Source organism: Paenibacillus sp. OK060, from assembly GCF_900101205.1.
GTDB lineage: Bacteria > Bacillota > Bacilli > Paenibacillales > Paenibacillaceae > Paenibacillus > Paenibacillus marchantiae.
This window is the reverse complement of record NZ_FNFR01000008.1, coordinates 57,672-115,342: the sequence shown is the minus strand read 5'-3', so window position 1 is coordinate 115,342 and position 57,671 is coordinate 57,672. Positions and strand designations below refer to the sequence as shown.

Here is a 57,671-nt window from a genome sequence, read left to right as displayed (position 1 = left end):
CACGTTTCTATAAACCGGGTGTGGAGATCGAGACCTACTCTTCCCCTCAGGAGTTGCTCGATAAGGTTGAATACTACCTCACTCATGAGAAAGAGCGCCGTGAAATTGCACTTCGAGGGCTGGAACGGACATTGAAGGATCACACGTATGGCAAAAGAATCAACGAAATATTGAGCATTATATTCCCTTAATCTTGTCCGGAAGGAGGTGTGCACAGAACCCTGCATATTCGTATTCAGGGTCCGTGCGGCCATGGCGACTAAACCCAAACTCATGTTGTTTTCCCATGTGTGCAACACCCGCAGCATTACGGGTGCGGAGAAGCTGTTGCTTCATTTTATGAGGGAGATGGGTTCCATCTTTGATTGTGTACTCGTGGTTCCTCAGGAAGGAAAGCTTGCCGGACTTGCACGGAGATTCGATATCCAGGTCAAAGTATGCTTCCTGCCGATGCTTCACGGTGTGTACACACCTTACCGGGGGATTGCAACGGATGCAGAACAGCTTCGCCATAAACCAGCTTATCAGGACGTGGTCTCCCTCATCAGGGAGACTGCACCTGATCTGGTGTTAACGAATACCTGTGTCAATGTGATGCCTGCCGTAGCAGCGAAGTCTCTGCAAATTCCGGTGATCTGGAAGATTACCGAGATTATTGCGTTGAATGAACATACAAACGAAGCTGTACAGATGATTGAGCGTTACTCCGATTGGATCATAGGCATATCCGAAAGTGCAGTAGCACCATTCAAACAAGCCGGCATGAGTGCCAAATTAACCGTGATCTCCCCAACCTGGGACCCGGCCTTACCGGACCCGGAGCGATGGGTTCACTTGAGGGAACGCAAACGCAAAGAGCTTGGTTTTAAGCCATCACAGATCTGTATCGGTTACATCTCTTCCTTCATATATGATGCCAAAGGTCTGAAACCTTTTGTGGATATGGCTTTGCAATTGTGTGAAACCCATCCGCGCTGCCGTTTCTGGATTATTGGTACATCAGCGGACAAAAAGTACTATGACGAATGTGTATCACGGGTGAAAAAATCCGGTTATTATCGCAGATTTACCTTTACGCCGTTTGAAGAGAATGTATCTCTAGCCTATACGGCTATGGACATGGTGGTCATTCCGAGCATGGTCAAAGAAGGATTTGGCATGACCGCGCTGGAGGGGCTTTATTTCGCCAAACCGGTTATCGCTTTTGCCCAGGGCGGACTCAAGGAATTGTTGGAATCGGTAGGCAGCGGTGCATTTTTGGCCCCGGCCGGGGATTCTCAGGCGCTTACTACTCTGGCAACAACTCTGCTGAATGATCCTGAACTGGCCTCCGACACCGGTTGGCGTAATCGGACAGAAGCGGAAAAGCTGTACGGTATTGAAACCTACAGGGCAAAGCTGCATACGATGGTGACACAGTGGTTGATTCGTTTTCCCGGATGGTTTCCGTACATTCAGCCTCCGAATGGTCCAGTGTACGCATGGGGTGAGGGTCGTTTGCGAACCGTGCTGATTCTGGAACCGGCTTCGGTTCGGGCACGATTGTTCCCATTGACTGTGATTCAGGCGTTGCCACTCTCGCCCTTGCCTCCGCTTGCCATAGGTCAGCCTGTTCATGAAGATACAGAACCTCGCTCAAGCCATAGATCAGGACGAAGTCGTTACCCGCATTCAACCCACCGCAGCAGGATCCGTGACCGAATGAAACGAGGAACTGGAACAGGCAGGAGGAAGCTGAAGGCAAGCAAAAAGAGGAAACAACGTGTGCGCGTGGTGCAACCGACTGTTCGCAAACGTGCGCCTGGCAAAGCCAAACGAAGCCGGGTTCGCCGGAGATTATCCACTAGACGATGAAGGCAGGGATTACGATGAAGATCATGACGGTGCTGGGTACGCGACCTGAAATTATACGGCTCAGCCTGATCATTTCCAAGCTGGACCAGTACGCGTCCAAACATATTCTGGTACACACGGGACAGAACTTCACGGAAAGTCTCAGCGGTCTTTTCTTCAAGGAAATGGGCTTGCGTGCGCCGGACTACGTCCTTCAGGATGAAGCGGCCTCGTTGGGTCGACAGTTATCCTCGATGTTTACGCAAATGGAAGATTTATTAAATCAGGAGAAACCGGATAAAGTGCTGCTGCTCGGCGATACGAACAGTGCATTATGTGCTGTTCTGGCTGAACGGATGGGCATACCCGTCATTCATATGGAAGCAGGCAATCGATGCTTTGACCTGGATGTGCCCGAAGAGAAAAATCGCAGGGTTATCGACGCCATTTCCACCATTAATATGCCGTATACCGAACAGAGTAAGAAACATCTGATTAGTGAAGGGGTACCTAGTCGCCGAATTGTGCTGACAGGCAACCCGATCTATGAAGTGATGCGTCACTACGACGCACAGGTAAGTTCCAGCAAAATACTGAAGAAATTGAAGCTGAAGTCCGGGCAATATTTTTTGGTTACGGCCCACCGTGCGGAGAATGTGGATCACCCTCCTCATTTGCTGGAGATTATGAAAGGTTTGAATCAGGTTGCTGAAGAACATGCCATGCGAGTCATATGCAGCATTCACCCTCGAACGGCTATTCGAATCGCCGAGCATCTGCAACTGGAGATGCACCCGCTGGTGGAATTTCACGAACCATTCGGTTTTTTCGACTTCGTGATGCTGGAGCGACATGCACGCTGTGCACTTACGGATAGTGGTACCGTACAAGAGGAGTGCTGCATCATGGGTGTGCCAACGGTAACCATGCGTCGCACGACAGAACGACCGGAGACGGTGGATTGCGGCAGCAATGTGGTCTCAGGTCTGGATGCGGAGCGTATTGCGGGTTGTGTGAAAGTAATGACCGAAATGTCAAACGACTGGGATTGTCCACAAGGCTACAAAGCAACCGATGTATCCAGTAAAGTGGTCAAATTTCTGCTTGGAGGGAAATTGCATGTTTGAAAATAAGCGTATACTCGTGACTGGCGGTACGGGATCATGGGGTTATGAACTTGTGGCTCAACTGCTGCCCCAGCAGCCCAAGGAGATTATCGTTTACTCCCGGAATGAGTCCAGCCAAGTGGCGATGAGTCGTGAATTCGAAGACCCGCGTCTTCATTTTCGCATTGGTGATATTCGAGACAAGGATGCCTTAACCGTTGCATGTCAACATGTGGATTATGTATTTCATCTCGCAGCACTCAAGCATGTACCGGTGTGTGAAGACCAACCTTATGAAGCACTCAAAACCAATGTGATCGGCACACAAAATGTTATCGAAGCTGCGATTGAAAATAATGTGGAAAAAGTCATTTACATCTCGACCGACAAGGCCGCCAATCCATCCAATTTCTACGGCATGACGAAAGCGATTGGTGAGAAGTTGATCGTCTATGCCAATTTGCTGCATAGCAATACACGGTTTGTTACCGTACGTGGTGGGAATGTACTTGGAACGAACGGCAGTGTCGTGCACTTATTCAAAAATCAGATTCGATCCAAAGGCCAAGTATCCATCACGGATATGAAAATGACTCGATTTTTTCTCACGCTGAAAGATGCGATCACTTTGCTGTTCAAAGCTTCGGTGGAAAGTGTCGGTGGTGAGATTTTTGTCATGACGATGCCAACGTGCAAAATCGTAGATCTGGCAGAAGTACTGATTGAGGATTCAGGTGTGGAGAATGTCTCCATTGTGGAGCGTGGTACTCGGCCAGGTGAGAAGATTCATGAGATTCTGATGAGTGAATTCGAGAGCATGACCACAGTGGTATACGATGAGCAATACTTGGTGATCTTGCCTACACTCGGCATACCGGGGTTGAAGGAGCATTATACGAACTGTCCTCCAGTATCCTTCAGCAGCTTCAGTTCCGAGCATCAGCTAATGACCAAACAGGAGATTCGTGACATTCTGCAACGCGGAGGGTTCCTGTCATGAAGTTGTTGATACTTGGGGGAAACGGAATGGCCGGCCATATTATGGTCGACTATTTCCGCCGTCAAGGCGTCCACAGCGTCTTCTATACGACCCGAGATGTATCGGACCCTAATGGTCTTCTGTTGGATGTAAATGACTGCTTTATGGTCGACCGTGTGGTGGAGGTGGTGCACCCGGATGTCATCGTTAACGCGGTGGGTGTTTTGAACAGTTTTGCAGATGAAGACAAAATTACCGCTTATCATATTAATGGATTTCTGCCGCATCGTTTGCGGCGGATCGCTGACACGATCGGTGCACGTCTGATCCACATCAGTACAGATTGTGTGTTTAGTGGGGACCGGGGGGCGTACCGGGAGGATGATGTTACCGATGGAACATCTGCCTATGCAATCACGAAAGCACTGGGTGAAGTTCAGGATGCGGGTCATCTGACGATCCGTACGTCCATTATAGGACCCGAAATTCGGAAAGGCGGCATTGGTCTGATGCATTGGTTCATGTCCTGCACAGGTGAGGTTGGCGGATATACACGCGTCTTCTGGAATGGGGTGACCACCCTTGAACTGGCCAAATGGGTAGATCATTATCTGGCATCTCCGGTCAGTGGTCTAATCCATCTGGCATCTCCGGTGCCTGTCAGCAAGCATGACCTTCTTGTGCTGTTCAAGCAGATATGGGATAAACAGGATGTTGTTATCTTACCCGATGATAGCGTTGTGCAGGACCGCACGTTAGTTTCCACACGTGAGGATGTGAAGACAGACCTTCCGGATTATTCTACGATGCTGAAGGAGCTGGCATTATGGATGGAGCAGAGCTAACTGGCAAAAAGGTACTGATCACGGGTGCTTCTGGCTTTACTGGACGGCATGCGGTTGCTTATTTCAAGTCAGCCGGTACGGCGGTCGCAGCAGTGGTCAGGCGGGCAGGTATACATTCGTTTGGCGATGGTGTGGCTGTACATGTCTGTGATCTTAACGATAAGCAGCAAGTCCGCCTTCTGATTGAAGAAGTGAAGCCGGATTATGTGCTGCATCTTGCAGGTAAAAATTCCGTGCCCGATTCGTGGTCCAATCCGCTGCTGGTGCTTGAGACCAATGTGATGGCTGTTTTGTATTTGCTGGATGCTCTGAGAAGCTGTCCGGCGGCACGGACCGTTATTGTGGGCTCCCGATTAAAGTATACTCCTGAACCCGGTCGGCCACCGCAGCCTCCGCACCCGTATAGTCTCAGCAAAGCATTAGAGGAAATGGTATCTCTATCATGGATGTCTCTTTTTGGACAGCAGATTATGCTGGCCGAGCCGGGGAATCTGATCGGGGCAGGCCCTTCAACGGGCATATGTTCGCTGCTGGCACGTCATATTGTTGCCTGTGAACAGGAAGGTAAGACGGAGGCCTTTCGTCTATCCGGCCGGGATAATACCCGTGATTTTCTAGATGTGCGGGACGCAGTCCGGGCCTATGCAACCTTGCTTGTTCAAGGCACAACGGGCAACGTATATCCGGTTGTATCGGGCACCGAGCGCAGCCTCGGAGAGATTGCGGATACGCTGCTAACCATGACCGAAGCGGAGGTGCCGGTACGCTGGGACGGAGCTTCTTCCGGGCCGGACGGGGCGGGAGATCAGGAGGAGTTCTCGGCACTGCGCAAGTTGGGCTGGCAGCCGCTGATTCCATTTACCCAATCTCTTCAGGACATTCTGAGCGATGTTCGTACTCAGCAGGGGAGGGCGACTACATGAATCCGAGCGTGTCCATTGTCATTCCGTTTTACAATGATCCTTATGTACCTCAAGCGATCCAGAGTGCACTGAACCAGACATATACCGATGTGGAGATCATTATCGTCAACGATGGCTCTACCCGGAATGAAGAACTGCTTCAGCCGTATCTTCCCTACATTTATGTTCTTGGCAAAAGCAACGGCGGTACAGCTTCGGCTCTGAATCACGGCATTCGTCATGCTTCCGGGGACTATATCGCCTGGCTGAGTTCAGATGACCTCTTATATCCAGATAAGATTCGTCATCAGGTTGAATTTATGCAACGGGAGAATGCGCTCATCTCACATACCAACTTTAATTACATTAATGAGCACTCTACAGTGACCAAGCTGAACGGTGGAGCTCAAGCGATGGCCGAACCGGATTGGCTGCGCCTCTTCGTAAACGGCAATCCGGTGAATGGCTGTACCGTGATGATCCGCAGGGATCTGTTTAGTGGGGTGGGTCTGTTCGATGAACTATTGCCTTATACGCATGATTTGGATCTATGGATGCGTATTCTGCTGAACGGCCATCGTTTTCCATATCTGAATGAATCGCTTACGGCATATCGTCGGCACGGGGGAATGGGGACGGTACGTCACGCGGATGCCATCGGCCGAGAGGCCTCTATGGTATGGTCCAGATATCGGGAGCCTTTGTTGCAGCGCATTGCTGCCATGGGAGGATAAAGAACTTTGGTGGGGGTTATGGAGGCCGTGAGCTGGCCGAATAACGCCCTCTTTATTTATATGCATTTCGATCTATATCTTAATGATGGAAAGCCGCTCTTTGGATTGATGCAAAATGCTCCATGTGCGTAATTTATACGTCGCTATGCAACAGATGCCTGATACCTAACGGACCTATCTACATATAATAGGGAGAATGGTATTATTCACGCGGGGAAAGGGGAGGACCAAATGGAGCCGAAAGTATCAATTGTCATTCCTTTTTATAATTGCGCGTACATCGAGCAGGCTGTTCACAGCGCCATTCACCAGACGTATCCGCATATTGAGGTCATTGTGGTGGATGACGGCTCTACGAAGCATGTGGAGCGGCTGCAACCATTCATGGATCGCATTCGCTATATTCGAAAAAAGAACGGTGGAACAGCAACCGCGTTAAACGAGGGAATCAAGCAGGCGACAGGTGATTACTTTGTCTGGCTCAGCTCCGATGACGTAATGTTGCTGGACCGGGTAGAGAAACAACTGAAGTTCATGCTTGACGTTAAGGCTTCGTTCTGTCACGGGGCTTATCATTATGTTGATGCGAACAGCGTATGGATGGACACGGTGAGACCAGAAGTAGGGAGTCGTCTGGAGATGCTTCAGGTACTGACCGAAGGTTGCCCAATCAACGGTTGCACTGTAATGCTTGAGATGGATGCATTTCGAAAGTTCGGCGTATTTGACACCAATTTTCGCTACACGCATGACTATGAGATGTGGTTGAGACTGTTTCCGCTCTATGAGCTGTTCTATTACAATGAGCCACTGATGTGTTATCGGGTTCATGAATCGATGGGAACCAAGAAACACTTTGAGGCATTAAAAGCCGAGATGGAACTTGTTCAAGCGAAGCATCGGCCCGTTTTACTTAATCTGCTGCAGGTTGGCGGTTACTGGAAATAGAGGCTAGAAGTCTTGGAATCACGAATGCTAGACATATGAACCTCACTGCAATAAAAAGAGGGTATTCGGTTGCCGTTAAGTGATTGCGGCACGAACGAATATCCTCTTATTTGTTCCTGTTTGTAAAGTACTTGATTCTAATTTTTCTCGGATGTGAGAATGTGCATGGTTGCCGGATCAGGGAAAACGTACCCTTTGGGCAGCTTCCTCATTAATTCGTTCATTACAGCGTAATCTACTTCAATATGTGTCGTCGACACAGGGGTGGAGAACCAACGATTATACAAATCACTGGGTACGAGCAATGTCATATCCTCTGACCTCCCAACTGAATGGCTTCCTGGTAGACATGCAGCGTGTGCAATCCCATCTCGTCCAGTGATCGATGTTGTTCAGCCCATGCTTTAGCTGCTGCTCCTACCTTTGCACGGGTGGCACCATCCTGCAGAAGGGCATTTAACAGTGCGCTAAGGGCTTCGACATCCTGCGGTGGCACGACCCAACCGGTATGTTCAGGCTGCACCATCTCAGGCATACCTGCCGTACCGCTTACAATGACAGGCAATCCGGCGAGCTGAGCCTCTGTAACAGAGAAAGGCTGCGTATCCTGCAAGCTGGGCTGCACATAAATATCGGCATGGCGTAAGAATGAAGGGATATTATCGAGTTTACCCCAGAAAACGATGTCAGCACCTACTCCAAGATCATTGGCTAGGGAGCGCAAATCCTCCATCAGATTGCCTTCCCCAGCAATCCAGCAGATCCAATCCGAGCGATTCTTCTTCAGGCTGGAGAGAGCTTTAACCAGAATATGAACCCCTTTAATGTGCTCCAGTCTGCCCGTAAATGCGATCACTTTTTTGCCCGCTGGCTTCCTCTGACGGAACTTGACTGCTGCTTGGGCACGGTAGGCTGGAATATCCACAGCATAAGGAATAATTCGAAATTTGGACTCGGGAACATGGAGATCCGTAAGGGTGCTCTTAATCCAATGGCTGGAGACCAGAATAAGCTGGGATTGCTCAGCGCTTCGCTCTTCCAGTGACAGGAAGTAACGTCCTCGTGTGGATTGCAAATATTCGGGAAGCGTGAGCTTCGCGTTAGAGTTTTGAGCATCGTAAAAGGCTTCGCGCGCAAGCGCTCCGTGATAACTCGTTACCATGGGTGTATTGCGGTTTAATATACGTCTCATCGCGACCGCTGCTACCGGGTCCTGCGCATGGATGACATCGTAATGATCAACGCCGAGATAGGCGGCTCCCATTTCAAAGGCATACCTGTTCAATTCATAATAAGCCACGAGAGAATCGGCAGTGAATTGAGGCAAATCTGTCGGATTAAGTTTGGCTTGAAGCATGGGCCATACTTTATCTTTGGAGAAGGAACGATTGAGATTGCGAATGTATACTTCATTTTTGGCTCCGTTGGTGCCCATAATATCCACCTCTACGCCAAGAGCCATCAGCCTGTCAGCTAGCTGTTTCACATATGTCCATATTCCACCCATCTGTGTAAGCTCCCAATAGGTCACGAGCAGAACTCTCATAGGTACCTCCTTGTCACGGCCTGCACAGGCCGATCTTCTATCCTGTTAGTCTATGAAAAAAAGCAGACGAAAGGGTGGGCATTTCCGTGGAATTGATTAAAATGGGTGATTGCAAATAGCAATGGACGAGAGCAGGCATACCATATCTAGAGAAAGGTTCAACTCTGCTCTACAGGAGGGATATACAGTGGCCGCATATGTGCTGGAGATTCACGAAAACTTGCTGCAAACCGTTGTTCCGGTGAGATATATGGACATTGAATTGTCATTTGTGGGGAATGACGATGTGGATATCTTTGTCGGAGGAATCAGTCACACCCATGGGGAGTTGTATCGCTATCTTTGTCGGATTGGGGCGGATACGGGAAATCACATTATTCATAATCTCGCGGTCCCATCCGATCCATCCGAACTACGCATCATTAGCAACAGTTCTATACCAAGTCATCTGGTTATTCGCATGTACTGCAGAAGTGACCAAGGCCAGACCCTGGGTATACTTTCGGAGCATCAGATGATCAAATTGGCAGATTAGCAAAGATCACCATAATGAGCATCGATTAACCAAATGGGTGGAGCAGGAGAAGACCTGGTCCATTTTTTGGCATACATACGTGATCCGTTATCCAATAAAAAATAGCTTGACAGCAAAGGTATTTTCATTAGAATTAACCTATGCTCAAACAAGAGTTTAAAACGACGGTTTAAAACAAAAGTTTGAAACGTCGTGAATATAAGGCCGATGGAGAGGCACATACAAAGATAATGCCTCCAGGCCGGAAAAGAGAGTGGAGAGATTGAAACAACAAACAGCAGTACCCCAGGACCCGGCGGAATTCTCGATTAAAACGATTATTCTGCCGCTACTGGCTATTATCGTCGGGATGATTATGGTCATCTTGGACAGCACGGTGGTTAACGTGGCGATTCCGAATCTGGTTCAATATTTTGAGACCGATCTGAAGACCATTCAATGGACGGTTACAGGTTACACGTTGGCCTTGTCAGCCGTCATTCCGCTGGCGGGATGGTTGACCGACCGATTCGGTGCCAAAAGAGTATTTCTGTTCACGATTGCGATGTTTACTCTGGGTTCGGTCTTATGTTCGATCGCGCAATCTCCTGAACAATTAATTATTTACCGTATCATTCAGGGACTTGGCGGAGGCATGGTTGCTCCGATTGGTATGGCGATGGTATTCCGCCTGGCTCCTCCTGAAAGAAGAGGTTCTATCATGGGTATGCTCGGGATTCCGATGCTGTTGGCTCCTGCACTGGGTCCGGTATTATCGGGCTGGTTCATTGAATCATTCAGCTGGCACTGGATCTTCCTGATCAATCTGCCGATTGGTATTGCCGCTTTTATTCTATGTATCAAATTCCTGCCGGATACGGATCGTGGACGCACGCCTGCGCTTGATCTGCTCGGTATGATTCTGGCGCCAATCGCATTCTCGATGCTCGCAAACGGTGTAAGTGAAGGCGGAACAAGCTGGACGTCTGCAACAACACTGACAGGTGTGATTGTCGGAGGCGTGGCGCTGATCCTGTTCGTTATCGTGGAACTTCGTCACAAAAATCCGCTGTTGGAACTTCGGGTGTTCAAATCATCTGATTTCACACGGGGTATTATTCTGGCATGGGTATCACAAGTCGCTTTGTTTGGGGCGATGATTTTGATCCCACTTTATCTGCAACAAATCAAAGGCTACACTGCATTGGAAACAGGACTCATTCTGCTCCCGCAGGCGCTGGCTTCGGGTGTGGGTATGCCACTTGGTGGACGTTTGTTTGATAAAATTGGTGCAAGACCACTTGCTTTCGTGGGTCTGGGTATCATCTCGGGTGCACTGTTCATTCTGTCTTCGATTACGGCGGAAACGGGCCTTGGTCTGATCATTCTTAGCCTTGTCATGATGGGATTGGGTATGGGCTTCTCCATGATGCCACTCAATACGCATGTACTGAATGCTGCTCCACGTAAGCTGGTAGGTCGGGTTACCCCGCTTACTGCTGCTGCACAACAAGTGGTTGTGTCCTTTGCAGTTGCTGGCCTGACTGGATTCCTGACCTCCCATATTGCAAGCAATACAGCTGGAGCTACTGACGCTACAGGTATGGTGAATGGATTAGTGGCTGGTTTTAACGACACCTTCTTCCTGGCCGCGTGTATTGCCTTGTTTGGATGCCTGCTCAGTCTGATTCTGCGCAAACCAAAACGGATGGAGGAAGATACCCTTCAAACAGGGGATCAACCTGATCCTGCAATGATGATGGGACACTAATTTTTATAAGCCGATCTTAAGAAAATAAATTAAGGCAGTTCAGAGCATCCTTCTGAACTGCCTTTTTTGTTTTGTTTAAAAGAAAATGCTCAAGGCTGTCATCATTTCTCGAAATGAAGTGGCGTAACGATCAGGGGAGAAGGAGATGGCCATATGCTGTCTGCCCTGAATGCGTATATACTCCCGCAGCTTTTTGTTGCGCATAAGGTCTGCAGCTTCGGATACAGCCGTATTCACGTTGCCAATCGGATAGAATTTACCCGTTCGGTTATGTGTAATAAAGGACCTTACGCCATCCGAATCGGTACTGAGTACCGGACAGCCGCAGCTGATGGCTTCAGCAACGGCGTATCCAAAGCCTTCAAGCAGCGATGTGGATAGCATGATACCCCCGGAAGCTGCAACCATGGAGTAGAATGTAGGCATCTGGGAATGGGGCACGTTGATAAAGATGCCAATCCGATCTTCAAGCCCGTACTCCGCAAGCATGTGTCGGAACATGACCTCGTCCTCGGGATTAGCCAAGGTCGGATCGTGGAACAACCATAGTCTGGCTTTTGGAATTTTTTTAATGATTTCACTGGATATCATCAAATATTCCCGCCAGTTTTTGTTGTGTTCGAGCCTTCCTACCCATGCAATTACTGGATAGGGAGGGCTATCCACCGAAATTGGGGCAAAGGTATTGGTATCCAGCATATTGGGAATGACAAACCGGTGAAGCCATGGGCACATATGGATGAACAGCTCCAGTAAATGATCGGTTGGAGGAATGAGCGCAGCATTACAGTGGGCTTGCAGATAAGGTACTCCCATCTGAATGGTTTCCATAGCTTGCTCACGTGTCCCAAGTCCCTGTGCTTCATAGATAATGCGTCCTTTATACCCGAGGGCTCTTAATCTGCCCGGCATGGCAATATCGGAGGTAACAATAATGGCATCATATCGATGATGATGAATCAAACTGTGAATTTCCTCATCACTGGAAGCGGTGAAGACCGGCGTGCTGGTATTGTTCTGCATTCCCGAGCCAGGGTACAGATACAATACATGCGCTTCGATGCCATGGCGTTGCAGAACGGCTGTGCGCAATCGATTTAAAGTATCCACACCGCCGCTTGGAACAAAAAATGTGAATAGTACTTTCACACGGTTCACCCTCTGACTTTTGTGCAGGTGCTAATGCTCCTGTACTTTAAGGTACGTTGCCCCAGAGTGCAGGGTGTGGGTGAATGAAGTGTTGTTCACATTTTAGACACATATTTTTAAGCTCTCTTTTAAGTGACTTTAAGCTGCATTTAGGATACAACACGTAAGATACAAGGAACTTCCCGTGTTGACCATCAGAAGAAAGCGATGATGGCACACGGGTATTTTAACGGGAAAGGATGAATGATGTGCTCGAAGTGAAACAGGTAAGCAAAGTATTTGATGGACGGCGCGGCGTGCATCAACTGGATTTCACAATGGAGCGCGGTGAGATTGTTGGATTTTTGGGACCGAATGGTGCCGGGAAAACTACAACGATGCGAATGATCACGGGCTATTTACATCCAACGGCAGGCTCCATTGCAGTGGATGGCATATCAGTGCACGATCAGGGCAGGAGCGTCCGTTCCAAGATCGGTTATCTGCCGGAGACACCTCCGCTTTATCCAGATATGACGGTACAGTCGTATCTGAAGTTCGTCGCTAATCTGAGGGATGTCCCGACACGTGAAGTGAAATTGCGAATCAGTGAGATGGTGAGTAGGTTGGGTCTTCAAGGTCGCGAAAAGCAATTGGTTCGCGGACTGTCCAAAGGGTACAAGCAGCGTCTGGGTCTGGCTGGAGCCATTATTCACAAACCGGATCTGCTCGTGCTGGATGAGCCGACTTCAGGACTCGATCCAAATCAGATTATGGAGATACGAGATCTGATCCGTGAACTGGGTGAGAATCATACAGTGCTGCTCAGTACACATATTTTGCCGGAAGTGAGCGCGCTGTGTAATCGCATGTTGATTATTAATCAGGGACAGCTCGTATTGGACGGTTCACCGCAGCATTTTGGCTCAGCGATGGGGGATCAGTTCAAGGTGTCCATTGAAGTGAAGGCAACAGAGCAGCAATTACATAATGTGCTGACACCATGGGAGAAGGTACGAAGTGAAGTCATTCAAGCAGCAGATGGACAGACCTCCACTGGTTCTACTGATACGGTCAAAATGCTGCTTACCGGTGAATCTTCCGAGGATTATCGAGAAGAACTGTTCTATCTTTTGTCTGGTGCAGGCTTGCCGATCCTGGAGATGAAGAAAGAAAATCTCAGTCTGGAACAGATTTTCCTGAAGCTGACCACAACGGAAACGGAATCCGAAGTGAAACTGGCAACGCAGGAAAATGAAGCTGATAAAGTGCAGCTCGCCAATCAGGAAACAGAAGAAGAGGCCAATTTGGACACCACTTCAGATCTGAAGCAATCGACTAAGTCCGAGAGCGCTTCATCTGATTCTCACACAGGGGAGGGTTCCAAATGAGACGAATGATGGCGGTTTGCAATAAAGAACTGCAGGCATACTTCCTGTCACCGACGTCGTATTTCGCTTTTGCCGTATATGTACTGATGACAAGTTTGCTGTTCTATTCCAGCTTTGTGTATTACCAGCCAAGCATTGTGGATTATCGCCTGGTGCTCGGAGACACGTTATCCATGCTGCTGTTTGTGGTGCCGTTGCTGACGATGCGACTGGTGGCAGAGGAATTCCGGCAGGGAACGGACGAACTGTTATTGACTTCACCTGCACGGGTGACCGAGATTATTTTCGGTAAATATTTGGCGTCACTCGCCATTCTTGTTGTACTTATCCTGTGCAGTCTCGTTTATCCGTTTATTATGTCCTTCTTTGGTGAATTAGATCTGACATCCGTATGGTTGTCTGCACTGGGTCTCTTTTTCCTGGGCGGAAGCATGATGGCGATTGGACTGTTTGCTTCCACGTTATCTCAGCACCAGATGGTGTCTGCGGTAGCCGGTTTTATTATTTTGCTCGTATTGTGGATGCTTGATTCATTTGCAGGCAATTCCGGATCTACGTTACAGCAATGGCTGGATCCATTTGCGCTGACGAACCGGTTTGACAGCTTCACGAAGGGTGTACTTAGTGGCCCAGATATATTGTATTACGTGACGCTCTCAGGTGTGTTTCTGCTATTAAGCATTCAAATTGTGGAACGGAAGCGGTGGAGGTGAGAAGATGAAAAAATGGTTGAGTCATACCAACAGTACCGTGCTGTCTGTAGCGGTGATTGGCATCTTTATTTTGCTGACCCTGTTTCTGAATTCGCTTGGCGGCTTCCAACTGGATCTGACCTCGAATAAACAATATACCTTGTCAGACCAGTCTCTTACCGCGATCAAAAATGTAAAAGAAGACGTCAACATTCTGGTGTTAACCGTCGAAAATGCGAATAATACGGTCTTGAACCGCGAAGTATCGGATATGGTTCAGGAATATACAAAACGCAACAGTAAACTGACGATGAAGCAATACAATCTGACGCAGGAGCCTACACTGGCCTCCAAATATGGCATCACAGGCAGCTCCATTGTATTAGAGCAGGGCGATCAGCATAAAGTCATTGATATCGCCAGTCTATTCACGGCTGTCGGGGATGGAAGCGATGGATCGTACCAGTTCACAGGTGAGGAAAAGCTGACACAAGCCCTTATGAATCTGTCTTCCACGGAGATGCACAAGATGGTTTTCCTGACAGGACATGAAGAGCTCGGCCTGGATCAACTGACTACACTGCGCTCATCTCTGGAACAGAATAATATCACGACTGAAGAACTTCAGCTGAATCAGGCAGGTCAGGTTCCGGAAGATGCGGATGTACTCGCGATTATTGGACCACAGCGGGATATTAGTGATACAGAATTGAAGGCTATTCGGACTTATCTAAGTAACGGAGGAAAATTGCTGTTATCCCTCGGTTTTCATGAAGACATGAAGTTGACTTGGAAAAATATCGATGCACTCATGACGGATTATGGCGTGGTTGATGAGCATGCAGTCATGGTGGATAATCAGCAAGCCAGCACAATGGGCCCACTGTGGGTTGTGCCGGAGTATGGCACACATGCCATCACGGATAAACTATCAGAAAGCAAACTTTACCCGATGTTATCTTTGTCCATTGCTTTGACGAGCAAAGAGCAGGATAAATACACCTTGTCGCCGCTCATTCATTCATCGGATGACAGTTATGGCGAGACGAACATTGCAGGTTTATTGCAAAACGAAACAACCAACGATCCGGATCAGGATGTACAAGGTCCTGTTGAGCTTGGATATGCGGCGGATACAACAGATGGCAAACCGAAGGCTGTAATTCTGGGTTCATCTATTTTCATGCAGGACTCGGAAGTAGTGAACGGTGGGAACCGAGATTTTATTCTGAATACCGTCAATTATTTAAGTGAAAAAGAAGATGGATTAACGATCCGGCCTCGGGTGCAATCCGGTTATCAAACGGCGTACCTGGATGGTAAACAAGCCAGAACCATTTTCTTCGTGGCGATTGTCGCATTCCCGCTCATCTTTGTTATGATAGGTGTACTCTTATGGTGGAGGCGCAGACGCGTATGAAAAAATGGGTCCCAACGATTCTAGTCTTATTACTCTTGATTATCGGGTGGGTCTATGCGGCCAGTCAGAATTATTTTCGTGAAGAGGAAGCGGAGAAGGTCAAGTTACTTGGTATTAAGTCTGCCGATATACAGTCCATCACGATTCATGATAACAATACAGACACATCAGGTGCTTCAAAACCCTCATCTTCACAATTGGAACTAAATAATGGCGTGTGGAGTATGGTGGAACCTAAGGCATATCCTTTGAATGGGTATACGGTTAGCAGCTGGCTTGATGCCTTAAGTGGTGCAGATCAGGAACTGGTTGTGGAGGAAGAGCCGAAGGATCTCGCCAAGTATGGATTGGGTTCAGATGCAACGTTGCTGGATATCCAACTGAAGGATAACCGTGAGATCAAACTGAGCATCGGTGGTCAGCTGCCAGCAGATGACGCTCGTTATGTGCGAGTAGACTCTGGACCTGTCGTAGCAGTACAAACGGAATCCATAAGTAATATAGAAAAATCACGGCAGGATCTGCTGGATACAACTCCGTTTAATCTGGATGAAACCAATGTCACTACGCTGGAATGGGAAGGCGAAGCAGCTACCTGGATGCTCAAATCTTCCTCCGAGGAAGGTGCGGCAGAGCAGACGTGGACGCTTAATGGTGAAACGGTTGAAGCTACCGATGCTGTATCGCTGATTGGCAAAATTAAAAACCTGTCCACAGCTGACGATGTGCGCAAAGCCTCTGAACTGAAAGGCACCGTGCCACGCTTTACTTTATCTGTTGAGCAGACGGTTAATGGAGAAGCTGTTACGGATGTGTACCGGGGACTTACTATTCCATCAGAACCGGATCAGATCTGGGTAGTCACACCGGACGGTCAATGGGCCTATCTGATGGATGCGGCTAGTCTGAAGGAAGCAGAGCAATTTCCGAATTCGATCAAAAAATCAGAATCAGATGCAACATCTTCTTCGAGTGGAGAAGATGCTGATGCGAATTCCTCATCCACATCCAAGTAAGGGAATGGCTCCTTCAACATAATAATGAAGGTTCTCACTTGAACAGGAAATACGCGGTTATAAAGAGCGGTGCTGCACTTTGTGCAAGCATCGCTTTTTTATGTGGAACAGAACCCATTGAGCCCAGATAAAGGAGGCTAATGTTCCATATCCTTTCAGCATATCGCTCCGTACAGAAGAGCATCCTATCCTTGTGACCAAAACCAACATAATTGGAGGATGAGACATGCCAGCAGCCAAAAAGGCGACAGCAATCAGCTTATCTTTGTCTACTGCAATCTTCGTAATGGCCGGATTGACGGGTTGTGGAACAAGTACAAAAGATAACAATCTGCACACCCAAAGTGTTCGTCATGAAGTGAAAGGCATTAACCGTTATGGTGTTGAATCCAATGGGATGGATGGCATTCGTGCGAAAAGTTATCGGACGCATAACGTCACCGACCTGAAATCAAGTGACGAGCTGGCTAAACGCATTACGGAAATGAAAGAAGTGAAGTCAGCACATGTCATGCTGACCGATCGTAACGCGTATGTTGCAGTCCGTTTGACAGATGGTCACACTGGCAAATTGGAAAGCAAATCTTTGCGTAACCGGGCAAATGGCACTATGCGTACAGAAAGCATGGGTCAGGATATGGGCGGTTTGCGTGTAAATGGTGGTAATGGAACCATGTCTCCATACAGCACCAGTGGCATTGCTCCGGGACTGAACACCAATGCAGCTACGGATCGCAGCCACATGGGCAATGATCGCAGTATCTATGGCACCATGGGTACTGGATCTTATGGCATGATGCGTGGTCTAACTAACAGTGGCAATGGCAATGCACGTACAATGACCGAAGGTCACTACGGGATGAAGAGTGAAACATCGCGTATTGACAGCACGGATGACAACACATCCGAAGAGATTAAATCCAAAATCTCGGCGAAAATCAAACAATTTGCACCTAACGTCGAGAACGTATATGTATCGGCTAACCCGGAATTTGTTCAACATGTGGAGAGCTATGCCACAGATATCCGTAACGGCAAACCGGTTAGCGGCATGATTAACACGTTCCAATCGATGGTTGAACGTATTTTCCCAACGAATGCGATGAACACAAATCACCGTGACGGCGTGCTTGATGATGGCATCATGAATCGTAACAACAACGATGGCATGATGAACCGCATGAATCGGTAATTTAAGTTGAACAAGTATGCCTTTGCGCTGATGGTCAACATTAGTTGCAGGGGCATGTTTGTTTTTAAAGGGATATTGAAAATAACGATTAAGAAGGATGATACATAGTATGCTCATATAATACTTAGTCCAAATTGACGATTTTTTGGATTACTACGTTTGTACCTACATAGCGATTATTCGTTCAAATTACAATTCACTGCCCATTTTTTTGATAAAACTGAACCAACGCCCTTGACCTTACATAAGATGAGTTGACTGTATCCCCTTAACCTTGTTACACCAACACAACCCAGGCAAGGAGGGGTGAACATTGAAGGGTATCGATCATAAAAGCAAATTTCTGTTGACCCACCGTGAACGCGAAGTATTCGAATTACTGGTTCAGGACAAAACGACGCGTGACATCGCAGGGCAGTTATTCATCAGCGAGAAAACGGTGCGCAACCATATTTCGAATGTGATGCAAAAACTCAATGTTAAGGGTCGTTCGCAAGCAGTTGTAGAGCTGATTAAGCTCGGAGAACTGAAGATCTGACGCGATACTGCACAGTTGATTGAAGCAGCATGAAAGTCTTTTTCTATTCTTCATGATGAAGAATGGGGAAAGACTTTTTTGTTTTAGGTTGGAAAGCAAAAACAAGCGAATTCCTAAAATGAAGGAATCGCTTGTTTTAAATATTCATTCTCAGAAGTCTGGATTCAGAAGCTGCTGATTGCAGTCCGCTATTCTGGTTAGCTCAGATTTTGGATAGCCTAGCCGCTTTGTCTTTTCGCAGCACCACCAGCAGGAACAATGAATTTTTCCTTTGGCAAAAGTCCCTTCGAACTTGTAGGACCAATCGTACCGCATAGCGAGCTGTTTTTTACGTTGAATAACACGCTTTCTGTGGTGCCTGTAGTAGGCTTGATTTCTTTGCTGAGATTTCATGGATCATCACGCTCCCTTGGGAAAAGGCTCAGCCCGCAGAAATTCCAAGGGTATAGATTGCTACGGGCAGAGCGTGATGGAAATCGTATTCGTATATGGCATAAGGGTTCACCTACATATGGTTATTGGAATGTTCCTCAATAAAGGATCTCCATTGTTTCTTTGAAAAAGGCTGATAGAAGAGCTGCTCCAATTCCCTGTATTGTGTTTCATCTAGGTGCAGATAGAGTGCTTTTTTCGCAATTTTGGCAGCAGGTTGGGGGGAAGATTTTGTACCGCCAGTTTTACGTTTGATTGGAATATGAAACTGCAGCAAGTCTGCGAGGCTATTCCAACCTTCCCAGCTCAGTCGCGCTCCGCGCTTCCAGTCGATGGCATAGAGGGCAAAGTATTTACGAGCTTCGGTCTGTTTTATGGCAATAATCCAGGTGGAAGGAATCATTTTTTGACGTTGTCGTTGATTCATCGAGTGTACCCCTTCCTTAGAAATGAAAATGTTCACATTCACTTCAAGGTTTATCTCCAATATAAGCGGAATCCCATTCCTTAATCAAGAAGATACCTTTTCAAAAATTTCATCATACATACCGCGAATACATGGTTAAAATCCTCTTGATTTGCAACAACGTATTGATTAAAATGAAAATATAAAAATAATTTTCTTTATTTATAATGAATTAATAAAAATAATTTTCATAAAAGGAGAACTCATGGCAGCCATACTACATGCGTTGCAGCAAGAGCTGAATGAACTTCCGTCTCAGGAACGACGAATCGCAGAGGTGATTTTACAGTCCCCATCTGATATTCCTGGCTGGACCATTAACCATCTTGCACAGCAAAGCGGAACAAGTGCGGCTACGGTAACCCGCTTTTGCAAATCATTCCATTTCAAAGGTTTTCCTGATTTCAAAATGAAGCTGGCCGCAGAATTGTCGCATTCCACCAATGAAACAGCATATCAGGATATCGTGGCAGGTAATCCTTTATCCAAAATTGTGGAAGCCATTGAAGCCAATCATCTTGCATCCATTGCGGACACTACCCGTTTGCTGGATCTAGGAAGGCTGGAGCATGCAGTTCAGTTACTATGTCATGCCCGTCGTATTGATCTCTACGGTGTCGCAACCTCTTCCATTGTTACGCAGGATTTCTACCAGAAACTTGTGCGGATCGGCAAAAGCTGTACTGCCTTCTCGGATTCACATATGCAAATTACGTCGGCTTCTTCACTGGGTGAGGGAGATGTGGCGATGGCGGTATCTTATTCGGGTGAAACACCGGAGACGATCGATGCCTTGCATTGTGCCAAACAGGCGGGAGCCTCTACCATTTCACTGACATCCTATGGAAATAACAAACTTGCGGGGGTGTCTGATATTCCGCTCTTTACGTCTTCGTTGGAAGAAGGCATGAGACGGGGGGATATGGCTTCACGTATTGCACTGCTGCATGTCGTCGATATTCTATTCACGGGCATGGTTAGTGCCGACTTTGACCGTTTTATCCCCAAATTGGAACAATCGTATCACAATGTACAGTCTTATCGAGTTCAACATAACGGAGGTGCCTAAGAAGATGAATATTCGTATTTTTGAAAATGAAGAAGATTTGAATGCAACGGGTGCAGGGGTGATTGCCAGTTTGCTACAGACAAAACCCCGGGCTGTACTGGGACTCGCGACTGGAAGTTCTCCTGTGGGTATCTATAAACAGCTTATTGCTTTGTACCAGAAAGGTCTGGTCAGCTTTGCGCAGGCCTCTTCCTTCAATCTGGATGAATATGTCGGTCTTCCTGTAGAACATCGCGAAAGCTACCGCAGCTTTATGAATGAGCAACTGTTTTCGCATATTGATATCGATCTCGCCAGAACCCAGGTGCCGAATGGACAGGCTTCGGATTTAAATGAGGAGTGTGTTTCCTATGAACAACGGATTGATGATCGTGGACCAGTAGATCTGCAATTGTTGGGTATCGGACATAATGGTCACATTGGCTTCAATGAACCCGGAACCGAGCTTACAGGACGGACACATGTGGTGGATCTCAAAGAAGAGACAAGAAAAGCAAACGCCCGCTTTTTTAATCATATTGATGAAGTTCCAACTCAGGCCATTACGATGGGGGTAGGTACAATTCTGAAAGCCAAACAAATTCTGCTGATCGCCCGTGGTGAGGAGAAAGCCGAAATTATTCGTGAAGCCTTTATGGGGCCGATTACGACACAATGTCCCGCTTCGCTGCTGCAATGTCATCCTAATGTGGTCGTGTTACTGGACCGTGCGGCTGGGAGGCTGGTGAAATGAACGTAGAAGCTATGGAAAACCAGGAGCAAGAGAGTGAAAAAACCATTTCACTTCTTCGAGGTAAAATCGTACTGCCCGATGGTGTAATGGAGGATGGTGTACTGGTCTGGACGGATGGGAAGATCCTTTATGCTGGCGCACCCGAGGGATTATCTGAACAGATTCGCCGTGAAGCCGTATCTGTGCCTGTTTCCAAGCATGGCGTCATTGTGCCTGGATTTATAGATATCCACGTACATGGTGGCAATGGCGAAGACTTTATGGACGCGAGTAAGGATGTGATGGATAAAATCACTTCATTCCACAGCACACAGGGGACCACTGCCATGCTGGCAACGTCTATGACAGCGCCCAAAGATAGTCTGGACCGGGTATTGGCTGAAGTGGACAGCTACCGTTCCGGTGACATGCCTTATGCACAGCTGGAAGGTGTACATCTGGAGGGTCCTTTTTTCAGTCCGAAGTGGCCCGGCGCACAAAACCCGGATCATATTGTATTGCCTAATGTGTCCTGGCTGGACGCGTGGGAAAAACAATATCCCGGCCTGATTCGTCAAGTCACCCTGGCGCCGGAACGTGAGGGAGCGCTCGAAGTCATTTCATGGCTGCGCGAGCAGCGAATTACGGCAGCATTAGGACATACGGATGCGACCTATGAAGAAGTACAGCTTGCGGTCGAGGCCGGGCTGCACCATGCCGTGCATACATTCAATGCGATGACACCGCTCCATCACCGGAATCCCGGAGCTGCCGGCGCAGTGCTTAGTGATTCCCGCATCAGTGCAGAAGTCATTGCAGACGGTATCCATGTGCATCCGGCGGCGATGTCTATTTTGGCTCAACTGAAAGAACAAGCAGATCAGCTTGTGTTAATCACAGACGCGATGTCTGCTACCGGGCTGGATGATGGTGAATACAAAATTGGCGATCTGCCTGTGATTGTTACGAAAGGTGTGGCACGTTTGAAAGACGGAGGCGCACTGGCAGGAAGCACGCTCACGATGATTCGTGGTTTCCGCTATCTGGTACAGGAAGTAGGCTTGAGTCTGAATGCAGCTTCACGCGCAGCCAGCCTGACGCCGGCACGTCTGCTCGGCATTGATCACCGCACGGGTTCCTTTGCTAAAGGCAAACAGGCGGACGTCGTTTTGCTGAATGGTGATTTGAAAATTGAGGAAGTGTGGGTGAAGGGAAGACGAATCGGCGGTTAATTCTACATTTGTAGTGTTGTCGTGTGCCTCAACAGGCAATAGCTTGCGTAATGTGTTAAAATAGATCTCAAAAAAGCCGGGATCTGCGGATCACGCATTACGGAGGCGTGAAACATGGAACGTAACGCTATGCTCGAATTCGACCCGTTCATCACAGAGCTGGCGGAAAAGCTGCACGTACACGGATATTATGCCTTTTATGGCGAGCACTACAATGAGACCGATATGGAGCAGTACCGTAGACACCTATTCACCTCATTCAGCAATATCGTATGGGTGGAGCTGGATGCACGCAAAAAGTATATGATTGTGGATCATCGTGGACGCAACACGGTCATGAAGTTAATCGACGGTATGCTGAACACCCGTAGAACGCTGCGGGCCAATCTGGCGATGGCAGGTACAGACACCTCCGAAGTCCAGCAGGAAATCACGCACATGATGCAGCTTGTGCATATGTTAAATTTCACAACCTTCCGCTCATAAGTGGAGGATACAGGATTAAAATCTAGAGGATGTCTCCGGAAGTTTGTATACTTCTTCTAGTCACAACGCTAACGAATCTGTCGCACCAATTATAAAAGGGGCGTGCCGTCATGAATATAGACGGCACACCCCTTTTATCTATCTATATATCTACCTACTATCCTTCATTTGTAAAGTAGGTTCAATCTTAAAATAAGTCATGGAAAAGCTGCAAAGTAGTGAAGGAGACGAAATCGATTCTGAAGAAGCGAAGCGTTCGCCTTTATCCCCGGATTTCACCTTTGTCAAAAGGAATCAAAGAAATCCGGGGATAACAGCGATCGAAAGAACGATTCGGCACCGGAACGTCAACCCAGCACGCTTTCCAATACTTATTTTTCACATGAACTATACTTTACAAACTCTTCAAAAACTGAACAATCGTCAACAACCCTTTATCAAAGTTCTCCAGGTTGAAATGCTCATTCGGTGCATGCAGGTTCTCATCTGGCAAACCGAAGCCCATCATAACAGCCGGAATACCAAGCACGCGTGAAAGTTTCTCCACGATCGGAATGGAGCCGCCATCTTTCGTAAACAGGGCACGAACGCCGTACACTTGCTCATAGGCATCAGCTGCTTTTTGCAGTACCGGATCGGAAGGATCAGTATTGAACGCAAAGGCTTTCTCGATCTGTTTCACATGCAGCGTTGCGCCAGGTTGAACGTGCGCGCGCAGATGTGCTTCGATACGGTCCAGCACCTGCTGTGGATCTTGATCCGCAACAAGGCGGCATGTAATTTTGGCATGAGCTTCCTTCGGAATAACGGTTTTGGTGCCTTCACCTTGGAATCCGCCCCATACGCCATTCAGTTCCAGCGTTGGACGTGCGCCAATACGCTCTACGAACGAGTAGCCTTCTTCCCCGTACAATTGCTCCAATCCGAGGTCTTGACGAAGCTGTTCTTCATTGAAGCCTTGCTTCACGAACTCTTCTCTCATCTCAGGAGAGAGCGGCAGAACGCCATCATAGAAACCATCTACGCTCACGCGACCTTGCTCATCATGCAGCGAAGCGAGCAGGGATACGAGTGCGTGCAGTGCGTTCGGTACACCGCCTCCAAATGAACCGGAGTGCAGGTCCGTGTTGGCTGTATTCAGATCCACTTCGAGCGAGCAAAGACCACGCAGACCCGTAGAGATCGCCGGTTTTCCTTTTTCGAGCAGGGACGTATCCGAGATTAGTACCATATCTGCACGCAGCTTGTCTGTATTGTCGTTCAGGTAGATCGGCAGGTTCGGGCTGGAGATTTCCTCTTCACCTTCGATGCAGAATTTCACATTAACAGGAAGTTCCTTGTTTTCGGCAAGCAGAGCTTCAACCGCCTTGATATGTATGAAGATTTGTCCTTTATCATCCGTAGCACCACGTGCAAACAGTTTGCCATCACGAAGGGTAGGTTCGAATGGAGGTGTTTCCCACAGGTTAAGCGGATCGACAGGCTGAACATCATAGTGTCCATAGATCAGTGCGGTTGGTTTGCCGGGTGCATGCAGGTGATCTGCATATACAATCGGATGTCCCGCTGTTGGAATAACCTCTACATTTTCCATACCTGCACGAGTGAGTGCATCTGCAGCCCATTGTGCCGCACGGTTAATATCCTCTTTATGTGCCGAAATGGCTGAAATACTTGGAATGGACAACCATTCGTTCAATTCCGCCAGGTGTTTCTCTCTATTTTCTTGAAAATAAGTTTGTTCCTTCATTAAAAGGCCTCCTTCATGTTTTGCTTTATCCTATTGTAATCCATTTTGATGCGTTAATAAAACATTGGTTAAAAAATGATCTGCTACAACCCGTTTCATTCCCCCGGAAATTATGCGTATAATACAAGAAACGGATTTCATCCATATATTCTCATGTAAACCATTCAGCAGGGGAGTTGAGGGAGTTCCCATGACAGTCAGAGCATACGCAAGCAAGCAGGTGAGCACTGATGGAACCAGTTAGGAAGGTAAGATCCTCCGGCAGACTCACGCGTTGGCCAGGGTTAACCACAGGACGACATAAAGGGCGTTTTTATCGAAACAGCCTGATGCTTATTTTGCTCATTGCCAGCATTCCCGGACTGATTACAGGAATCGTGATGTATCAGTTGGTCGTTGGCCGGATGGAAAATGAATTTAATCAGATGCACCAAAGCCAGATTGAGAACCGGGCGCGCAACGTGGACGACCAACTCGCTTATCTGGAGATGACCTTGTCCCATTGGGCTTTTGAACCCAGGTTTGGCAATGCGCTGCGAACGCTGGATTTTGTGTATTATTTCAACGAAACACAGGAGATCGTCACCACACTATACGTGTTGCAAGGCTCTCATCCGCTCATCAAATCCGCGCAGCTATATTTGCAGGAACCGAAACCGATTTTGTTTAACCGGGATTATAACGAATTGAAGGATGATGCAAAAATACAGGCCTACGACCGCTATCTGACGATGGGCAACCATGTGTATTGGACAGACTGGATTGCGAGCCAGAGCAGTGATAAAGCATCTCAAACGAATGATAGTATACTGCATACCGATCCGGGTAATGCACTGGTTCTTGTACATAAGATTCCGGGTGAAAGCATTAATCCATTTGGTGCGCTGATCATTACGCTGGATAATGAGAAAGTCGCCAGCTTGTTGAAAACGCTTACTCCTTATGATGAAGGATTAACATTCCTCATGGATAAACAGGGCAATACACTGGTTACCGGTAATCCGGTAGCAGGGAAGACCGACCTTGCTTTTGAGCAGCAACTCAAAGAAGAGGTAGCCCTGCATGCAGAGAACCATTCATTCCTGTTCCAATATGAGGACGAAACCTATTCCGTGTCCTATGGATCACTGAGTCGGATTGATTCGGACTGGACGTATGTCTCCGCAGCTCCGCTGACATCGGTGACCTCACCGGTGAAGCTCGTATCCAAAATTATCGTCATTGCGAGTGCTGGCAGTCTTATCCTGGGGTTGGTATTATCCTGGTTTGCTTCACGCAGAATATACTCTCCCGTAGCAAGGATGCTCCATTTATTGACGCCGGGCAGGAGTGAAACGACAACAGATACCAGGCTAGATGAATTCCAGCTATTGGAACAACAGTGGAACGAATTGACTTCGCAGAGTCTGACCGCCCATCGACAATTACAGGAGCAGCTTCCCCATTTGCGGGACAGTTTTGTATTACAACTGGTGCAGGGGCATCTGTATGCCTATAAAGAGCAGGATCTTCAGCAGCGGATGAGGAATCTTGGATTTGAGGTGGAAGACCAGCAGTTTTTGCTTCTTCAGATGTATTTTACGGGCTATGCCCAGTTACAGGGTCGATTTGGGAGCCAGGATACAGGGCTGGTTACCTTTGCAGCAGTTAATATCATTGAAGAAGTTGCCAAAAATGTTTTCAGTCAAATTAGTGTAATGAACTTTCACGACCTGTCTTCAGCCATGCTTGTGATTGCTCCCAACGACGAGCCTGTGAAATCACAAGCGTTATTATGGGGACAAGAGTTGGTGGAGGTCATAGGTCAGACTTTGAAAATGAACGTGACGGTGATCGTAAGTCGTCCTGCTGCTTCCCCGCAGGAATTGCCGGGATTATTCATGGAGATGGAGCAGGCGGTTGCTTATCGCAGCGTGGAGGACGGGAGCCAGATTCTCGATTTGGAGGATGAGCAATGTTTCCGCAGAACGGAAGAAGCCTCGTATCCACTGGGGCTGGAACGTGAGATCCTTCAGGCGATCAGGCTTGGGAAGAAGGATGAGTCTGAGCGTGTACTGGAGCAATTTGTGACCGAGATCACCCAAGCGGGCAGTTCCGAATTCCAGGTGCAGCAGATGATGCTTCAATTGCTGGGAAGTATTCAGCATATGATGCTGCAGACCGGGGTAACGCCTTACAAGCTGTTTGGTGGCTGCAACATGTATGAGCGCTTGTCCACGATTCGCGAACCTGCACAAATGATGAAATGGATGATCGGAGAAGTATTGCTGCCATATGTTCAGGAGATCGAGATGCGTTCCCAGGAGCCGCTGAAGCAGGTAGTGGAACGTACGATGTTGTTTATTGATGAGAATTATAGAAACGAACTTTCCCTGGAAGGCTGTGCAGATGCGGAGCAGATGACCCCTTATGCATTAAGCAAGGCATTCAAGCAAGTATCGGGCATGAATTTCATTGATTATTTAACACGGGTACGAATGGATGCGGCGAAGCAATTGCTGCGTGAGACCACGATGAAAATCAATGATATCGCAGGAGCTGTTGGATACCAGCACAGTTACTTTAATCGGATTTTCAAGAAACAGGAAGGTTTAACCCCGAGCCAGTATCGGGATAAATGGCTAGGTAAATAAACCTGTTCATAAGACTTCATCATTGACCGGAATCCCGCTTCATGGGACTCCGGTTTTTCATGTTTCACCTCGGAAACAAAGAAGGATAATGCTGCAAAAATGTGCAATAACCTTTGCCAAAGTATATCCAAATTGAAGAAGGAATGGCGTTATAGCGGGCTTTCGGACCACTTTGCGCAACCATGCAAAAAATGAAGGTTGCCGGAAACAAGGCAGCTGTATAGTCTGAATAACAGGTCGATTGATAACGCTTACATAAATGGGGAGGGGAGACATTATGAACGGGAAGACGGACTGGAATGGAAATGGCGCTACAGCAGCTCAAGTGGATATGGCCGCATTGCCGATGAAGCGGGAGTCCAACTGGAAGAGGCAGATCAAACGAAATAAATGGCTGTACGTGCTTGTGCTTCCCGGATTTTTGTACTTTGTCATTTTTAAATACTTGCCTATGTGGGGGATCGTTATTGCCTTCCAGGACTATCAACCTTTTCTGGGCATTCGCGACAGTCAATGGGTGGGTATGGAGAACTTTACGAATTTCTTCTCCAATCCGGACTTCTTCCGATTGCTGAGGAATACGCTCGTCCTTGCCCTATATGATCTTATATTCTTTTTCCCGGCACCGATTATCATCGCTTTGTTACTTAATGAAATCCGGGTCGCTTTCTTCAAAAGAACGATTCAGACGCTGGTCTATGTACCTCACTTTGTTTCCATGGTCATTATCGCGAGTATCACTTATGTATTCCTGACTCCGCAAGGCGGGGTACTCTATGACCTGATCTCCTGGATCACAGGCAAACCGATCGATGTATTGGCAAGTCCGGGGTCATTTCGTCCGCTCATTATTGTTCAGATGATGTGGAAAGAGATGGGCTGGGGAACGATTATCTTCCTCGCAGCACTTGCAGGTGTGGATACAGAGCAGTATGAGGCTTCAATTGTGGATGGTGCAGGTCGATTACGGCGCATGTGGCACATCACGCTTCCAGCGATCCGCACGACCATTGTTATCTTGCTCATTCTCAGGCTGGGGAACTTCCTGGATACCGGTTTTGAACAAATCTATCTGATGACCAACTCGCTGAATCGTGATGTGGCAGATGTATTTGATACGTATGTATACACCGTCGGGATTACGCAAGGTGCATTCAGTTACAGTACCGCGGTCGGGTTATTCAAGTCGGTTGTCGGAATTATTCTGGTGCTGGGCAGCAACAAACTGGCCAAGAAATTCGGACATCCCGGAATCTATTAAGAGCATGTTCGTCATCCATCGATAAGGAGGAAATTGCCCATGAACAGCCGTCTATACAACAGCCCTGCCGGCAGAGTATTTGATATTTTCAATTACGTCATGCTGGGGATTCTGGGCATATTAACCGTCCTTCCTTTCCTGTATATTATAGGAAATTCATTCGCGACCGAAGCCGAGATTACCGAACGCAGTTTTTTCCTTATTCCGAAGGTGTTTTCGTTCAGTGCGTATGAGTATATTTTTTCCTCGTCCACCATCTTCCGCAGTATAGGGGTTTCGATATTTGTTACGGTTGCAGGTACATTGGTCAATCTCTTCTTCACACTGACGATGGCTTACCCACTGTCCCGAAGTGACTTCTGGGGCCGAAATGTCATGATGAACATGGTGATTTTCTCCATGTTGTTCGGCGGCGGGATGATCCCGACCTATCTCGTCATTCGTGGACTTGGACTTCTGGATTCCTACTGGGCCCTCATGCTTCCTGGCGCGATCAGCGCTTTTAACTTAATTGTTGTCAAAAACTTTTTTCAACAAATGCCGCCAGGGCTGGAGGAAGCGGCCCGCATCGACGGCTGTTCGGATCTTGGGGTACTGTGGCGAATTGTTCTGCCATTGTCCAAACCGGTGATTGCCACCTTTGCGTTATTCTACGCCGTAGGCCACTGGAACAACTTTTTCTCGGCACTCCTGTACATTTCTGACAGTGACAAATGGCCATTGCAAGTCATGCTGAGACAGATCGTTCTGCTCTCACAGGCCAGTGTCGGAGATATGGCGAACATGGACCCCAATTTTGTACAGCCACCGGAGCAGTCCATTAAAATGGCGGTCATTGTGGTTGGTACCATCCCGATTTTGCTGGTGTATCCGTTTTTGCAGAAGCATTTTGCCAAGGGTGTCATGTTAGGTTCAATTAAAGGCTAAAGCCAAGGGGGAGAACGTATGGGACAAAAGACGGGATTCAAAAAAGGCGCATTGCTACTCTCTGCATCATTGGTATTGAGTACGATTCTGGGAGCTTGCTCCACGGACAAAGCAGGTTCAGGAACAGCTGCGGGTGGCACGGATCAGATCACGATTATGCTTCCGAACTTTGAAGCGGAGAATCCGCCGGATAACAGTCCTGTGATTCAGAAGCTTGAGGAATTGACCAAGATGGATGTGAATCTGCAATGGGTACCGAGTAGCTCCTATGAGGATAAATTCAATATCACACTGGCTTCGGGCAAGCTGCCCGATGTTATGGTTGTGCTGGGTAAGTCCCCAAGTTTCATTAATGCGGCTCGTACTGGAGCTTTCTGGGAGCTTGGACCTTATTTGAAAGACTATCCGAACCTCAGCAAGATGAATGAAATTATCACTAACAATGCTTCTATCGATGGCAAAACCTATGGCATCTACCGCGCACGTGCTCTCGGACGTAACGGTGTCACGATCCGCAAGGATTGGCTGGAGAAGCTTGGTCTGGAAGAGCCAAAGACCATTGACGAGTTCTACAATGTATTGAAAGCGTTCACGAAGGATGATCCAGACGGCAACGGTAAAGACGATACCTACGGTCTGGTGGCGAGCAAATTCACAGGTCCTTGGGATAATATGCAGATTTGGTTTGGTGCACCCAACAAGTGGGGCGAGGATGGTAACGGAGGTTTGATGCCGGCACACGAGACTCCAGAATATATGGAAGCTTTGAAATTTTTCCGTCAAATCTATAGCGAAGGTCTGGTCAACAAGGACTTTGCCGTGATGGATGCAACCAAGTTGTCCGATCCGTTTGTGAACGGGCAAGCAGGCGTAATGGTGGATGTAGCAGATAACGCACAGCGCATGGATCAGAAGATTCTGGAGAAAGATCCGTCAGCAACTGGGCATGTGGATGTGCTTCAGGCAATGGAGGGGCCGAACGGTTTGCGTGACATGCCAACATCCGGCTATTCCGGCATGATTGCCATTTCCAAAAGCAGTGTCAAAACGGAAGAAGACTTGAAAAAGGTACTGAGTTTCCTGGATCAGCTGAATGAACCTGAATTGCAGGCGCTGCTGGGGAACGGTCTGGAAGGCAAGCAGTATGAGAAAAAAGAGGGTTACATCATTCCGACAACTGACAAACTGGCGCTGCGAGATGTACAGGGTCTGAATCAGATCCTTATGTTTATTCCAGAGGACAAAACACTTCGTGTGCAACAGACACCTGTTCGCGAAAAGGTTGCACAAGTGCAGAAAGCCAATGAGGAAATCGTCATTGCTAATCCTGGCGAACCGCTGATTTCCGATGTGTATGCCCAGAAAGGACCACAGCTGGATAACATCATTAATGATGCCCGTATCAAATTCATCGTGGGGCAAATTGATGAAAAAGGTTTCCAGGATGCTGTAGCACTGTGGAAAAGCAGTGGTGGCGACGATTATGTCAAAGAAGTGAATGAGCTGTACGCTGCACTGAAGTAGATTGATGTTCCAGAGCCCGGCAGCCTTTCTTGTAGTGCAAAGGTGGCAGCCGGGCATTTCCGTGTATCCCTAGTTAGTTCAGGCTATTTAAAAAACGATCTTCATCTCTTTTTTTGTGAATTATAGCTTCCAGTATTTAGATTTTGATGTATAATCAATGCAAAACAAACCTATTTGAACTTAAATGAACGTTATCGGTAGATGGACGACCACTCTTGCACATACAGGGAGGAAGCGACATGTGGAACGGGGATGCATTTGAAAATCCCGAGGCGCAGTACCGGGTTCATCCCTTTTGGTTTTGGAATGGGGATATGGAAGAAGGGCAAATCAAACGACAAATAGCCGAAATGTCTGCACAGGGCGTAGGTGGTTTTTTCATCTGTCCACGTCAGGGGCTGGAGATTCCCTATCTGTCCGAAGCATGGTTTGACAAGGTACGGATTGCAGTGGAAGCGGCGGCTGCCTGCGGTATGCAGGTATGGTTATATGACGAGTATCCCTATCCAAGTGGGATGGCTGGCGGTGAGGTGACACTTGATTTTCCCGAGGCGAAGCAGCGCCAGCTTGTGCATAAGCAGATTCGTGTTCATGGCGGAGATACAGTGGATCATGAGTTGCCGTGGGGTCGAATTCTAGTGGCGAAGGCAATACCCAAGGATGCGCAGGGCAAACGATTGTGGCATGAATCCATTGATTTGCGCAATAACATCGGCAATATCCAGACGGATCAGGTCTATCAGGAGACAGGGCTCACGTCGTATAATCGCAAGCGGTTTTTTACATACCGAACGGCTTTCCGCCTGTCATGGAAAGCTCCCGCTGGGGAATGGGACGTGATTATATTTCAGGAAGAAGAGATGGATGATTTCAAATATTACGGCAACTTTGTAGACCCGTGTCACAAGGAAGCGATGAGCCGTTTTATTGAACTGACCCACGAACGGTATAAGGAAGCAATTGGAGAACAGTTTGAAAGCGTAATCAAAGGCATGTTCTCCGATGAAATTGCGCCGCTTGGGCGTATCCCCTGGTCTCCACAGCTTCCCGGCTATTTCAGTGAACGCTGCGGTTACAGTCTGATTGAGTCCCTACCTGCTCTGCTGCATGGCGATGTCCCAGACGCAGAACGTATCAGGTATGATTATTATCAGTCGCTACATCTGCTGCTCAGGGAGTCGTATCACAAACAGGTACATGACTGGTGTGAAGAGGCAGGGATTCAGTATGCGGCAGAAGTGCCCGGGGTACGGATGACCACGCAGTTGTTCAGTCATATGCCAGGTGGAGATTCAGCACATGAGAAAATCGGACGCCCCTTATCCTGGATTCTGGAACGGTATGGCAAGAAGATGCGCGACAATCCGAAGATGGTCAGCTCGCTTGCCAGACAGCTTGGCCGAAGCCGCAATCTGATTGAGTGTTTTCACAGTGTGGGCTGGTCGATGACTTTACAGGATGCCAAATGGATGATTGACCGAATGGCAGCCATGGGCACCAACTTTTTTAATTTCCACGCCTTTTTCTATACCATCGGCGGACTCGCCAAGCATGATGCACCGCCGTCCCAGTTTTTACAGAACCCGTATTGGCGTCACTTCCGGCAGTTGGGAGATTACACAGGACGTTTAAGCTATCTGATGAGCACCGGGACTGCGGATATTCGTATTGCCGTGCTTGATCCAACGACCACGTTCTGGAGCCTGATGGGCAATCCGTTACACGGGTTCGAATATGGCGGAGAAGACGAAGAAGAACGGGCGAAGCTGGATCGTCTCACGAACGATTGGATGCGGATCACCTCGCATCTGCTCGAAAACAGACGTGACTATGATCATCTGGACCCCGAGCTGTTAGCGGAAGCTGTGCTGGCCGAGGGCACAATTCAGATTGGTGTTGCACGTTATGAAGTGCTGATTCTTCCACCGATGCTGAACCTGGAGGCAGCAGCCTGGCAGCAGGTTATGCAGTTCGTAGAACAGGGGGGAACGGTCATATCGGTAGGCATGCCTCCGCATGTAGCCATCCAGCCAGGAAGCCCTGCAGGAAATGAGGCCGCTCAGTTCTTTGGAGCAGGCAACCAGCCGCACGAGGCATATTGGGGCAATACAGACGAAACAGGTCATTACAGCAGCGAATTGATGTGGCTGCAGGGACAGGGAAATGCCTATTTTCTACCTGCTGGAACAGGTCGCGGGGATGACTTCTCCTTGGAACTGATCTCCCTGCTGCTGGATCAGGTACTGCCCGAACCGATCTGTTGGATCATGGAAGAAGAAAGTGCGTCGCTGCTTATGCAGACCCGTCAATTATCGGACGGAGAGTTTATGATCTTTTTGTCCAACCAGGAAGGACAACAACTTGAAGGGCAATTGAAAATGGTAGCCAAGCGGTTATGGACGGATGTGGATTTTTCGACGGGTACACGTCTGCTGGCGGAACGGCTCGATTTGGAGACAGGACAGCGTGAATCATTGCCGTTTACCAGCAGTGGTGGTGAATGGTGCATTTCGTTAAAGCTTGCTCCCTATGAAGCACATGTGGTGAGGCTTACTTTACAACATGCTCAAGAGGCATCAGAGGAGAATTCTTTTGCTCTGAACCAAACAGGGACGAAGTCTGGAGCGGATCGTTTAGTTACTGAGATTGAGAACGCACCCTATACGATTCAGCTTCCTGCGGAGGGGCCATGGCGACTGGAAACGGTGCAGTCCAACACACTTCGGATGGGGCAGTTCAACGTAACAGCTTCCAATGACAACGGTGTAATTTTTGAACGTAATCATGTTACAGTCAAGCCCTTTATTGATCAGGCGGCTGAATTGTCGGAGAACCATCATCTGCCGCTCCAGTTTAATCAGGTATTTGGTACACCGAAGAAAGCATCCGTTGCCTATCCAATCCAGTGCAAGTATACAACTACATTTGAGCTGAGAACGGCATTGGAAGAATGTCTGTTATTCATGGACAGGGCAGCGATATCAGGTGACTGGACCATGGAAATCAACGGTCAACCGATCGGACCTGATCTATTTGAGCCAATTGAAATTACCGATCACCATAATATTGGCTGCAATATAACTGAGTTGTTGCGCAGTGGCCTGAATGAAATGATCGTTACCTTAGAGGTCACGAGGGATGAAGAAGGTATCGTTGATCCGCTGTATCTGCAAGGGCGGTTTGGCGTGGAATTCCATCATGAAGGCATGGTCTCTCTCGTTCGTGAGCCGGATACGTCGATCCGAATTGGGCCTGAGCCACAGCCGTTGTATCCCCATTTTGCAGGAGAGATGAGTTACAAACGAAGCTTCTGGGTGGATCAGCCTGCTGAAGAGGTCGCGTCTTTTGAACTGGAATTCAGTAACTGGCAGGTGCAGGATGTGGTAGAAGTACGGGTGAATGGTTACAGTCTGGGCGTTCGATGCTGGTCTCCATATCGCTGGACGGGAGAAGCCTCGTGGCTGCGAGCAGGGGAGAACGATATTGAAGTACGCGTTACCAATACATTAATCGGACTGCTGGAAGGTACGTATTTTGAATCGGGCAGCCACAGTTTGCAGGAAGCCGGTCATGTATCAGCTGAAGAATAAACCTCCCAAGATAAACGGATTTATTCCTTAAGGAGGTAGAAGGATCGTTGATCTGCTGTTTTACAGCAAGGAAAATGAAAAGCCGGAAAAAGCAATTGAAGTGGGAGGAGGAACAAGATGGGACATCGTATCCAGTTTGACCGCTACCCAGGTGGCGTGATGAAGGCCTTGACGTTCAGTTATGACGATGGTGTGGTGCATGATCGCAGACTGGTGGGGATTTTCAATCAACATGGGCTGCGGGGTACATTCAATCTGAATTCCGGTACCCTGAGCAAGCCTGGCCGAATTGAGACGACAGAAGTTGCGAAGTTATATGCCGGGCATGAAGTGGCTGTACATACGGTCACCCATCCCACATTGCCCTATGTCCCGGATGAGCTGCTGACCGAAGAGATCATGGAAGATCGGAGATCGCTGGAACAGCTTGTCGGTTATCCGGTAAGAGGTATGGCCTATCCGAATGGAGGTTATGACCGTTCACTCAGCACCAAGCTCGAATGGCTTGGCATCGATTATGCACGCACGGTTGAATCCCATGGCAGGTACACACTGCCTGAGCGGCCGCTTGAATGGCATCCAACCTGCCACCATAACCATAATTTGGCGGCCCATGCCGAACGATTTATCCAGCATACGAAGACAGGTACGCCACTCTTGTTATATGTATGGGGTCACAGCTATGAATTCAATGATAACGACAATTGGCAGATTATAGAGCAGTTTGCTGAGCAGATTGGTGGCCGGGATGATATCTGGTACGCAACGAACATCGAAGTGATTGCTTACTGGAAAGCGGTCAAACGCCTGGAGTGTTCAGCAGATAGGTCCATCATCCACAATCCGTCCGCGATCACCGTCTGGTTTACGGCGGATCAGCAGGTGGTTGAAGTGAAGGCTGGCGAGACATTGCGACTAACCGAACGAATCAAGGTATAGGAAGGGAGCTGATGATCATTCGTTATTTTCATGAGAACGAGGCGATTGCAGGCAAGGTGTATGATTCAATTCCGGATATTTTGACTACCATGGCACAGCGTTATATTGGGGACCATCCGAAACACTCCTTTCTGTTCCGAGCGTACCATCGTGGAGGCTTCCGCAGACTTGGGGATTATCGTTATGATCTGAATCTGGATGCCAAGTGGAAAGAGGCTCGTGCAGGACAGTACGTATACGTATGGGGCAAGTTGTGGAGCCAGCAGGAGGCTACGTTAAATACGGGACTGAATTGTTATAGTCCGGTGACGGTCTATGTGAACGGAGAAGAGATTTTCAAATCTGAGCTATTGCAGGAATTATTTCCCGAGCGCAGAACCCAGATTCCGATTTCCGTGAAATATGGCTGGAACGATGTGTTGCTTTGTTTTGTAAAAACAGAGGTGGGATTCGGCGGGATCTACGGAACGGCCTCATTTAAAAACTTTCCGCTTCACTTCCTCACACCTGGTGTGAATCGCCAAGGACAGGAGGGCTGGCTGTACTCGGAACCCGTCGATGAACCTTTATCATCACTCCCTCGTGATGGCATGACTGAAGAAGAAACGGGCCTGTCCTGGTATCCGCGCAGGGACTGGACAGAAGGGGAACAGAACGCTGGAGCTTTCGCCAGAATCTTTGGGACAGAGCAGCCTGCTGTTGCGTACGCATGGTCCAAACTGGATGTCATCCAACCGGGATCGTCACCTGTTCTTTTGCAAGGAAAACATGAAGGTGCTCTCACCCTGTACGTTGATGGCAAGGAGATATATTCCGCTGGGCAAAGCGGCAATTACCGCATTGAACTGCCTTGCCGCTACGGTCCATCTGATCTGGTAGCAAAGGGTGAAACCAAGGCTGGGAGCGAGTTGTGGGGATTCACACTGGAAGATGCGAAGGATTCCACTGCAACCGGATGGAGATTAAGACCACCTCATACGGTTGCAGGATGTCCCGATGCGTGGCTGTATACGGGTGTATTTTCCGCAGGCTCTGAACCCTCTCACCGAGACATCGTGGTCACAGATACTGTATTTGATGATGGAGCCCAAGGTGTATACTGGCATGTTGATCTACCTGAAACGAGTGTCCGGCCCTATTTGGAAAATACCCATTATGGCAAATGGAATTATCCACTCGGTGTCACCCTCCTTGGACTTCTTCAGATTGGACAGGAGTTGGGACGTGACGACTATGTTCAGTATGTGCGGGACCATATCGGCCTGAGTACGTCGTTTGACCGTTATGGTCTGTGGGATCGGGAAGGGTACGGCGCCGCGGGAATTAATAATCAGTTGTCTGCAATCGACAGTCTGGATGATTGCGGTTCATTTGGATCTACGCTGCTCGCAGCGATGGAACTCGGCGACATTCGTGGAGGTAAAGATACCGCAGATCGTATTGCGGGCTATATTACGGATGAACAGGAACGTCTAGACGACGGAGCCTTTTACCGTGTTCGTGGCAGCGGCGAGATGCGGCAGGAAACGATGTGGTGTGATGATCTGTATATGAGCACACCTTTCCTGATGCGTTACGGTCAGTTGACGGGAGATACTTCTTATTGGGATGATGCGATCAACCAGTTCCTGATGTTCCGCAAATATCTCTATAATCCCGAACAGCAGATCATGTCCCATGTGTATGATTTTGTGCGTGGACGGGCGACAGGCATACCATGGGGGCGCGGGAACGGATGGGTTCTGTTTTCGCTAACCGAACTACTGTCGATTCTGCCAAGTGATTACGTCAAACGGCCGGAACTGCTGGGTTTCTACCGGGATTTATGTCAGGGGTATCTGGCGCTGCAAGGTGAAAATGGACTCTGGCATCAGGTACTGAACCGCCCGGATTCGTATGAGGAAACCTCCTGCACGTCAATGTTCATCTACGCTTATGCCCGCGGTATTCGTGAAGGCTGGCTGGAGCAGCCAGAGGCCTACCTGGATGCGGTGCGCAAAGGATGGGAGGGCATGACCCATCTGTCCATTGATTACAAAGGCAATGTGTACGGTGTGTGCCGGGGTTCCGGTTACTCCTTTACCGCACTCTATTACCGGGACGATCTGGGATGGATTCTGAACGATACGCACGGTATCGGCATTGTGCTTCTGGCCGGGATTGAGGCGTATAAAATGAACCAGCAGCTGAGCCAGATTTCGCTCGACCCTTCGGTTACAGCTGGACAACGCTAGTACAGCAATTATGAGAGTTCCTCTGCATACAGCCTAACGACAAATAAAGCGGCACAGCCTGAAGGGCTTGCCGCTTTTTTCGTTATGAATGGAAACAACGTTCAATTTTCGAATTAAATGTGTGGTTAAAACAGTTCCAATTGCTCCGGCCCCTCTTCCTCCTCCCGCTCCGTACGGTCAGGGAAGGGCTTCACGGGCTGCTCCAGCAGCTCCATCATCATCTGTGCATTGGCAGCCGCATCGCCGCCCGAGTTGTTGTTGAAAATCACATACACATCATTGCTCTGTTCCTGCAAATGCTCCAAATAACCTTTCCACTCCAGCAGCTCTTCCTGATTGTAGCGATAGAGATAACGGGTCTCGCGCCAATTGGGCGCACCATTCTGATGCCAGCCTGATACATTGCGCCCATGCATACGCACCAGCGTCATCTCGGCATCGGTAGCTTCGGGTACAATAGGGATAGATCCTGGCCCCGCCTGAGGTTCATCACAGACGCTGTGAATCCAGCCTTGTTCCTTCAGAAATGCAAGCGTTCGTTCGCGCATGCCCTCCTCATACCAGCTGCGATGACGAAATTCGAGGGCACACGGGATGCCTTCCATTCTCAGTTTTACTTCACGCAGTTCATTGACATTGTCCCGATTGCATTCAAACCACGGCGGGTACTGGAACAAGGCCGCTTGCATTTTTCCAGCTTCCATGACAGGCTCCAGGGATTCGCGAAAAGCCTTATACATCTCCGAGGTGCTTGTGAAATAGGGTTTTCCCCGCAGATGTCCTGTCATCCCTTGATAGGCTTTGACGATAAAAGCAAAGGACTCCGGCGTCTCCGCTGCCCAGCGTGCCATCCGGTCCCGAGGCTGAACGGCGTAGAAGGAACTGTCTACTTCCACGGTCGTAAAATATTGTCCATACAGACGGAGCTTGTCTTTCGCTTTGGTACGGTTCGGGTACAAATCCTCCTGATCTCCCCAGCCCGTAAGTCCAATCCGAATCATAAATAACACCTCCTGCTGCTTCTTCTTATGTCTGCGTTATATTTCAACTTCTCATGGCGTTCATAAAATGAAAATACAATAGTGATTCTATATCAATCTTCTATGTATAGTTAACCGATTCGCGTGGGCCTGACTATGTTTAACATTATATCGTGTGGTTTCCGGCCGTTCAATGTGGGCGACGCTTGGGAATTTTTGAGTTTGAAGGATAAAGACGGTACAATGGCTAAAAGCTATAGAGATATGATCCGGCTGATATAACAGCGTATTACGGATAGTTGGGCCAGTGACCATGTGGAGGGCGATACGTAATGACGGAATGGTATGAAAAGAGTTTTGGAGAAGACTACCTTCTTGTGTACAAACATCGGGATGTGCAGGGTGCATATCAGGAAGTACATAAAATGATTAATTGGTTAAAGCTTCAGCCAAAGTCCAAGGTACTTGACCTGTGCTGTGGTATGGGCCGACATTCTCTGGCCCTTGCAGATGCTGGTTTCCAGGTAACCGGAATCGACCTGTCTGATGTGCTTCTGCGTGAAGCACGCAATATGGACACAGAACATCGTGTTGAGTGGTATCACGCCGATATGCGTGAGCTTCCACTGAAAGGCGGATTTGACGCCGTTGTCAATCTGTTTACCTCATTTGGTTATTTCCAAGAGGATGGGGAGCAACTAAGAGTGTTACGCGCCATTCATCGGATGCTGAAGCCGGGGGGCAGTTATATTATTGATTTCATGAACACGGCTTATGTGACTCGTCATTTGGTGCAGCATTCAACACGTGAAAGCGAAGGACAGAATATTGAGGAGTTTCGCAAGATCCAGGATGGATTTGTAAAAAAAGAAATTCACATTACCGATACCGAATCGGGCCAAAAACCACGAATCTATCAGGAACGCGTCAAACTGTACACTCGCGAACAACTACGTGATCTGCTTCACGAGGCAGGACTCGTGGTGGATCAGGTACATGGCGGTTATGATGAAGAGAAGTACGATGAGCAGACATCGCCGCGGATGATTTTTGTCGGTCATCGGCCGGAGCAGTAGAGTTGGAGGAGAATATTAATGAAGCGAACGGAATCCATTCCCATGCCAGCAGGCATGCATCGGGTTAAGATTACAATGGCTTTTCCACTGCGTTGGGTGAACAGCTATGTGCTTCATGAACCGGATGGAACAATAACGATTGTTGACCCGGGACCACGCAGTACTGAGACGGAACAGGAGTGGCACGAAGCACTCGCAGATTTAGATTTAACTTTTCAGGATATTAGTCAGATTGTACTGACCCACCATCACCCCGATCATCTGGGGTTGTCCGGCTGGATACAGCAGCAAACGGGTGTGCCTGTTCGAATGTCCACACGATCCCGCCAGGAAGCGGATTACATGTGGGGAACGGAGGCAACTATAAATACAGTTTTGCCTGAATATTATAGTCACCATGGAATGCCGGAAGAAAAGACGCAGCAGATCCGTGAACATATGGAGGGATTCATCTCACAGATTACGCCACTTCCCGTAGTGACACCGATTGAAGATGGCGAATGGTTGGTTATGGGCGGGAAAAAGTGGCGTGCTGTAGAAACCGGTGGTCACGCGCCAGGACATCTATCCTTCTATGCGCCAGAATCCAGGGAGATCTTGTGTGGAGATGCCGTATTGCCGCAGATCTCACCGAATATTAGCCTGCAGCCGGGAAGTGACGATCAGCCTTTATTGTCTTATATGGAAGGGCTGCATCGACTGGGGGCTTTGGATGTAGAAGTGGCATATCCAGGGCATCGGAATCCGTTTGGCCATTTTGGCGATCGAACGGTTCATCTGCTTACTCATCATGAAGAGCGCCTTCAGAAGATGATGGAGCGAATCCGGGAAGCACCGACGAATGCGTATGATATCTGTGTGTTTATGTTTGGTGACCGATTGGGAACACATCAGCTTCGTTTTGCGATGAGCGAGACTTTGGCGCACCTGCAGGAATTGATCCGGCGGGAGCGTATAGTACAGGAGCAGCAGCCCGACGGAGTGTTCTTTTTTATCGAAAATACTTAGAATTACAAGACTTTGACCAGGAGAACTGCCTGTTCAGAGTCTTTTTTGCGTGTAACGACTCCAATAAATGAAAGCTTTAGTCTCTCTTAACCGTCCATTCATCTTCTTTTAAGCCAGCACTTCTATGATAAATGTATGAACTTCGCCAGAGAAAGCAGGGAAGAGCGATGACTAGGAAAAAACGAAACCAATGGAGAAAATGGCAAGCCTCAGCGGCAGCAACGTTGACCGTGGCTGCACTCTTTCAATATGTAAGAACTTCTGATGCCTTTGATGTCGCTTATGCGGCGGCTAATGGTACCGATATAAGCAGTACAGCTTCTACTCAGATAGATGCTCAGGATGATGTCATGGACGAATGGACGAACAACGCAGATGGCAATTCCGATGCATCGTCCAATGAGGGCTATAGCCTGGATGAGGGAACGGCCGATGGAAGCAATGCCATCGGTTCGAATCAAGGCAGGTCTTCGGGCGGTTGGATAACAGATCAGAACAGCAATCAGGATACAGACTCCGGATACAGCCGTGGCAATTATCAGTCACGCACGGGTGCATCATGAGCCGCACGGAGCAAGTCTCCCGTCTTCTTAAGTTCCGCTTCCGGGCGATGAACACGGACGTGGAAGTTCAGTTAGCCGCAGGACGGGAAGAAGCTGAGCATGCAGCAGCCTTGGTGAAGAATTGGTTCGAAGCGCAGGAACAGCGTTTCAGCCGATTTGTGGCAGACAGTGAATTGAATCGTCTGAATCGTTGCACAGGATGGATGCCCATCTCCGCAGCAATGGATGAAGTGTTAAGTTTGGCATACGGTTATATTGGACAGACGGAAGGGATTTTTCAGCCAGGTATTTCTCAGGCTCTACGGGCTTCTGGTTACGATGTCAGCTTCGAGCAGCTGCAACAAAGAGAGCTTCAGCAATCTGGAACCGAACGCAGATTGGACATCCGACAATTGGATATAACAGATATGCTGAGAGACGAATATGACTATAGCCGCCCACGTTGGATTCAAAGGGAAGGCAGCCGAATGGTTCATAAAGACCCTGGGACTGAGCTGGACCTTGGGGGCATTGTTAAGGGTTGGACCGTTGAGCGTATCGCCGATTGGCTGCAACGTACACTTCATATTTCAGCCGGATTAATCAATGCAGGTGGAGATATTCAGGCATGGGGGACAACACTTCATCCGATGTGGTCCGTGCAAGTCACCGATCCTTATCAGGAGGAGCGTAATCTGATAGGGAATATTCAATTGAGGAAAGGTGCAATTGCTACTTCAGGAGTGGTACGAAGACAGTGGCAGAATACGGACGGAAGCCTTTCACATCACTTAATTGATCCCCGGACGATGGAGCCAGCAGATACGGATGTGCTACAGTGTACCGTTCTGGGCCAGCATACTTCGCAATGTGAGATTATTGCCAAGACCGTCTGTATTTTGGGAAGTGCCGATGCAGTAGGTTGGTTAAACCGTCATTACGACCGGCATGATGTCCTGTGGATGACCCGGGATGGGAGCACTTATTTTAGAGGAAATACCGACACGCTCGCTGAACGCTGGCCTGGTTTCGATCCGGATCACCGCTTCAGTCTTATATAAACGACAAGTCTATCAGATATGGGGGAGCCGGTTATGGCGCAATGGATTGTAGATTACCTGCCGACGTGGAATATCATTCGAATTAGTGGGATCGCCGCTTATTTGCTGCTCTTTGCGGGGGTATTTCTGGGAATTGCTCAAGGCATGCCCATGGCTAAAGGCAAACCTAAAGCGGCCATGTTTAAATGGCATACCCGAACGACCTGGCTCGCCTTTGGACTTGGGCTCGTGCATGCGTTAACCCTATATATTGATCACTATAGTCCATTCACCTGGAGTGAACTGCTCATTCCGTTTATGGCTTCAGTACATCCGATCGGCAGCGGACTGGGCACGTTATCCTTCTATGGTTTGGTGATCGTTCTGCTATCCAGTGATCTGCGTAACAAGCTTGGCCGCAAATGGTGGTTTATGTTCCATATGTTGTCTTATCCCGTATTCATCGGTTTATTGTTCCATGGCATGGTTACCGGCTCTGATTCAGGCAATGTGATTTTGCGTCTGATGTATGTGTTTACTGGCTTGAGCATTCTTGGTATTACGGTACTTCGTGGCATGCTGAGAGAACGCAAAGGCCCGGAAATTACAATTGGACCCAGTCGTGTACAGCCTAAGCCAGCAGCGGAACAGAAATGGGCTGAGGTGTATCGTTTGGCGGGAGCGGGAAGACAGGAGCATCTGAAATAGCGTATTACAAAAATAAGTGAATCAACACAAAAGAAGCGGCCTTCGTGGCCGCCTTTTTGTCATGATCAGAAGAAGTCTGATTGTTGAATTTACTTGGTTCGTTCATTTCCAACTCCTATTACACATGCAAATTATACGATATCATCGCTGACAGGTTTTTCTCCCAAAGCTTCTTCAAGCTCCGATTGTTTGCGATGCGCAATCCGGCTGCTGGCCGCTGAGGCAATGGCCCCCACGATATCATCCAGGAACGTATGCACAGGCCCGAGGCTCTTGTCGTTTAAACGTTCAAGCACACCGGGTTTTAGCTTGTCTACATAGCCGTAATTCGTAAATCCGATACTTCCGTATACGTTGACGATGGAGAATGCGAGAATCTCATCCACGCCATATAACCCTTCATCATTCTCAATCATCTCCTGCAAAGGAGAAATGAGTAAGCCTTGCTCTGCCAGCAAGTCCAGTTGAATACCTGTCAGGACTGCGTTCTGCACCTCACGTTTGCGTAATACTTTCTCCACATTGTCGATACATTCTTCCATCGTAAGACCTGGGTAATACTTATTTTGCAGCATCATGACCAGTTCTGCGATCTCAGGGATCGTAACGCCCCGCTTGTGCAGCCATTCCCTCGTTGCCTCTGCCACTTTACGGCTATTCAGGCTGTAAGGGATTTTTTCTTGCTCCGGATGTTCCATGGGCGATTCCTCCTCTGAAGTTAGCAATGTCCCTACACTTGTATCCTAATACGTTATTAACCGTTTTGGGTTTCTTTGCTATCCCTCGATGGGGATGGAAAGCCTGTTTTCAGTTTTATGCATGATGAGCTTGTTTAAAAAGTAGTTATTTTTTGGGCAAAGGCTCGTATACATGGTAGTACAAACTGTAAAAATGATGAGGGGGAACGTGATCATGAGTAAGATCCGTTATTTGCGTACAGCTTCTGCAGCTGCGCTGTTGAGTATTCCTGTGGTGTTATCCGGATGTGGTATGTTTGGGGCACAGTCCTCCGAGGCTATCGATCCACCGCCGCCGATTCAGGAAGCGGCCATGATTCAGGCGGCCGAAGGCAACGGATCACTTGCCAAGCTGCCACTTACAACCGTGTATCTGCAGGACCAGCAAGGTTTATTGGCTCCAGTATCCATGACACTTCCGTCGGGCACGGACGTCAGCAGTCCCAAGACCGCTCTGGATACACTTGTGACGGGTGGTCCATATGCTGGGATGTTGCCTGAAGGATTTCAGGGCGTTCTCCCGCAGGGTACCGTTGTTCAGAACGTAACGATTCATTCGGATGATAAACTGGCAGTCGTGGAGTTCTCCGGCAATTTTGCCAAGTATGATGCCAAGAACGAGCGCAAAATGCTGGAGGCTGTCACCTGGACTCTCACGGGCACACCAGATGTGCAGAACGTACAGATTTGGGTAGACGGCAAAAAGTTAACGCAAATGCCAGTAAACAGCACACCGCTGCCGGAACCGCTGAATCGGGCGGTAGGCATTAATCTTGATTTGGGTGATACATTCACGACCAACAGCAGTCCGGTAACGGTTTATTTCTCAGCCGCTTCGCCAGCAGGCATTCAATATTACGTCCCGGTTACACGTCTAGTGACACCAGGTGGAGACCGGGTGCAGGCGGCGTTGAATGAACTGATTAAGGGGCCAGCCAAAGGCGGCGAGCTAGAAGAGGTTATGACGGGCGGAACGCAGCTGCAATCGGTCAAAACGTCTGAGGATGGAACCGTAACGGTTGCACTCAAAGATGATATGTTTACTGAGGGAGATGTCGTGCCAAGTGAACTGCTGCAATCCGTTGTATTGACTACGGCCGAGAATACAGCTGGCAAGGAAGCTAAAGTCCAGATCGAATGGAATGGGCAAAAGACAGTCATGAGTGATGATAATCGGGATTACAGTGCCCCAGTATCGAAGCCTGAATATATCAATGAAATTCCAATTTAAGTCACAAAGGTGTTTTAGCCTACTGTTGGTAGAACTCTTTGGGGGACAGGATGCTTTTAAGTGAACTCTTTGGTAATATAGAAGGGATTAGTAAAAGTGTGAACAAGCTCGACATTACAGGATGCTTAAGTCGTAGGAGGCAGAAATGATGAGATCTAACGGACGAACCAGCGACCAGCTGCGCCCGATGAATTTAACAATTAACACGAATAAATACGCCGAAGGTTCTGTACTGATTGAAGTGGGAGATACCAAGGTTATTTGTACAGCTACGGTGGAGGAACGTGTTCCTCCCTTTATGAAAGGGCAGGGTAAAGGCTGGGTAACGGCTGAATACTCCATGCTGCCACGTGCAACACATACTCGTAATCAGCGTGAAGCGAACCGCGGCAAATTGACTGGACGCACCATGGAAATTCAGCGTCTGATTGGCCGGGCACTGCGCTCGGTCGTTAACTTGCAGGCGCTTGGTGAGCGTACGATTACACTGGACTGTGATGTAATTCAAGCCGACGGCGGTACACGCACAACGTCCATTACTGGTTCGTTTGTAGCTCTGGCGCTCGCGGTGAACAAAATTGCCCAACAGCATAAATTGCAAGTATTCCCGATTACGGATTTCATTGCAGCGGTAAGTGTGGGTGTAGTTGGAGAACAGCCTGTGCTGGATCTGAACTATGATGAAGATTCCAAAGCCAAGGTAGATATGAACCTCGTGATGACAGGCGGCGGGAAATATGTGGAGCTTCAGGGAACAGGTGAAGAAGCACCATTTGACCGTCGTGAGCTGAACGCGATGCTGGAGCTGGGTGAGCAGGGCATTCTGGAGATGATTGAGCGTCAAAAAGAAGTTCTCGGTCCCATTGCACTCAAGATCGGTGCTCGTGGATTAGGAGAAGCCTAACATGAGTCTGGATAGCCCAATTATCATTGTCGCAACCCGAAATGCAGGGAAAGTACGTGAATTCGCTCATGCATTCGCTCCACTGGGCAAAGAGGTCAAAAGCATGTTCGACTATCCGGAGTTGCCGGATGTCGTTGAGGATGGCGTAACCTTTGCAGATAATGCCTGGAAGAAAGCCAAAACGGTGGGCGATGCTCTTGGTTTGCCTGTCCTGGCTGACGATTCGGGATTGTGCGTGGATCTGCTGGATGGTGACCCGGGAGTGTATTCTGCGAGATATGCAGGCGAGGGTGCAACCGATGCGAAGAACAATGCCAAACTGCTTGAGGCGCTGGAATCGCTCAAATCCGGTGAGGATACGGAGCAACCGCTTTTGAGTCCAGCAAGTTTCGTCTGTGCATTGGTGCTGTATGATCCGGCAACCGGAGACAAGTATGAATCAGAAGGCATGGTGGAAGGCTGGATCACAGCTGAGGCAGCCGGTAGTGGCGGTTTTGGATATGACCCACTTTTCTATGTGCCTGAATACCAGATGACGATGGCCGAGCTTACGCTGGAGCAAAAGCAGGCGATCAGTCACCGGGGCCATGCCCTGAGATCGCTCGTATCCAGTCTGAAAGGCTGAGATTCAAACGATTTGGCTCATGCGAATATGAATGTTATAAGGTGAATTATGGCCTTGCTTAAATATCAAAGCGTTAGTGGAAGGTAAGAGTCATTCCTGTGGAATGCTTCACCGACCATTAACGTTTTTTTATTTTTCTGGAGTGGAGCCGATGTTAATAAAGCCAGTACGTGGGACCCAAAATAAATCCCGCTTTTTTTAGTGAAGCACCAGAACGTACGTTCTTATTCCTATATAAAAAATGAGGAGATTTCACGTTTGAGCAGCGCATTAGGACCGGGGTTGGAAGAAGTTGCAAGTCTTGTACAGTATGGGTTAACATTCAAGTTAACGAATCATCAATGAACTCAAACGGAGGGGATTTGCTTATGCAAGAAGTGAAGCTTACGGTGTCTTATGATGATTATGAGAACGGTATTCGTATGGAAACGTTGATTAGGGAACTGGCTGCCAAACCGGAGGCTGGTTCGCTGGAGAGTCTGATTATTGGAGACTGGGGGCAGGCTTATGAAAATTCGCCGGATGAATTTATGGGAACGCTCATCGAGCTGGCTCCAAGCTTTCCTTCTTTGAAGAAACTGTTCATCGGAGATATGGCCTTTGAAGAATGCGAAGTATCATGGATTATTCAGACGGATCTCACACCACTATTGGCTGCTTTTCCTGAATTGAAGTCATTCTCAGTGAAGGGCAGCAGCGGACTAAGTCTGGAACCCATCGAACATGCCAAACTTGAAGAATTAATCATTATTTGCGGTGGTCTTCCCAAAAGCGTGTTAGCTTCAATTGCCCGGGCTAAGTTGCCTGAATTGCGTAAGCTTGAGCTGTATCTGGGCGTGGATGATTATGGATTCGACGGTTCACTTCAAGATGTACTTCCACTTTTGGAACAGGGCTTATTTCCAAAGCTCGTATACCTGGGTCTGAAAGACAGTGAAATTCAGGATGAGATTGCGAAAGCTGCAGCTGAGGCACCCATTCTGGATCAACTTGAAATCCTGGATCTGTCAGAGGGCACGTTGTCTGATGAAGGGGCAGAGGCGCTGCTCGCTAGTGATAAGATCAAAAAACTGAAACATCTCAATCTTAGTTACCACTACATGACAGACGACATGCTCATTCGCTGGAAACGTTCAGGTATACCTGTAGATGTTAGCGAGCAACAACAGAGTGATGAAGATGACTGGCGTTACCCGTCGTTAACGGAATAAATGATGTCAGGCATGACAGAAATGGAAGAAAATTTGCAAAGCCCAGTTAAGGATTCGGATATGACGCTGGAGCAGCCGTTATTGTTAATTGGAAACCCGAATAATCGCCGTACCCTTGGATTACAGGAGGCAAGACAGCGTTTTGGCTTACAACCTGCACTTGTGCTGCCTTATGCCCGGTTGCTAAAGACTTGGAGACGGGGCGGAACCATGGCGGATGCCGTACAGCAATGTCTGGAAGGGCGAGGGACTACACACGTTAAGGGAGAGCCGTGGATATCTTCACCAGCATCGATATTATATGCGAATCATGATTTAGTTCATGGAGTGAATAGTGTACCTCTTATTCGACTGGATGCCCCTGGTGAGGAATGGGAAGTAGAGCGTGAGCTGCTCTTTCTTGGAGCTGTGAATGATGTATCTCCGTTAATCGATGGCCTTTCTGCGGGAATGATTCCGGCAGAACAGACACTCACTCTTGAACAGGAGTGGGGACGGATCTACGCGCCCAACCAATGGTTTCGTGGCTGGAAGGCCTGTTTGGAACGAATTCGCCATGAAGCTCTGGAATATTGGCCTAATGCCCGGTTCATGAATGATCCTCATGACATTGCGATTATGTTTGATAAAAGGAAATGCCAGCAGCATCTATCTGTCCATGGCGTTCACGTTCCCCCAACGCTCCAATCTTCGGAACCGATCCGCAATTATGCGGACCTGCGTACAGCGATGACAACAGCCGGTATGAATCGCGTTTTCGTGAAACTTGCATGTGGCTCCGGGGCTTCAGGCGTTGTTGCCTATCAAATTAATCCGCGAACGGGTGCCGAAATCGCCATAACCACTGTGGGAATGGAACGGGTTCAGGGAAAGGTCATTTTTTATAATGAAGGCCGGTTGCGCAAGTACACACATACTTCAGAGATTTCTGCGCTGATGGATTGGCTGTGTGCTGAGGGTGCCCAGATTGAACGTTGGATGGCAAAAGCATCCCTGGGTTCAAGCGTATTTGATATTCGCCAGCTTGTGGCAGGTGGACAAGCAGGTCATGCCATCGTACGGCTTAGTCAGACACCGATTACCAATCTGCATTTGCGCAATGAGCGGTTGCTTCCAGCAGAAGCAGGGCTGGATGAACAGCAGATGAATGGAGTTCAGACGGCAGCGAAAGCAGCAATGGCTGCCTTCCCCAACTCATGGTCTGCCGGTATGGATGTGATGCTCAGTGGAGGTACTGAGCCGCGTGCCTATATTCTGGATGTGAATCCGTTCGGAGATTTGTTGTACAGAGTGCAGCATAACGGACTTGGAACCTATGAATGGCAAATGGAACTTTTACGAAAGGAGCCTTACAACCATGACTGATATGAACACCATCGTAGGCTCCCATGATCTATTAATGGTTACGCTGGACACGTTAAGGTATGACGTGGCCAAGCTGGAGGAACAGAATTGCCCCAACCTGTGCGGTACGGGTCCTTGGGAGAAGCGCCATACTCCGGGAAGTTTTACCTATGCGGCACATCATGCTTTTTTTGGTGGCTTCATGCCTACACCTGCCAATACGGACAAAGCCTCCCACGTCCGACTTTTTCATTCCCGGAATACCGGATTAAAGACTCATCCGCATACGTGGCTGTTCGACACACCGGATATCGTATCCGGGTTAGCGGCTGAAGGATACCGTACGATTTGTATTGGCGGGGTCATTTTCTTCACCAAGAAAAATCCACTTGCCAAAGTGCTGCCGGGTTATTTTCAGCAAAGCTACTGGCGGATGAATTTTGGGGTAACCAACCCTAAATCAACTGAGCATCAGGTTCAGCATGCCTTGAAGCTGCTGGAGCAAAGCGCACCGGATGAGAGGTTGTTTTTGTTCCTGAATGTGTCTGCTATCCATGGTCCCAATCGCTATTTTGTGGAGGGTGCAAGAGAGGACTCGGTAGAAACACAGCGTGCAGCGCTTCGGTATGTGGACGAGGCCCTTGGGCCATTGTTTGATGCAATGAGGCAGCGTTCACGGCCTACGTTTTGTTTAGCTTTTTCCGATCATGGAACGGCGTATGGGGAGGACGGCTATCAGGGGCACAGGCTTGCGCATGATGTTGTCTGGAATGTGCCTTACCGTGAATTTATTTTATAGAACTAATGATTCATATCATCAACAACTACAAACCGGATACAGGGAGGAAACCGATGGACGATCAATCTCAACATACGACAGCAGGTCATTCCGCACAGTCCGGATCCAATACAGCTACAGGTCTCAGAGAAGTGCTTGCTTCCCCCTATCGCTCTTATTTATATTCGTATCCCCACAAGACCGCATATCGGGAGTTGAACCCACCTTTACCGCTCGGTCCATTGTGGGAACGTGAGAATACCGATACGTATTTTTTATATATGCACATTCCGTTTTGTGCCGCTCGTTGCGGATTCTGCAACCTGTTCACGTTGCCGGATCGTCGTGATGACACCCATGTGCGTTATGTGGATGCGCTGGAACGGCAAGCCAAACAGTGGGCACCACTCACATCACGGAGACCCTATTCGAGGTTTGCCATCGGTGGTGGGACGCCCACATTATTAAATGAAATTCAATTGAACCGCTTGTTCGATATTGCGGAACAGGTGATGGGGCTCGATCCAACGCAAGCTTCGATCTCGGTAGAAACATCACCGGATACCGTGACGGAAGCCAAATTGGCGATCATGAAGGAGCGAAGTGTGGACCGGGTAAGTATGGGCATCCAAAGTTTTATCGAAGCCGAAGCCTCGGCCATTTACCGTCCGCAAAAACCACAGGAAGTGGAACGCGCGCTTGAGAAGCTTACACGGTATGAATTCCCTCTGTTGAATCTGGACCTAATCTATGGTCTGCCAGGACAAACGGTGGAATCATGGCTGTATTCGCTGGAACGTGTCCTTTCATATGAACCGGGTGAGATTTTCATTTACCCACTGTACACCCGCGAGAATACCATTGTGAAACCGGATGATATACAACGTCAGGGACCGGATATTCGGATGGAGCTGTATAAGGCTGCGCGTGAGACTTTAAAAAGCAGAGGCTATGTCCAGTATTCCATGCGCAGATTTGCCAAAGAACAATCATCTTCTGGAAGCAAAGAGCTTCTACCCTACAGCTGTCAGGAGGAAGGCATGGTTGGTCTCGGTTGCGGTGCACGCTCTTATACCAGTGAAGTACACTATGCTTCCAAGTATGGTGTTAGTTATAAGACCACACAGAGCATCATCGCCGATTATGTGGCAACCGAGCGTTATGATGTGGCCGATTACGGCATTGTACTCAGCCGGGAGGAGCAGAAGCGCCGCTTTATTCTGAAAGCCCTGCTGCATCGGGAAGGTTTGGCGCTGTCGGATTATGATCAGCGATTCGGGACGGAAGTCCTGTCAGACTACGGATGGTTGAGTGAACTGTTGTCTGAGGGCATGGCTGAGCTTGAGCAGGACGATAAGGGTAACCGGGTACTGCGTCTGACAGAAGAGGGACTAGGCTACTCGGATGCCATTGGAGATTGGCTCATATCCGCTGAGGTTCGTGAACAAATGGAAGGGTTTGTGTTCTCATGAGAGCAACCTTGTATTATCGGGGGAAGCTGTCGTCCTGTAATTACGACTGTCCATACTGCCCGTTTAGCAAAACGGTAGATTCCAAGGAGACGTTGGAAGTGGATGAACAACAACTGCGTCAATTTGTGAATTGGGTTAAGGATCAGGAGAGTGCTGGACATCAATTTTCGATTTTCTTTAACCCTTATGGAGAAGCTCTGGTAAGACGTTGGTATCGGGAAGCGATGATTGAACTATCGCATATGCCACATGTGGATAAAATTGCAGTCCAAACCAATCTGTCTGTCAAACTGGACTGGGCGCGCGAAATGAACCGGGATAAAGCGGCATTCTGGGCAACCTATCACCCGCGTGAAACGAAGGAGTCTTCCTTCGTCAAACAATGTTTGACTTTACGTGAGATGGGACTTGCTTTCAGTGTAGGGACGGTTGGATTGCGCAGCGCATTTCCTGCTATTGAATCGATGAGGCAGGCGTTACCCGATGACGTGTATATGTGGATCAATGCATTTAAAGATCGACCCAATTATTACAGCGTGGAAGAGGTCGACTTTTTACGATCCGTTGATCCGCTGTTTGATGGGAACCTGCGGGATTATGATAGTCTGGGCAAGCGCTGTTCCGCTGGTTCGGAGGTATTTTATGTGCAAGGGTCAGGGCATGTAAAAAGGTGTTACAAGGATCGTCGAATTATTGGGCATCTCTACCGCGATGGTTTGCAGGCTTTGGCCGCAGATCGGCCGTGTGGCATGAAGAAGTGTGGCTGTTACATCGGTTATATTCATATGGAGGATTCTCCGTTCAGAGATATCTTTGGAAGTGGATTGCTTGAACGTAATCCGGTACTGATCAATCCATAGATATCGGTAAAGGGGTGCTTGATGAACAGCTATTATGCTGCTCATCGGCACCCCTTTTAAGAATGAAAAGATAGCTTTTTTTATCGAATGGCCACTTTGTACGTACGCAACCACGAGTTGATCTGTGTCAGATATGCAAATAGCTGTGGACCCGACATTAACTGTCCAAACCAGGGCAGGTTCGATGAAGCATCCGGTGAAGAGGCCAATTTACGAATTTGAGCTTTGTCGATTAAAGGCAAGATCGGTGAGCTTGCGTCATCCAGAATATCAAGCACCTGCTGTTTAACGGCAGCAAGATACTGCGGATTATGTGTTTTCGGATAAGGACTCTTTTTCCGGTACAACACATCGTCAGGCAGTACACCTTCCAGCGCTTTACGCAGAATGCCTTTTTCCCGTCCGCCTGTCATTTTCATGTCCCAAGGCACGTTAAATACATATTGAATCAAACGGTGATCACAGTAAGGTACCCGAACCTCAAGGCCCGCTCCCATACTCATCCGATCTTTCCGATCCAGTAGTGTAGGCATGAAGCGGGTGATGTTTAGATAGGACATTACTCGCATTTGGGCTGCTTTACCGGTCTCCCCATCGAGTAAAGGTACTTCAGCCACAGCATCCGAGTAGCGGTCCGCGAGATAGTCGAGTGGCCTGATCCATTCCCGAATGTCCGGGGATAACAATCCTGCTCGCATATCAGGCGCAACAGACCATGGGAATGTACCGGAGTTGAGCATCTCTTCCCGGTGGAACCAAGGATAACCGCCAAATACTTCATCCGCTGCTTCGCCCGAAATGGCAACGGTGGCTCCTTTTTTGATTTCTTTACAGAACAGATAGAGAGAGGAATCTACATCCGCCATACCTGGCAAATCACGCACAAGCATCGCCTGGGTCAGTGCGTGAACCAACTCGCCATTTTCAATCTCAATCCAGTGATGATCTGTCTTCAGTTCATCCACCATACGCTTAATCCAGGGTCCATCTGCACCAGGCTGGAAGGAATGGGCCTGAAAATGCTTTGCATTATCCACATAGTCAACAGAATACGTGCTGACCTGGCCTTGACCTGTACGGTTATAATAATCTACCGCTAACGCAGATAGAGCGCTTGAATCCAGTCCCCCCGACAAAAGAGAGCAGACCGGAACGTCAGAAGCTAATTGGCGTTCTAATGTATCCTGCAACAGTCTGCGTACTTCGGCAGCTGTCTCTTCCAAATTATGTTCGTGATTCTGACTTTCCAGCTTCCAGTAAGCATAGGTTTTAATACCGTTTCGGTTGTAGATAAGCGCATGCGCAGGTTTGAGCTCGTTAAGGGAGGAGTATACGCCGTGTCCAGGTGTCCGGGCAGGACCGACAATAAATACTTCTGCCAAACCTTCAGGGCCTACTGCAGCTTCTACATCCGGGTGGATGAGCAGTGATTTCGGTTCTGAGCCAAATACGAGTGCATCCTTTGCATGACTGTAGAACAGGGGTTTGACACCCAACCGATCACGGGCGATAAAAACCTGTTCACGTCCGCCATCCCATATGGCAAAAGCAAAAATTCCGTTAAACCGGTCAACGCAGGCCGGACCCCACTCAATATAAGAGGCGAGCAGCACTTCCGTATCACATTGTGTGCGGAAATGGTGTCCGCGCTGGAGCAATTCCTTTTTCAACTCGGGTGCATTGTATAGTTCTCCGTTATACACGACGGTATAGGAGGTGTCTCCTTGTAACGCATGCATGGGCTGTGCCCCGTTCTCCGGGTCCATAACGCTGAGACGCCGATGTCCGAACGCACAAGGATTGGAGATCCATGTACCTGAAGCGTCGGGCCCCCGGTTCGACAAGCTGTCCGTCATCCGGACCAGCAGCTCTGATTCCTGGGTCAAATCCCGATTCCACTGTATGAAGCCGGTTATACCGCACATGGTTTGTTCATCCTTTCTTAGTCGAGTCATTCATCCGTATGGCTGCTTAGTTGCTAACAGCCAGCAAATGTTGTCTTTTTCGTCAGAAGTCGTAACAAATATATGCCGAAAGCAGGCATAAAATGTCTGTCCTCTTCGGAAACTATATCTAGGGACAACGGCCTCAACATGCCTGTGAAGGAGAGAACTTGCAAATGGACAGTATGACCTATTATGTATCTGTCATGGGGCGCTCCGTTATTCCGGACCCGCACGTAACGTCGTATGAATGGGTGATCCAGGCGACGCCTCAGGAGGCGGAACAATTACTGGGACTGCTTAATCTGATGCAGGAAAAAGAGGAAGAGGCCTTTCCAGGAATGGTATTCCCTTGGCCGGATACGCCGGAGGAGTCTGTAAACCGCGCATATGAAGCAGTGTTACAGCAGGTGTATCGGGAGATTTACCGTTTGGGAACACCAGAGACCCGATACCAGATCGAACAAAGTACATGAAATGGACAAAGGAGCGCGATAACAAATGTATGCCATTCAGGATGCCAAAATACGCAGATTAACCGAAGTGGATGGATTGTCTTGTGCAGAAGTTGAGGTACAGCCTGGAAATACGGGTGATCCGTCTTTGCTTGTATACGTTGCGGCTACCCAGCCAGGGAATTCGCTTGAAGTCGTTCGAATTGTACGCAATCATTCGGATGCAGTCCTGGATTGGTACAATAACAATATGCACAACGCGTTTGAAGATGCCACGGAAACGGCGTTTGAGAACAGTGAAGGCATTACAGCAGGAGAAGATAAAGCCCGGTTTCAGAGTGAGTTACTTGCTTTTGGATTACTGGGACCGACGCTTCAGCGTTATTTGGTGGGGCAAGGTTAAGGTGGGCGTTCCAACAAATGCCGATAGCTGCAAAGGATAAGCGGAATTACCCGGAGCCATACTATATGCAAGTTCCGGGGAGGTGATAGCAGTGGCTTCCAAGTTCAAGAAAAACAAAGGGAACCTTTATGCGCATCATACCGAGTTTGCCGAGGAAGTGCTCGCCATTAACAGCAAGCGTCCTGCCCAGAGAAATCCGTGGCGTCAGGGAAACAAGTAACCGGAATGCAGAAACCCGCCCTTCTTTCGAAAGGCGGGTTTTTGAATGTTTATTTTAACTTCGTTGTGGAGCTTGTGGTTAGGTTAGGCATATTCACGCAGTACTTGAATACCTTTGACGATATTGTACACAAAACTTAATGCATAAATGACAAAGAACAGAATTACGAATCCGACAGCGGAACCTAGACTGTGGGCGGTAACGAAGAAATAAAGTAGCGGGATTGCCGCAAGAAACGGGAATATATGTGAGAGTAAGGCTCGTTTAGCATGTCCCTCAATATAGTTGTCTTTAGCTACAATCCAAATAATGATGGGAAACAGGAACGGGGCGAAGAAGATACTAAAATAGGATAATGCTGATAAAAGTTGTCTCATAGCGGTTTCTCTCCTTTATTTGGTTCAGTTGAATGTATGTATGCAAATGATTACCCAGCAAGTCTCATCCTGAATATGTCTGCCCATTTTAAATGCAACTGAGCTTAATATCCTCAATATTGCCTGCTTAAAGCATTCATATTCTGTACCTGTGTTGAGTATGAAAATAATACGTTCAAGTCATGTGGAAGGATGCAATTATTAATTTTTTTATAAAACTATTGAAAAATATAGAAATGAGAGTATAATAGGAATCGCGCGGTATTTTTATTATACATATTTGTCTCAGTAGCTCAGCAGGATAGAGCAACGGCCTTCTAAGCCGTCGGTCGGGGGTTCGAATCCCTCCTGGGACGTTAGAAAAAAGCTTCCTTCGGGAAGCTTTTTTGCGTACAGGGGATGAGAACCCCAAAGGTTCGTCGGAGCATGGGCTTCGGTAGGAATTACTTCGCAGTCTCGACTGGAAGGAGAGTATCCCTCCTGGGACGTTAGAAAAAAGCTTCCTTCGGGAAGCTTTTTTGCGTACAAGGGATGAGAACCCCGAAGTTAGGAGGTTGGTAATTGTTTATAGGTGTAAACTATCAAGTGTATAGAATTTATATATTTAATTAATAAACCATCTTGTGACACAATGAAGATATCAATCATGAAAGCGATGGTGGTATCCATGCAATCGATTAATCAATGGCAAGCGGATGAGTATGACAACAAACTGGCTTTTGTATCGGGTTATGGTAAAAGTTTAATCTCATGGCTTCAACCTCAAAAAGGGGAGTATATCCTTGATTTGGGATGCGGGACGGGGGATTTGACGTACGAAATTACTGCAGCGCAGGCTGAGGTAGTCGGCATGGATGCATCACCCGACATGATTCGTCGTGCAAGAGGGAAGTTTCCCAATATCGAGTTCATGGAGGGGGACGGACATCAGTTTGCGACGAACAAGCTCTATGATGCCGTCTTTTCCAATGCAGCTCTACATTGGATGCGAAGTCCGCGACTTGTAGTGGATAGTATATGGAAGTCTTTGAAGCCTGGGGGACGTTTTGTAGCGGAGTTCGGTGGCAAAGGCAATGTACAGATCATTGTAGATGCATTAGAGGAAGTGTTTGAACGACACACTGGCATTCCTGGATCAGAGCGCAACCCTTGGTATTTCCCGACGATCGGGCAATATAGCAACATTTTGGAACAATGCGGTTTTTTGGTGCGACAGGCCTACCACTATGACCGTCCTACTAGACTGGCGGATGGTGAACAGGGTATAGAGGGCTGGTTGGCTCATTTTGGAGGGGACTATTTTGATGGTTTGAGTCAGGAACAAATTCAGGAAATCTGTCGTGAAACGAACCAAATCGTTGTGCCGAAGCTCTGGAAAGAAGATGCAATCTATGCCGATTATAAGCGTCTTCGAATTGAAGCAGTGAAGCCGGGAAGTTAAATAAACAAAATATGTATCTTTGTTAAATGAATTAATAGAATGTTTTTCATGAAATCCATCGATCACAATTAGGCTAGGAATCTCTTTCAGAATGAAGAGGCTCTTGGCCTTTTTTCCTATGCTGTATTTAAAATTTGAAATATTCAATCGACAAATAAATACAATTTCACGCTTTTCTCTTACTCAAGAACCATATAAGTAATTTTGATATCATATTTGTAATTATTTAGAAGGAAAATGTGTTATTTTAGTAGAATAATTTACCAAGGGTCAATCTTCTTGCAGATAGGGCGGTGAGTTGTTCACAGGTATTGCAGTACTTGTCATAGCAGGACCCAAGCGATTGGTGAGGTACTTTCATATTGAGAAGGAGGGGCATAGCCTTGAATAAACGATTGATATCCATATTGTTAAGTATCCTAATGACTTTTTCTATCATCATGCCAGCGGCCGGAGCCGCTCCTGTAGGTGTTCAGCTTGAGAACTCGCTAAGCAAGGGCGAAGCC

54 protein-coding genes and 1 tRNA gene (2 of these 55 cut by a window edge) are annotated in these 57,671 nt (G+C 48.2%); 46 read left to right on the top strand and 9 right to left on the bottom strand.

From position 1 onward, the window contains the following. The 8 genes from BLS14_RS25865 to BLS14_RS25830 form a co-directional block, all read left to right on the top strand. Nucleotides 1-191 carry the 3' end of a CgeB family protein gene (locus BLS14_RS25865; RefSeq protein WP_240321512.1) on the top strand. The gene continues 949 nt to the left of window position 1, outside the view, so only the last 191 of its 1,140 coding nucleotides appear in the window; the start codon falls outside the window, past its left edge; the stop codon is at nt 189-191. A 97-nt stretch (nt 192-288) separates the two neighbouring features. Further along, nucleotides 289-1,854 carry a glycosyltransferase family 4 protein gene (locus tag BLS14_RS25860; protein WP_256336673.1) on the top strand — a complete coding sequence of 522 codons (1,566 nt, stop codon included), beginning with the start codon at nt 289-291 and terminating at the stop codon, nt 1,852-1,854. 14 nt (nt 1,855-1,868) lie between these two features. Further along, nucleotides 1,869-2,960: a non-hydrolyzing UDP-N-acetylglucosamine 2-epimerase gene (gene wecB, locus BLS14_RS25855; RefSeq protein ID WP_063566733.1), complete on the top strand. Its 1,092-nt coding sequence runs from the start codon at nt 1,869-1,871 to the stop codon at nt 2,958-2,960. Continuing rightward, entirely contained in the window at nt 2,953-3,939 is a 987-nt protein-coding gene (locus tag BLS14_RS25850) for a polysaccharide biosynthesis protein (RefSeq protein ID WP_072735442.1), read from the top strand. Before wecB ends, BLS14_RS25850 begins: the two co-directional genes overlap by 8 nt. Then, nucleotides 3,936-4,763 carry a dTDP-4-dehydrorhamnose reductase family protein gene (locus BLS14_RS25845; protein ID WP_090954631.1) on the top strand — a complete coding sequence of 276 codons (828 nt, stop codon included), beginning with the start codon at nt 3,936-3,938 and terminating at the stop codon, nt 4,761-4,763. Before BLS14_RS25850 ends, BLS14_RS25845 begins: the two co-directional genes overlap by 4 nt. Then, the gene (locus tag BLS14_RS25840; RefSeq protein WP_090954629.1) at nt 4,745-5,686 is read left to right on the top strand and encodes an NAD-dependent epimerase/dehydratase family protein; all 942 of its coding nucleotides are present in this window, start codon (nt 4,745-4,747) and stop codon (nt 5,684-5,686) included. Before BLS14_RS25845 ends, BLS14_RS25840 begins: the two co-directional genes overlap by 19 nt. Further along, nucleotides 5,683-6,399, top strand: a complete 717-nt coding sequence (locus tag BLS14_RS25835; RefSeq protein ID WP_063566672.1) for a glycosyltransferase — start codon at nt 5,683-5,685, stop codon at nt 6,397-6,399. Before BLS14_RS25840 ends, BLS14_RS25835 begins: the two co-directional genes overlap by 4 nt. A 231-nt stretch (nt 6,400-6,630) precedes the next feature. Continuing rightward, nucleotides 6,631-7,347, top strand: coding sequence for a glycosyltransferase (locus BLS14_RS25830; protein ID WP_090954627.1), 717 nt, complete (start codon nt 6,631-6,633; stop codon nt 7,345-7,347). 137 nt (nt 7,348-7,484) lie between these two features. On the opposite strand, the gene BLS14_RS32750 is transcribed toward BLS14_RS25830, so the two are convergent. Both BLS14_RS32750 and BLS14_RS25825 read right to left on the bottom strand, forming a co-directional pair. Further along, nucleotides 7,485-7,658 carry a hypothetical protein gene (locus BLS14_RS32750; RefSeq protein ID WP_170867946.1) on the bottom strand — a complete coding sequence of 58 codons (174 nt, stop codon included), beginning with the start codon at nt 7,656-7,658 and terminating at the stop codon, nt 7,485-7,487. Beyond that, complete coding sequence (locus BLS14_RS25825) at nt 7,655-8,893, bottom strand: glycosyltransferase family 4 protein (RefSeq protein ID WP_090954626.1); 1,239 nt, start codon at nt 8,891-8,893, stop codon at nt 7,655-7,657. Before BLS14_RS25825 ends, BLS14_RS32750 begins: the two co-directional genes overlap by 4 nt. Nucleotides 8,894-9,080: 187 nt before the next feature. Here BLS14_RS25825 and BLS14_RS25820 point away from each other — a divergent pair, with 187 nt between their 5' ends. Beyond that, nucleotides 9,081-9,428, top strand: a complete 348-nt coding sequence (locus BLS14_RS25820) for a hypothetical protein (RefSeq protein WP_090954624.1) — start codon at nt 9,081-9,083, stop codon at nt 9,426-9,428. A gap of 262 nt (nt 9,429-9,690) precedes the next feature. After that, a complete protein-coding gene (locus BLS14_RS25810) occupies nt 9,691-11,178 on the top strand; it encodes a DHA2 family efflux MFS transporter permease subunit (RefSeq protein WP_090954621.1) in 1,488 nt (495 codons plus the stop codon). Nucleotides 11,179-11,253: 75 nt separating this feature from the next. On the opposite strand, the gene BLS14_RS25805 is transcribed toward BLS14_RS25810, so the two are convergent. Further along, nucleotides 11,254-12,327, bottom strand: coding sequence for a glycosyltransferase family 4 protein (locus tag BLS14_RS25805; protein WP_176854755.1), 1,074 nt, complete (start codon nt 12,325-12,327; stop codon nt 11,254-11,256). A gap of 239 nt (nt 12,328-12,566) precedes the next feature. Here BLS14_RS25805 and BLS14_RS25800 point away from each other — a divergent pair, with 239 nt between their 5' ends. The 6 genes from BLS14_RS25800 (at nt 12,567) to BLS14_RS25775 (ending at nt 18,555) form a co-directional block, all read left to right on the top strand. Then, a complete protein-coding gene (locus BLS14_RS25800) occupies nt 12,567-13,697 on the top strand; it encodes an ABC transporter ATP-binding protein (protein WP_371121672.1) in 1,131 nt (376 codons plus the stop codon). Continuing rightward, nucleotides 13,694-14,410 (top strand): ABC transporter permease subunit, encoded by a 717-nt coding sequence (locus tag BLS14_RS25795; protein ID WP_063566679.1) that lies wholly within the window; start codon nt 13,694-13,696, stop codon nt 14,408-14,410. Before BLS14_RS25800 ends, BLS14_RS25795 begins: the two co-directional genes overlap by 4 nt. Before the next feature lie 4 nt (nt 14,411-14,414). Beyond that, complete coding sequence (locus BLS14_RS25790) at nt 14,415-15,809, top strand: GldG family protein (protein ID WP_090954617.1); 1,395 nt, start codon at nt 14,415-14,417, stop codon at nt 15,807-15,809. Further along, complete coding sequence (locus BLS14_RS25785; protein ID WP_176854753.1) at nt 15,806-16,825, top strand: DUF4340 domain-containing protein; 1,020 nt, start codon at nt 15,806-15,808, stop codon at nt 16,823-16,825. Before BLS14_RS25790 ends, BLS14_RS25785 begins: the two co-directional genes overlap by 4 nt. Nucleotides 16,826-17,051: 226 nt before the next feature. Further along, on the top strand, nt 17,052-18,017 hold the full coding sequence (locus BLS14_RS25780; RefSeq protein WP_063566682.1) for a YhcN/YlaJ family sporulation lipoprotein: 966 nt from the start codon (nt 17,052-17,054) through the stop codon (nt 18,015-18,017). A gap of 313 nt (nt 18,018-18,330) precedes the next feature. Further along, on the top strand, nt 18,331-18,555 hold the full coding sequence (locus tag BLS14_RS25775; RefSeq protein ID WP_017692532.1) for a helix-turn-helix domain-containing protein: 225 nt from the start codon (nt 18,331-18,333) through the stop codon (nt 18,553-18,555). A gap of 505 nt (nt 18,556-19,060) precedes the next feature. Here BLS14_RS25775 and BLS14_RS25765 read toward each other — a convergent pair. Further along, entirely contained in the window at nt 19,061-19,414 is a 354-nt protein-coding gene (locus BLS14_RS25765) for a hypothetical protein (RefSeq protein ID WP_072735431.1), read from the bottom strand. Nucleotides 19,415-19,658: 244 nt separating this feature from the next. Here BLS14_RS25765 and BLS14_RS25760 point away from each other — a divergent pair, with 244 nt between their 5' ends. From BLS14_RS25760 to BLS14_RS25745, 4 genes are all read left to right on the top strand, one after another. Beyond that, nucleotides 19,659-20,522 (top strand): MurR/RpiR family transcriptional regulator, encoded by an 864-nt coding sequence (locus BLS14_RS25760; RefSeq protein WP_063566684.1) that lies wholly within the window; start codon nt 19,659-19,661, stop codon nt 20,520-20,522. A 4-nt stretch (nt 20,523-20,526) separates the two neighbouring features. Beyond that, complete coding sequence (gene nagB, locus BLS14_RS25755) at nt 20,527-21,255, top strand: glucosamine-6-phosphate deaminase (protein WP_063566685.1); 729 nt, start codon at nt 20,527-20,529, stop codon at nt 21,253-21,255. Continuing rightward, nucleotides 21,252-22,466, top strand: a complete 1,215-nt coding sequence (gene nagA, locus BLS14_RS25750) for an N-acetylglucosamine-6-phosphate deacetylase (RefSeq protein ID WP_256336672.1) — start codon at nt 21,252-21,254, stop codon at nt 22,464-22,466. Before nagB ends, nagA begins: the two co-directional genes overlap by 4 nt. Before the next feature lie 114 nt (nt 22,467-22,580). Next, nucleotides 22,581-22,952 carry a hypothetical protein gene (locus tag BLS14_RS25745; RefSeq protein ID WP_053783145.1) on the top strand — a complete coding sequence of 124 codons (372 nt, stop codon included), beginning with the start codon at nt 22,581-22,583 and terminating at the stop codon, nt 22,950-22,952. Nucleotides 22,953-23,346: 394 nt separating this feature from the next. Here the strand turns inward: BLS14_RS25745 and BLS14_RS25740 are convergent, their stop codons facing one another. Further along, on the bottom strand, nt 23,347-24,702 hold the full coding sequence (locus BLS14_RS25740; RefSeq protein ID WP_090954612.1) for a dipeptidase: 1,356 nt from the start codon (nt 24,700-24,702) through the stop codon (nt 23,347-23,349). 230 nt (nt 24,703-24,932) lie between these two features. On the opposite strand from BLS14_RS25740, the gene BLS14_RS25735 reads away from it, so the two are divergent. The 7 genes from BLS14_RS25735 to BLS14_RS25705 all read left to right on the top strand — a co-directional run bounded on the left by BLS14_RS25735 (nt 24,933) and on the right by BLS14_RS25705 (nt 37,810). Then, complete coding sequence (locus tag BLS14_RS25735) at nt 24,933-27,335, top strand: AraC family transcriptional regulator (protein ID WP_090954610.1); 2,403 nt, start codon at nt 24,933-24,935, stop codon at nt 27,333-27,335. A 331-nt stretch (nt 27,336-27,666) separates the two neighbouring features. Beyond that, nucleotides 27,667-28,596, top strand: a complete 930-nt coding sequence (locus tag BLS14_RS25730) for an ABC transporter permease (protein ID WP_052016746.1) — start codon at nt 27,667-27,669, stop codon at nt 28,594-28,596. Between the two features lie 39 nt (nt 28,597-28,635). Beyond that, nucleotides 28,636-29,523: a carbohydrate ABC transporter permease gene (locus BLS14_RS25725; RefSeq protein WP_024632531.1), complete on the top strand. Its 888-nt coding sequence runs from the start codon at nt 28,636-28,638 to the stop codon at nt 29,521-29,523. A gap of 18 nt (nt 29,524-29,541) precedes the next feature. After that, nucleotides 29,542-31,047: an extracellular solute-binding protein gene (locus BLS14_RS25720; protein ID WP_072735430.1), complete on the top strand. Its 1,506-nt coding sequence runs from the start codon at nt 29,542-29,544 to the stop codon at nt 31,045-31,047. Nucleotides 31,048-31,286: 239 nt separating this feature from the next. After that, on the top strand, nt 31,287-34,637 hold the full coding sequence (locus tag BLS14_RS25715; protein ID WP_090954608.1) for a glycosyl hydrolase: 3,351 nt from the start codon (nt 31,287-31,289) through the stop codon (nt 34,635-34,637). A 117-nt stretch (nt 34,638-34,754) separates the two neighbouring features. Beyond that, complete coding sequence (locus tag BLS14_RS25710; protein WP_063566690.1) at nt 34,755-35,576, top strand: polysaccharide deacetylase family protein; 822 nt, start codon at nt 34,755-34,757, stop codon at nt 35,574-35,576. Nucleotides 35,577-35,587: 11 nt separating this feature from the next. Then, a complete protein-coding gene (locus tag BLS14_RS25705; RefSeq protein WP_256336671.1) occupies nt 35,588-37,810 on the top strand; it encodes a glycoside hydrolase family 88/105 protein in 2,223 nt (740 codons plus the stop codon). 125 nt (nt 37,811-37,935) lie between these two features. On the opposite strand, the gene BLS14_RS25700 is transcribed toward BLS14_RS25705, so the two are convergent. After that, entirely contained in the window at nt 37,936-38,811 is an 876-nt protein-coding gene (locus tag BLS14_RS25700; RefSeq protein ID WP_090954606.1) for a DUF72 domain-containing protein, read from the bottom strand. A 311-nt stretch (nt 38,812-39,122) separates the two neighbouring features. Between BLS14_RS25700 and BLS14_RS25695 the strand changes: the two genes are divergently transcribed. The 5 genes from BLS14_RS25695 to BLS14_RS25675 all read left to right on the top strand — a co-directional run bounded on the left by BLS14_RS25695 (nt 39,123) and on the right by BLS14_RS25675 (nt 43,164). Further along, nucleotides 39,123-39,866 (top strand): class I SAM-dependent methyltransferase, encoded by a 744-nt coding sequence (locus BLS14_RS25695; protein ID WP_090954604.1) that lies wholly within the window; start codon nt 39,123-39,125, stop codon nt 39,864-39,866. A gap of 18 nt (nt 39,867-39,884) precedes the next feature. Then, a complete protein-coding gene (locus BLS14_RS25690; protein ID WP_090810455.1) occupies nt 39,885-40,874 on the top strand; it encodes an MBL fold metallo-hydrolase in 990 nt (329 codons plus the stop codon). Between the two features lie 167 nt (nt 40,875-41,041). Continuing rightward, entirely contained in the window at nt 41,042-41,437 is a 396-nt protein-coding gene (locus BLS14_RS25685) for a hypothetical protein (RefSeq protein WP_063566695.1), read from the top strand. Then, entirely contained in the window at nt 41,434-42,477 is a 1,044-nt protein-coding gene (locus BLS14_RS25680) for an FAD:protein FMN transferase (RefSeq protein ID WP_090954602.1), read from the top strand. Before BLS14_RS25685 ends, BLS14_RS25680 begins: the two co-directional genes overlap by 4 nt. Nucleotides 42,478-42,510: 33 nt before the next feature. Continuing rightward, nucleotides 42,511-43,164 carry a ferric reductase-like transmembrane domain-containing protein gene (locus BLS14_RS25675; RefSeq protein ID WP_176854750.1) on the top strand — a complete coding sequence of 218 codons (654 nt, stop codon included), beginning with the start codon at nt 42,511-42,513 and terminating at the stop codon, nt 43,162-43,164. A gap of 131 nt (nt 43,165-43,295) precedes the next feature. On the opposite strand, the gene BLS14_RS25670 is transcribed toward BLS14_RS25675, so the two are convergent. Then, complete coding sequence (locus tag BLS14_RS25670; RefSeq protein ID WP_063566698.1) at nt 43,296-43,862, bottom strand: phosphatidylglycerophosphatase A family protein; 567 nt, start codon at nt 43,860-43,862, stop codon at nt 43,296-43,298. Nucleotides 43,863-44,076: 214 nt separating this feature from the next. Here BLS14_RS25670 and BLS14_RS25665 point away from each other — a divergent pair, with 214 nt between their 5' ends. The 8 genes from BLS14_RS25665 (at nt 44,077) to BLS14_RS25630 (ending at nt 52,326) form a co-directional block, all read left to right on the top strand. Continuing rightward, nucleotides 44,077-45,132 carry a GerMN domain-containing protein gene (locus BLS14_RS25665; RefSeq protein ID WP_063566699.1) on the top strand — a complete coding sequence of 352 codons (1,056 nt, stop codon included), beginning with the start codon at nt 44,077-44,079 and terminating at the stop codon, nt 45,130-45,132. A gap of 145 nt (nt 45,133-45,277) precedes the next feature. Further along, the gene (gene rph / locus BLS14_RS25660; protein WP_053783129.1) at nt 45,278-46,036 is read left to right on the top strand and encodes a ribonuclease PH; all 759 of its coding nucleotides are present in this window, start codon (nt 45,278-45,280) and stop codon (nt 46,034-46,036) included. Nucleotide 46,037: 1 nt separating this feature from the next. After that, nucleotides 46,038-46,661: an XTP/dITP diphosphatase gene (locus BLS14_RS25655; protein WP_090954600.1), complete on the top strand. Its 624-nt coding sequence runs from the start codon at nt 46,038-46,040 to the stop codon at nt 46,659-46,661. Between the two features lie 368 nt (nt 46,662-47,029). Then, nucleotides 47,030-47,872 (top strand): STM4015 family protein, encoded by an 843-nt coding sequence (locus BLS14_RS25650; protein ID WP_090954598.1) that lies wholly within the window; start codon nt 47,030-47,032, stop codon nt 47,870-47,872. After that, nucleotides 47,873-49,237 (top strand): STM4014 family protein, encoded by a 1,365-nt coding sequence (locus tag BLS14_RS25645; protein WP_256336670.1) that lies wholly within the window; start codon nt 47,873-47,875, stop codon nt 49,235-49,237. Beyond that, nucleotides 49,230-50,015, top strand: a complete 786-nt coding sequence (locus BLS14_RS25640; protein ID WP_072735426.1) for an STM4013/SEN3800 family hydrolase — start codon at nt 49,230-49,232, stop codon at nt 50,013-50,015. The genes BLS14_RS25645 and BLS14_RS25640 overlap by 8 nt, the downstream gene beginning before the upstream one ends. A gap of 53 nt (nt 50,016-50,068) precedes the next feature. After that, nucleotides 50,069-51,466 carry an STM4012 family radical SAM protein gene (locus BLS14_RS25635; protein WP_063566704.1) on the top strand — a complete coding sequence of 466 codons (1,398 nt, stop codon included), beginning with the start codon at nt 50,069-50,071 and terminating at the stop codon, nt 51,464-51,466. Then, a complete protein-coding gene (locus BLS14_RS25630) occupies nt 51,463-52,326 on the top strand; it encodes an STM4011 family radical SAM protein (protein ID WP_063566705.1) in 864 nt (287 codons plus the stop codon). Before BLS14_RS25635 ends, BLS14_RS25630 begins: the two co-directional genes overlap by 4 nt. Nucleotides 52,327-52,406: 80 nt before the next feature. Here the strand turns inward: BLS14_RS25630 and asnB are convergent, their stop codons facing one another. After that, a complete protein-coding gene (gene asnB, locus BLS14_RS25625; RefSeq protein ID WP_063566706.1) occupies nt 52,407-54,251 on the bottom strand; it encodes an asparagine synthase (glutamine-hydrolyzing) in 1,845 nt (614 codons plus the stop codon). Between the two features lie 194 nt (nt 54,252-54,445). Between asnB and BLS14_RS25620 the strand changes: the two genes are divergently transcribed. The 3 genes from BLS14_RS25620 (at nt 54,446) to BLS14_RS33320 (ending at nt 55,347) form a co-directional block, all read left to right on the top strand. Continuing rightward, nucleotides 54,446-54,745 carry a hypothetical protein gene (locus BLS14_RS25620; RefSeq protein ID WP_063566707.1) on the top strand — a complete coding sequence of 100 codons (300 nt, stop codon included), beginning with the start codon at nt 54,446-54,448 and terminating at the stop codon, nt 54,743-54,745. A gap of 25 nt (nt 54,746-54,770) precedes the next feature. Continuing rightward, the gene (locus BLS14_RS25615) at nt 54,771-55,127 is read left to right on the top strand and encodes a hypothetical protein (protein WP_063566708.1); all 357 of its coding nucleotides are present in this window, start codon (nt 54,771-54,773) and stop codon (nt 55,125-55,127) included. A gap of 91 nt (nt 55,128-55,218) precedes the next feature. After that, on the top strand, nt 55,219-55,347 hold the full coding sequence (locus tag BLS14_RS33320) for a hypothetical protein (protein ID WP_256336669.1): 129 nt from the start codon (nt 55,219-55,221) through the stop codon (nt 55,345-55,347). 83 nt (nt 55,348-55,430) lie between these two features. Here BLS14_RS33320 and BLS14_RS25610 read toward each other — a convergent pair whose 3' ends face one another. Then, complete coding sequence (locus BLS14_RS25610; protein WP_063566709.1) at nt 55,431-55,724, bottom strand: magnetosome magnetite crystal formation protein family; 294 nt, start codon at nt 55,722-55,724, stop codon at nt 55,431-55,433. 282 nt (nt 55,725-56,006) lie between these two features. Between BLS14_RS25610 and BLS14_RS25605 the strand changes: the two genes are divergently transcribed. The 3 genes from BLS14_RS25605 to BLS14_RS25595 all read left to right on the top strand — a co-directional run. Beyond that, nucleotides 56,007-56,080, top strand: a tRNA-Arg gene (locus tag BLS14_RS25605). A 290-nt stretch (nt 56,081-56,370) separates the two neighbouring features. After that, a complete protein-coding gene (locus tag BLS14_RS25600; RefSeq protein ID WP_256336668.1) occupies nt 56,371-57,165 on the top strand; it encodes a class I SAM-dependent methyltransferase in 795 nt (264 codons plus the stop codon). Nucleotides 57,166-57,548: 383 nt separating this feature from the next. Next, nucleotides 57,549-57,671, top strand: the 5' end (the start) of a protein-coding gene (locus BLS14_RS25595; RefSeq protein WP_090954596.1) for a S8 family serine peptidase. 4,404 nt of this gene lie beyond the right edge of the window; the window shows 123 of its 4,527 coding nt (coding positions 1-123); it begins with the start codon at nt 57,549-57,551; the stop codon falls past the right edge of the window.

Bases quoted from the DNA above. Each gene is read 5' to 3' on its own strand.
- BLS14_RS25765 (WP_072735431.1), bottom strand. From the start codon at position 19,414: ATGAATCAACGACAACGTCAAAAAATGATTCCTTCCACCTGGATTATT.
- BLS14_RS25675 (WP_176854750.1), top strand. From the start codon at position 42,511: ATGGCGCAATGGATTGTAGATTACCTGCCGACGTGGAATATCATTCGA.
- rph (WP_053783129.1), top strand. From the start codon at position 45,278: ATGATGAGATCTAACGGACGAACCAGCGACCAGCTGCGCCCGATGAAT.
- BLS14_RS25835 (WP_063566672.1), top strand. From the start codon at position 5,683: ATGAATCCGAGCGTGTCCATTGTCATTCCGTTTTACAATGATCCTTAT.
- BLS14_RS25760 (WP_063566684.1), top strand. From the start codon at position 19,659: ATGGCAGCCATACTACATGCGTTGCAGCAAGAGCTGAATGAACTTCCG.
- BLS14_RS25840 (WP_090954629.1), top strand. From the start codon at position 4,745: ATGGATGGAGCAGAGCTAACTGGCAAAAAGGTACTGATCACGGGTGCT.
- BLS14_RS25680 (WP_090954602.1), top strand. From the start codon at position 41,434: ATGAGCCGCACGGAGCAAGTCTCCCGTCTTCTTAAGTTCCGCTTCCGG.
- BLS14_RS25850 (WP_072735442.1), top strand. From the start codon at position 2,953: ATGTTTGAAAATAAGCGTATACTCGTGACTGGCGGTACGGGATCATGG.
- BLS14_RS25640 (WP_072735426.1), top strand. From the start codon at position 49,230: ATGACTGATATGAACACCATCGTAGGCTCCCATGATCTATTAATGGTT.
- BLS14_RS25650 (WP_090954598.1), top strand. From the start codon at position 47,030: ATGCAAGAAGTGAAGCTTACGGTGTCTTATGATGATTATGAGAACGGT.
- BLS14_RS25620 (WP_063566707.1), top strand. From the start codon at position 54,446: ATGGACAGTATGACCTATTATGTATCTGTCATGGGGCGCTCCGTTATT.
- BLS14_RS25645 (WP_256336670.1), top strand. From the start codon at position 47,873: ATGATGTCAGGCATGACAGAAATGGAAGAAAATTTGCAAAGCCCAGTT.
- BLS14_RS25685 (WP_063566695.1), top strand. From the start codon at position 41,042: ATGACTAGGAAAAAACGAAACCAATGGAGAAAATGGCAAGCCTCAGCG.
- BLS14_RS25670 (WP_063566698.1), bottom strand. From the start codon at position 43,862: ATGGAACATCCGGAGCAAGAAAAAATCCCTTACAGCCTGAATAGCCGT.
- nagA (WP_256336672.1), top strand. From the start codon at position 21,252: ATGAACGTAGAAGCTATGGAAAACCAGGAGCAAGAGAGTGAAAAAACC.
- BLS14_RS25740 (WP_090954612.1), bottom strand. From the start codon at position 24,702: ATGAAGGAACAAACTTATTTTCAAGAAAATAGAGAGAAACACCTGGCG.
- BLS14_RS25830 (WP_090954627.1), top strand. From the start codon at position 6,631: ATGGAGCCGAAAGTATCAATTGTCATTCCTTTTTATAATTGCGCGTAC.
- BLS14_RS25825 (WP_090954626.1), bottom strand. From the start codon at position 8,893: ATGAGAGTTCTGCTCGTGACCTATTGGGAGCTTACACAGATGGGTGGA.
- BLS14_RS25690 (WP_090810455.1), top strand. From the start codon at position 39,885: ATGAAGCGAACGGAATCCATTCCCATGCCAGCAGGCATGCATCGGGTT.
- BLS14_RS25745 (WP_053783145.1), top strand. From the start codon at position 22,581: ATGGAACGTAACGCTATGCTCGAATTCGACCCGTTCATCACAGAGCTG.
- BLS14_RS25720 (WP_072735430.1), top strand. From the start codon at position 29,542: ATGGGACAAAAGACGGGATTCAAAAAAGGCGCATTGCTACTCTCTGCA.
- BLS14_RS32750 (WP_170867946.1), bottom strand. From the start codon at position 7,658: ATGACATTGCTCGTACCCAGTGATTTGTATAATCGTTGGTTCTCCACC.
- nagB (WP_063566685.1), top strand. From the start codon at position 20,527: ATGAATATTCGTATTTTTGAAAATGAAGAAGATTTGAATGCAACGGGT.
- asnB (WP_063566706.1), bottom strand. From the start codon at position 54,251: ATGTGCGGTATAACCGGCTTCATACAGTGGAATCGGGATTTGACCCAG.
- BLS14_RS25725 (WP_024632531.1), top strand. From the start codon at position 28,636: ATGAACAGCCGTCTATACAACAGCCCTGCCGGCAGAGTATTTGATATT.
- BLS14_RS25800 (WP_371121672.1), top strand. From the start codon at position 12,567: ATGAATGATGTGCTCGAAGTGAAACAGGTAAGCAAAGTATTTGATGGA.
- BLS14_RS25700 (WP_090954606.1), bottom strand. From the start codon at position 38,811: ATGATTCGGATTGGACTTACGGGCTGGGGAGATCAGGAGGATTTGTAC.
- BLS14_RS25790 (WP_090954617.1), top strand. From the start codon at position 14,415: ATGAAAAAATGGTTGAGTCATACCAACAGTACCGTGCTGTCTGTAGCG.
- BLS14_RS25705 (WP_256336671.1), top strand. From the start codon at position 35,588: ATGATCATTCGTTATTTTCATGAGAACGAGGCGATTGCAGGCAAGGTG.
- BLS14_RS25710 (WP_063566690.1), top strand. From the start codon at position 34,755: ATGGGACATCGTATCCAGTTTGACCGCTACCCAGGTGGCGTGATGAAG.
- BLS14_RS25795 (WP_063566679.1), top strand. From the start codon at position 13,694: ATGAGACGAATGATGGCGGTTTGCAATAAAGAACTGCAGGCATACTTC.
- BLS14_RS25780 (WP_063566682.1), top strand. From the start codon at position 17,052: ATGCCAGCAGCCAAAAAGGCGACAGCAATCAGCTTATCTTTGTCTACT.
- wecB (WP_063566733.1), top strand. From the start codon at position 1,869: ATGAAGATCATGACGGTGCTGGGTACGCGACCTGAAATTATACGGCTC.
- BLS14_RS25600 (WP_256336668.1), top strand. From the start codon at position 56,371: ATGAAAGCGATGGTGGTATCCATGCAATCGATTAATCAATGGCAAGCG.
- BLS14_RS25845 (WP_090954631.1), top strand. From the start codon at position 3,936: ATGAAGTTGTTGATACTTGGGGGAAACGGAATGGCCGGCCATATTATG.
- BLS14_RS25655 (WP_090954600.1), top strand. From the start codon at position 46,038: ATGAGTCTGGATAGCCCAATTATCATTGTCGCAACCCGAAATGCAGGG.
- BLS14_RS25735 (WP_090954610.1), top strand. From the start codon at position 24,933: ATGGAACCAGTTAGGAAGGTAAGATCCTCCGGCAGACTCACGCGTTGG.
- BLS14_RS25665 (WP_063566699.1), top strand. From the start codon at position 44,077: ATGAGTAAGATCCGTTATTTGCGTACAGCTTCTGCAGCTGCGCTGTTG.
- BLS14_RS25695 (WP_090954604.1), top strand. From the start codon at position 39,123: ATGACGGAATGGTATGAAAAGAGTTTTGGAGAAGACTACCTTCTTGTG.
- BLS14_RS25630 (WP_063566705.1), top strand. From the start codon at position 51,463: ATGAGAGCAACCTTGTATTATCGGGGGAAGCTGTCGTCCTGTAATTAC.
- BLS14_RS25785 (WP_176854753.1), top strand. From the start codon at position 15,806: ATGAAAAAATGGGTCCCAACGATTCTAGTCTTATTACTCTTGATTATC.
- BLS14_RS25730 (WP_052016746.1), top strand. From the start codon at position 27,667: ATGGCCGCATTGCCGATGAAGCGGGAGTCCAACTGGAAGAGGCAGATC.
- BLS14_RS25615 (WP_063566708.1), top strand. From the start codon at position 54,771: ATGTATGCCATTCAGGATGCCAAAATACGCAGATTAACCGAAGTGGAT.
- BLS14_RS25715 (WP_090954608.1), top strand. From the start codon at position 31,287: ATGTGGAACGGGGATGCATTTGAAAATCCCGAGGCGCAGTACCGGGTT.
- BLS14_RS25635 (WP_063566704.1), top strand. From the start codon at position 50,069: ATGGACGATCAATCTCAACATACGACAGCAGGTCATTCCGCACAGTCC.
- BLS14_RS25610 (WP_063566709.1), bottom strand. From the start codon at position 55,724: ATGAGACAACTTTTATCAGCATTATCCTATTTTAGTATCTTCTTCGCC.